This is a genomic window from Cryobacterium aureum (genome assembly GCF_002954245.1).
Lineage (GTDB): Bacteria > Actinomycetota > Actinomycetes > Actinomycetales > Microbacteriaceae > Cryobacterium > Cryobacterium aureum.
In genome coordinates this window covers 112,440-169,852 of record NZ_PPTG01000014.1, presented here as the reverse complement: position 1 = coordinate 169,852, position 57,413 = coordinate 112,440, and the positions used below count along the sequence as shown (strand labels likewise).

General features: G+C 64.4%; 55 protein-coding genes (2 of these 55 cut by a window edge). 42 read left to right on the top strand and 13 right to left on the bottom strand.

The genetic code is table 11. The annotated features are described in order from the left end of the window. On the top strand, positions 1-1,715 hold the 3' portion of the coding sequence (gene rho, locus CJ028_RS06410) for a transcription termination factor Rho (RefSeq protein WP_167395130.1). Its footprint begins 715 nt before the window's first position; the window shows 1,715 of its 2,430 coding nt (coding positions 716-2,430); its start codon lies off the left edge, out of view; its stop codon occupies positions 1,713-1,715. Next, positions 1,715-2,794 carry a peptide chain release factor 1 gene (prfA, locus tag CJ028_RS06405; protein ID WP_092109373.1) on the top strand — a complete coding sequence of 360 codons (1,080 nt, stop codon included), beginning with the start codon at positions 1,715-1,717 and terminating at the stop codon, positions 2,792-2,794. The genes rho and prfA overlap by 1 nt, the downstream gene beginning before the upstream one ends. A gap of 96 nt (positions 2,795-2,890) precedes the next feature. Here the strand turns inward: prfA and epsC are convergent, their stop codons facing one another. Together epsC and cysK are read right to left on the bottom strand one after the other, a co-directional pair. Beyond that, a complete protein-coding gene (gene epsC, locus CJ028_RS06400; protein ID WP_105034440.1) occupies positions 2,891-3,478 on the bottom strand; it encodes a serine O-acetyltransferase EpsC in 588 nt (195 codons plus the stop codon). Between the two features lie 21 nt (positions 3,479-3,499). Beyond that, positions 3,500-4,450 carry a cysteine synthase A gene (cysK, locus tag CJ028_RS06395; protein WP_105034439.1) on the bottom strand — a complete coding sequence of 317 codons (951 nt, stop codon included), beginning with the start codon at positions 4,448-4,450 and terminating at the stop codon, positions 3,500-3,502. 123 nt (positions 4,451-4,573) lie between these two features. Between cysK and prmC the strand changes: the two genes are divergently transcribed. The 14 genes from prmC to CJ028_RS06325 all read left to right on the top strand — a co-directional run bounded on the left by prmC (position 4,574) and on the right by CJ028_RS06325 (position 17,188). Continuing rightward, positions 4,574-5,425 (top strand): peptide chain release factor N(5)-glutamine methyltransferase, encoded by an 852-nt coding sequence (prmC, locus tag CJ028_RS06390; RefSeq protein ID WP_240607135.1) that lies wholly within the window; start codon positions 4,574-4,576, stop codon positions 5,423-5,425. Positions 5,426-5,518: 93 nt separating this feature from the next. Continuing rightward, positions 5,519-6,355 (top strand): L-threonylcarbamoyladenylate synthase, encoded by an 837-nt coding sequence (locus tag CJ028_RS06385; RefSeq protein WP_105034437.1) that lies wholly within the window; start codon positions 5,519-5,521, stop codon positions 6,353-6,355. Between the two features lie 3 nt (positions 6,356-6,358). Next, positions 6,359-7,672 carry an MraY family glycosyltransferase gene (locus CJ028_RS06380; protein WP_105034436.1) on the top strand — a complete coding sequence of 438 codons (1,314 nt, stop codon included), beginning with the start codon at positions 6,359-6,361 and terminating at the stop codon, positions 7,670-7,672. Then, positions 7,669-8,142, top strand: coding sequence for a Cg1360 family ATP-synthase-associated protein (locus CJ028_RS06375; protein ID WP_105034435.1), 474 nt, complete (start codon positions 7,669-7,671; stop codon positions 8,140-8,142). Before CJ028_RS06380 ends, CJ028_RS06375 begins: the two co-directional genes overlap by 4 nt. Positions 8,143-8,336: 194 nt before the next feature. Continuing rightward, positions 8,337-9,125, top strand: coding sequence for a F0F1 ATP synthase subunit A (gene atpB, locus CJ028_RS06370; RefSeq protein WP_105034434.1), 789 nt, complete (start codon positions 8,337-8,339; stop codon positions 9,123-9,125). 53 nt (positions 9,126-9,178) lie between these two features. Next, a complete protein-coding gene (gene atpE, locus CJ028_RS06365; protein WP_105034433.1) occupies positions 9,179-9,418 on the top strand; it encodes an ATP synthase F0 subunit C in 240 nt (79 codons plus the stop codon). A gap of 29 nt (positions 9,419-9,447) precedes the next feature. Beyond that, on the top strand, positions 9,448-10,008 hold the full coding sequence (locus CJ028_RS06360) for a F0F1 ATP synthase subunit B (RefSeq protein WP_105034529.1): 561 nt from the start codon (positions 9,448-9,450) through the stop codon (positions 10,006-10,008). 3 nt (positions 10,009-10,011) lie between these two features. Then, the gene (locus tag CJ028_RS06355) at positions 10,012-10,827 is read left to right on the top strand and encodes a F0F1 ATP synthase subunit delta (protein WP_105034432.1); all 816 of its coding nucleotides are present in this window, start codon (positions 10,012-10,014) and stop codon (positions 10,825-10,827) included. A 102-nt stretch (positions 10,828-10,929) separates the two neighbouring features. Next, positions 10,930-12,567, top strand: coding sequence for a F0F1 ATP synthase subunit alpha (gene atpA / locus CJ028_RS06350; protein ID WP_105034528.1), 1,638 nt, complete (start codon positions 10,930-10,932; stop codon positions 12,565-12,567). A 62-nt stretch (positions 12,568-12,629) separates the two neighbouring features. Then, positions 12,630-13,532, top strand: coding sequence for a F0F1 ATP synthase subunit gamma (locus CJ028_RS06345; RefSeq protein ID WP_105034431.1), 903 nt, complete (start codon positions 12,630-12,632; stop codon positions 13,530-13,532). Between the two features lie 33 nt (positions 13,533-13,565). After that, entirely contained in the window at positions 13,566-15,029 is a 1,464-nt protein-coding gene (atpD, locus tag CJ028_RS06340; protein ID WP_105034430.1) for a F0F1 ATP synthase subunit beta, read from the top strand. 2 nt (positions 15,030-15,031) lie between these two features. Further along, entirely contained in the window at positions 15,032-15,304 is a 273-nt protein-coding gene (locus CJ028_RS06335; RefSeq protein ID WP_092340869.1) for a F0F1 ATP synthase subunit epsilon, read from the top strand. 16 nt (positions 15,305-15,320) lie between these two features. Further along, complete coding sequence (locus tag CJ028_RS06330) at positions 15,321-16,148, top strand: YaaA family protein (protein WP_105034429.1); 828 nt, start codon at positions 15,321-15,323, stop codon at positions 16,146-16,148. Then, positions 16,145-17,188, top strand: coding sequence for a malate dehydrogenase (locus tag CJ028_RS06325; protein ID WP_439099032.1), 1,044 nt, complete (start codon positions 16,145-16,147; stop codon positions 17,186-17,188). Before CJ028_RS06330 ends, CJ028_RS06325 begins: the two co-directional genes overlap by 4 nt. A 21-nt stretch (positions 17,189-17,209) precedes the next feature. On the opposite strand, the gene CJ028_RS06320 is transcribed toward CJ028_RS06325, so the two are convergent. Beyond that, the gene (locus CJ028_RS06320; protein ID WP_105034428.1) at positions 17,210-17,722 is read right to left on the bottom strand and encodes a methylated-DNA--[protein]-cysteine S-methyltransferase; all 513 of its coding nucleotides are present in this window, start codon (positions 17,720-17,722) and stop codon (positions 17,210-17,212) included. Between the two features lie 113 nt (positions 17,723-17,835). Here CJ028_RS06320 and CJ028_RS06315 point away from each other — a divergent pair, with 113 nt between their 5' ends. The 4 genes from CJ028_RS06315 to CJ028_RS06300 all read left to right on the top strand — a co-directional run bounded on the left by CJ028_RS06315 (position 17,836) and on the right by CJ028_RS06300 (position 24,099). After that, positions 17,836-18,798, top strand: a complete 963-nt coding sequence (locus CJ028_RS06315) for an aldo/keto reductase (protein WP_105034427.1) — start codon at positions 17,836-17,838, stop codon at positions 18,796-18,798. A gap of 155 nt (positions 18,799-18,953) precedes the next feature. Continuing rightward, positions 18,954-20,687 carry an ABC transporter ATP-binding protein gene (locus tag CJ028_RS06310; RefSeq protein WP_105034426.1) on the top strand — a complete coding sequence of 578 codons (1,734 nt, stop codon included), beginning with the start codon at positions 18,954-18,956 and terminating at the stop codon, positions 20,685-20,687. After that, positions 20,684-22,660, top strand: coding sequence for an ABC transporter ATP-binding protein (locus CJ028_RS06305; RefSeq protein WP_105034425.1), 1,977 nt, complete (start codon positions 20,684-20,686; stop codon positions 22,658-22,660). The genes CJ028_RS06310 and CJ028_RS06305 overlap by 4 nt, the downstream gene beginning before the upstream one ends. Before the next feature lie 92 nt (positions 22,661-22,752). Next, positions 22,753-24,099: a DUF4192 family protein gene (locus CJ028_RS06300; RefSeq protein ID WP_105034424.1), complete on the top strand. Its 1,347-nt coding sequence runs from the start codon at positions 22,753-22,755 to the stop codon at positions 24,097-24,099. Between the two features lie 75 nt (positions 24,100-24,174). Here the strand turns inward: CJ028_RS06300 and CJ028_RS06295 are convergent, their stop codons facing one another. Together CJ028_RS06295 and CJ028_RS06290 are read right to left on the bottom strand one after the other, a co-directional pair. Further along, the gene (locus CJ028_RS06295; RefSeq protein ID WP_105034423.1) at positions 24,175-25,605 is read right to left on the bottom strand and encodes an aspartate aminotransferase family protein; all 1,431 of its coding nucleotides are present in this window, start codon (positions 25,603-25,605) and stop codon (positions 24,175-24,177) included. 3 nt (positions 25,606-25,608) lie between these two features. Beyond that, positions 25,609-26,091, bottom strand: a complete 483-nt coding sequence (locus CJ028_RS06290) for an Lrp/AsnC family transcriptional regulator (protein ID WP_105034422.1) — start codon at positions 26,089-26,091, stop codon at positions 25,609-25,611. Between the two features lie 123 nt (positions 26,092-26,214). Here CJ028_RS06290 and CJ028_RS06285 point away from each other — a divergent pair, with 123 nt between their 5' ends. The 7 genes from CJ028_RS06285 to CJ028_RS06255 all read left to right on the top strand — a co-directional run bounded on the left by CJ028_RS06285 (position 26,215) and on the right by CJ028_RS06255 (position 33,604). After that, complete coding sequence (locus CJ028_RS06285; RefSeq protein WP_105034421.1) at positions 26,215-27,651, top strand: aminobutyraldehyde dehydrogenase; 1,437 nt, start codon at positions 26,215-26,217, stop codon at positions 27,649-27,651. A gap of 105 nt (positions 27,652-27,756) precedes the next feature. After that, positions 27,757-28,560, top strand: a complete 804-nt coding sequence (locus tag CJ028_RS06280; RefSeq protein WP_439099031.1) for a PP2C family protein-serine/threonine phosphatase — start codon at positions 27,757-27,759, stop codon at positions 28,558-28,560. Between the two features lie 72 nt (positions 28,561-28,632). Continuing rightward, positions 28,633-29,016, top strand: coding sequence for a PadR family transcriptional regulator (locus tag CJ028_RS06275; RefSeq protein WP_105034420.1), 384 nt, complete (start codon positions 28,633-28,635; stop codon positions 29,014-29,016). Further along, entirely contained in the window at positions 29,013-29,546 is a 534-nt protein-coding gene (locus CJ028_RS06270) for an HAAS signaling domain-containing protein (protein WP_105034419.1), read from the top strand. The genes CJ028_RS06275 and CJ028_RS06270 overlap by 4 nt, the downstream gene beginning before the upstream one ends. 23 nt (positions 29,547-29,569) lie before the next feature. Beyond that, complete coding sequence (locus CJ028_RS06265; RefSeq protein WP_129590399.1) at positions 29,570-29,923, top strand: zinc ribbon domain-containing protein YjdM; 354 nt, start codon at positions 29,570-29,572, stop codon at positions 29,921-29,923. A 13-nt stretch (positions 29,924-29,936) separates the two neighbouring features. Next, positions 29,937-30,533, top strand: a complete 597-nt coding sequence (locus CJ028_RS06260; RefSeq protein ID WP_161498907.1) for an FHA domain-containing protein — start codon at positions 29,937-29,939, stop codon at positions 30,531-30,533. Between the two features lie 107 nt (positions 30,534-30,640). Then, entirely contained in the window at positions 30,641-33,604 is a 2,964-nt protein-coding gene (locus CJ028_RS06255; RefSeq protein WP_105034416.1) for an FtsK/SpoIIIE domain-containing protein, read from the top strand. Here the strand turns inward: CJ028_RS06255 and ald are convergent. Continuing rightward, positions 33,601-34,716, bottom strand: a complete 1,116-nt coding sequence (ald, locus tag CJ028_RS06250; RefSeq protein WP_105034415.1) for an alanine dehydrogenase — start codon at positions 34,714-34,716, stop codon at positions 33,601-33,603. The genes CJ028_RS06255 and ald overlap by 4 nt on opposite strands. Before the next feature lie 251 nt (positions 34,717-34,967). Here ald and CJ028_RS06245 point away from each other — a divergent pair, with 251 nt between their 5' ends. Genes CJ028_RS06245 through CJ028_RS06225 form a run of 5 tightly spaced genes read left to right on the top strand, consistent with a single transcriptional unit; the run spans position 34,968 to position 39,992 of the window. Beyond that, complete coding sequence (locus tag CJ028_RS06245; protein WP_105034525.1) at positions 34,968-36,182, top strand: ABC transporter substrate-binding protein; 1,215 nt, start codon at positions 34,968-34,970, stop codon at positions 36,180-36,182. Continuing rightward, entirely contained in the window at positions 36,182-37,381 is a 1,200-nt protein-coding gene (locus tag CJ028_RS06240; RefSeq protein WP_105034414.1) for an ABC transporter ATP-binding protein, read from the top strand. The genes CJ028_RS06245 and CJ028_RS06240 overlap by 1 nt, the downstream gene beginning before the upstream one ends. A gap of 2 nt (positions 37,382-37,383) precedes the next feature. Further along, entirely contained in the window at positions 37,384-38,301 is a 918-nt protein-coding gene (locus tag CJ028_RS06235; RefSeq protein WP_105034413.1) for an ABC transporter permease, read from the top strand. Beyond that, positions 38,298-39,104, top strand: coding sequence for an ABC transporter permease (locus CJ028_RS06230; RefSeq protein WP_174774976.1), 807 nt, complete (start codon positions 38,298-38,300; stop codon positions 39,102-39,104). Before CJ028_RS06235 ends, CJ028_RS06230 begins: the two co-directional genes overlap by 4 nt. A gap of 6 nt (positions 39,105-39,110) precedes the next feature. Continuing rightward, positions 39,111-39,992 carry a diacylglycerol/lipid kinase family protein gene (locus CJ028_RS06225; protein WP_205683956.1) on the top strand — a complete coding sequence of 294 codons (882 nt, stop codon included), beginning with the start codon at positions 39,111-39,113 and terminating at the stop codon, positions 39,990-39,992. Here the strand turns inward: CJ028_RS06225 and CJ028_RS06220 are convergent. Continuing rightward, positions 39,989-40,981: an asparaginase gene (locus tag CJ028_RS06220; protein WP_105034412.1), complete on the bottom strand. Its 993-nt coding sequence runs from the start codon at positions 40,979-40,981 to the stop codon at positions 39,989-39,991. The genes CJ028_RS06225 and CJ028_RS06220 overlap by 4 nt on opposite strands. A 5-nt stretch (positions 40,982-40,986) precedes the next feature. Further along, positions 40,987-42,363 (bottom strand): 4-aminobutyrate--2-oxoglutarate transaminase, encoded by a 1,377-nt coding sequence (gene gabT / locus CJ028_RS06215; RefSeq protein ID WP_105034411.1) that lies wholly within the window; start codon positions 42,361-42,363, stop codon positions 40,987-40,989. Positions 42,364-42,448: 85 nt separating this feature from the next. Between gabT and CJ028_RS06210 the strand changes: the two genes are divergently transcribed. The 3 genes from CJ028_RS06210 to CJ028_RS06200 all read left to right on the top strand — a co-directional run bounded on the left by CJ028_RS06210 (position 42,449) and on the right by CJ028_RS06200 (position 44,568). Further along, a complete protein-coding gene (locus CJ028_RS06210; RefSeq protein WP_105034410.1) occupies positions 42,449-42,934 on the top strand; it encodes an OsmC family protein in 486 nt (161 codons plus the stop codon). A 141-nt stretch (positions 42,935-43,075) separates the two neighbouring features. Beyond that, on the top strand, positions 43,076-43,435 hold the full coding sequence (locus CJ028_RS06205; protein WP_105034409.1) for a PadR family transcriptional regulator: 360 nt from the start codon (positions 43,076-43,078) through the stop codon (positions 43,433-43,435). After that, positions 43,432-44,568 carry a hypothetical protein gene (locus CJ028_RS06200; protein ID WP_105034408.1) on the top strand — a complete coding sequence of 379 codons (1,137 nt, stop codon included), beginning with the start codon at positions 43,432-43,434 and terminating at the stop codon, positions 44,566-44,568. Before CJ028_RS06205 ends, CJ028_RS06200 begins: the two co-directional genes overlap by 4 nt. Positions 44,569-44,809: 241 nt before the next feature. Here the strand turns inward: CJ028_RS06200 and CJ028_RS06195 are convergent, their stop codons facing one another. Both CJ028_RS06195 and CJ028_RS06190 read right to left on the bottom strand, forming a co-directional pair. Then, positions 44,810-46,156 carry an aminotransferase class III-fold pyridoxal phosphate-dependent enzyme gene (locus CJ028_RS06195; RefSeq protein WP_105034407.1) on the bottom strand — a complete coding sequence of 449 codons (1,347 nt, stop codon included), beginning with the start codon at positions 46,154-46,156 and terminating at the stop codon, positions 44,810-44,812. A 41-nt stretch (positions 46,157-46,197) separates the two neighbouring features. Then, on the bottom strand, positions 46,198-47,025 hold the full coding sequence (locus CJ028_RS06190) for a lysophospholipid acyltransferase family protein (RefSeq protein WP_439099030.1): 828 nt from the start codon (positions 47,023-47,025) through the stop codon (positions 46,198-46,200). A gap of 67 nt (positions 47,026-47,092) precedes the next feature. On the opposite strand from CJ028_RS06190, the gene dxr reads away from it, so the two are divergent. Next, positions 47,093-48,175, top strand: a complete 1,083-nt coding sequence (gene dxr, locus CJ028_RS06185) for a 1-deoxy-D-xylulose-5-phosphate reductoisomerase (protein ID WP_105034406.1) — start codon at positions 47,093-47,095, stop codon at positions 48,173-48,175. Between the two features lie 4 nt (positions 48,176-48,179). Here dxr and CJ028_RS06180 read toward each other — a convergent pair whose 3' ends face one another. Next, positions 48,180-48,704, bottom strand: coding sequence for a mucin-associated surface protein (locus CJ028_RS06180; protein WP_105034405.1), 525 nt, complete (start codon positions 48,702-48,704; stop codon positions 48,180-48,182). Then, positions 48,701-49,855 (bottom strand): serine/threonine-protein kinase, encoded by a 1,155-nt coding sequence (locus CJ028_RS06175; RefSeq protein ID WP_240607126.1) that lies wholly within the window; start codon positions 49,853-49,855, stop codon positions 48,701-48,703. The genes CJ028_RS06180 and CJ028_RS06175 overlap by 4 nt, the downstream gene beginning before the upstream one ends. A gap of 157 nt (positions 49,856-50,012) precedes the next feature. On the opposite strand from CJ028_RS06175, the gene CJ028_RS06170 reads away from it, so the two are divergent. Further along, entirely contained in the window at positions 50,013-51,392 is a 1,380-nt protein-coding gene (locus CJ028_RS06170) for a M50 family metallopeptidase (RefSeq protein ID WP_105034403.1), read from the top strand. A 120-nt stretch (positions 51,393-51,512) separates the two neighbouring features. Here the strand turns inward: CJ028_RS06170 and CJ028_RS06165 are convergent, their stop codons facing one another. Continuing rightward, on the bottom strand, positions 51,513-52,697 hold the full coding sequence (locus tag CJ028_RS06165) for an acetyl-CoA C-acetyltransferase (protein ID WP_105034402.1): 1,185 nt from the start codon (positions 52,695-52,697) through the stop codon (positions 51,513-51,515). 236 nt (positions 52,698-52,933) lie between these two features. On the opposite strand from CJ028_RS06165, the gene CJ028_RS06160 reads away from it, so the two are divergent. The 5 genes in view from CJ028_RS06160 to CJ028_RS06140 are tightly spaced (at most 6 nt apart) and all read left to right on the top strand, a layout consistent with a single transcriptional unit that may run on beyond the window. Continuing rightward, on the top strand, positions 52,934-54,148 hold the full coding sequence (locus CJ028_RS06160; protein ID WP_105034401.1) for a substrate-binding domain-containing protein: 1,215 nt from the start codon (positions 52,934-52,936) through the stop codon (positions 54,146-54,148). 6 nt (positions 54,149-54,154) lie between these two features. Continuing rightward, positions 54,155-54,910 (top strand): ABC transporter ATP-binding protein, encoded by a 756-nt coding sequence (locus tag CJ028_RS06155; protein ID WP_105034400.1) that lies wholly within the window; start codon positions 54,155-54,157, stop codon positions 54,908-54,910. Then, positions 54,907-55,668, top strand: a complete 762-nt coding sequence (locus CJ028_RS06150) for an ABC transporter ATP-binding protein (protein ID WP_205683955.1) — start codon at positions 54,907-54,909, stop codon at positions 55,666-55,668. The genes CJ028_RS06155 and CJ028_RS06150 overlap by 4 nt, the downstream gene beginning before the upstream one ends. After that, on the top strand, positions 55,665-56,540 hold the full coding sequence (locus CJ028_RS06145; RefSeq protein WP_105034399.1) for a branched-chain amino acid ABC transporter permease: 876 nt from the start codon (positions 55,665-55,667) through the stop codon (positions 56,538-56,540). Before CJ028_RS06150 ends, CJ028_RS06145 begins: the two co-directional genes overlap by 4 nt. Then, positions 56,537-57,413, top strand: partial view of a branched-chain amino acid ABC transporter permease gene (locus CJ028_RS06140; protein ID WP_105034398.1) — the 5' portion only. Its footprint extends 233 nt past the window's final position; the window shows 877 of its 1,110 coding nt (coding positions 1-877); the start codon lies at positions 56,537-56,539; the stop codon falls past the right edge of the window. The genes CJ028_RS06145 and CJ028_RS06140 overlap by 4 nt, the downstream gene beginning before the upstream one ends.

Sequence of the window (57,413 nt, the reverse complement as noted above, 5' to 3'; positions counted from 1 at the left end):
CTGTCGCCGATTCCGCAGAGGTCGCGACCGACGAGCCGGTTGAGTCTCCCGACGAGTCGAACGACCAGCAGAACGAGTCCGGTGCACCCCGTCAGGGCCGCAGCCGAAGCCGCAGCCGTGGTGGTGATCGTGGGCAGGGTGCCGATCACAACCAAGGCGACCAGAACGCTCAAAACCAGAACGAACGTGGTCAGAACGATCGCAACCAGAACGGCACCAACGACGAGGGCATGACGCGGGCGCAGAGCCAGCGTCAGGCTCGCAACGAGCGCAACCAGGAACGTAACCAGGAGCGCGCCCAGGCCCAGGCCGAACGCAACCAGGGTCAGAATGACCGTGGCCAGGACCGCAATCAGAGCGAGCGCGGTCAGGACCGCAACCAGAACCAGAACGACCGTAGCCAGAGCCAGAATGACCGTGGCCAGGACCGCAACCAGAGCCAGGATCGCAACCAGCTTGACGACGACCTGAACGGCCGCGGAAACCGCAACCGGTACCGCGACCGCAAGCGTCGCGGCCCGAACCAGGGCGACGACTTCGAGCCAGAGGTCAACGACGATGACGTACTCATTCCCGTCGCCGGAATCCTCGATGTGCTCGACAACTACGCGTTCGTACGCACGTCCGGCTACCTGCCCGGTGCGAGCGACGTGTACGTCTCGCTCGGCCAGGTCAAGAAGTACAACCTGCGCAAGGGTGACGCCGTCGTCGGCTCGATCCGCCAGCCGCACGAGGGCGACCAGTCCGGCCGTCAGAAGTACAACGCTATCGTCAAGGTCGACTCCATCAACGGCCAGACCGTTGAAGAGGCTGCGACCCGCGTCGACTTCCACAAGCTGACCCCGCTGTACCCGACCGAGCGCCTGCGCCTCGAAACCGAACCCGGCAAGCTCACGCAGCGCATCATCGACCTCGTCGCCCCGATCGGCAAAGGCCAGCGCGGCCTGATCGTTGCGCCGCCCAAGGCTGGCAAGACCATCGTCATGCAGCAGATCGCGAACGCCATCGCCACCAACAACCCCGAGGTTCACCTCATGGTCGTTCTGGTCGACGAGCGTCCCGAAGAGGTCACCGACATGCAGCGCACGGTCAAGGGTGAGGTCATCGCCTCCACCTTCGACCGCCCGGCCGAAGACCACACCGTTGTCGCCGAGCTCGCCATCGAGCGTGCCAAGCGCCTGGTCGAGCTGGGCCACGACGTTGTCGTGCTGCTCGACTCGATCACCCGCCTCGGCCGCGCCTACAACCTCGTCGCCCCGGCCTCTGGTCGCATCCTCTCTGGCGGCGTCGACGCATCCGCTCTGTACCCGCCGAAGCGCTTCTTCGGTGCAGCGCGCAACATCGAGAACGGTGGCTCGCTCACCATCCTCGCCTCCGCGCTGGTGGAGACCGGCTCCAAAATGGACGAGGTCATCTTCGAGGAGTTCAAGGGCACCGGCAACATGGAGCTGCGTCTGTCGCGCCAGCTCGCCGACAAGCGCATCTTTCCGGCCGTCGATGTGAACGCTTCGGGCACCCGCCGTGAAGAAATGCTGATGAGCGCCGATGAAGTCAAGGTCACCTGGAAGCTGCGTCGTGCCCTCGCTGGGCTCGAGCAGCAGCAGGCGCTCGAACTCATCCTCGGCCGGCTCAAGGAGACCTCGTCGAACGTTGAATTCCTCATGCAGGTTCAGAAGTCGATGCCGACCCTGAACGGGTCAGACAAGGACAAGTAATGTTCGAATCCGTCCTCACGCTGCTGGCCGAGCACGACGACCTGCAGTCGCAGTTGGCGGATCCGGAGCTGCACGCGAATCCGGCCCGTTCGAAGAAGGTCAACCGGCGCTACGCCGAGTTGAGTCGCATCATCGCGGCGTACCACGAGTGGAAAGAGGTTGACGATAACCTCGAGGCCGCTCGTGAACTCGCCGATGAAGATGCGGCCTTCGCCGAAGAGATTCCGGACCTGGTGGAACAGCTGGACGTCACGGCTGAAAAGCTGCGCCGTCTGCTGATTCCGCGCGACGAACTCGACGCCCGCGACGTGATCATGGAAATCAAGATGGGGGAGGGCGGTGCCGAATCGGCACTGTTCGCCGCCGACCTGCTGCGCATGTACCTGCACTACGCAGAGTCGAACCGCTGGAAAACCGAGATCATCGAGCAGACCTCGAGTGATCTCGGTGGGATCAAAGACATCCAACTCGCGATCAAGGGCAATTCGAGCGATCCGGCCGAGGGCGTGTGGGCGCACCTGAAATATGAGGGCGGCGTGCACCGCGTACAGCGCGTGCCTGCGACCGAGTCGCAGGGACGCATCCACACCTCGGCGGCCGGCGTTCTGGTCTTCCCCGAGGTTGACGAGCCCGAAGAGGTCGAGCTGCACCCGAACGACCTCAAGATCGACGTGTATCGCTCGAGTGGGCCCGGTGGCCAGTCGGTCAACACCACCGACTCCGCTGTGCGCATCACCCACCTTCCCACCGGAATCGTGGTAGCGATGCAGAACGAGAAGTCACAGCTTCAGAACAAGGAAGCGGGGATGCGAGTGCTGCGTGCCCGAGTTTTGGCCCGTCAGCAGGAAGAAATCGACGCAGCGGCGTCGCTCGTGCGCAAGGGCCAGATTCGTACCATGGACCGCTCAGAGCGGATCCGCACGTACAACTTTCCGGAGAATCGCATCGCCGACCACCGCACCGGGTACAAAGCGTACAACCTCGACGCCGTCATGAACGGAGCCCTCGGCCCCGTGATCGACTCCTGCATCCACGCCGACGAGGAAACTCGTCTGGCCGAGCTGGGCGACCCCGAGTAGCACTTAACCTGGACGGGGCCCGGGCCCCGTCCCTGGGCCCAGTTTATAAACTGGGCCCGTGGCCCGGGCCCGGGCCCCGTCCGAGGTGCCGACCGGTTAGAGGTAGTACTCGGGGTCCAGGGTTCCGCCGCGGGCGGACTCGACGGTCGCGGGAGTCTGCGGGCGAATCGTCGCCGGCACCCCCACAAGCAGTGACCGCGGGGGAGCGTCCTTGGTCACGACGGCGTTGGAGCCGATCGTGCTCCAGGCCCCGATCGTGATCGGGCCGAGCACCTTGGCGCCAGCCCCCACCGTGACACCGTCATCTAAAAACGGATGCCGCCGCACCCCACGCGCATGCCCGTGACGGCTCTTACCGCCCAGCGTCACCGCGTGATACAGCATGACATCGTTGCCGAGTACCGCCGTCTCCCCGATCACGACGCCCATGCCGTGGTCGATGAACAGCCGGCGGCCGATGCTTGCTCCTGGGTGAATCTCAATCCCGGTCAGAAACCGGGTGACCTGAGAGAGCAGTCGGGCGGGCAGGTGCAGCCCGGCGCGCCACAGGCGGTTCGCGATCCGGTACGACCAGACCGCGTGCAGCCCACTGTAGGCCAGAAAAACCTCGGTGTTGCTGCGCGCGGCGGGGTCGTGGGTGCGCGCAGCCGCGATGTCTTCGCGGAGGCGCAGAAAGGGATTCATTTAAGGGCAGACAGCGTTCTCTTAGTCCAGCAGGTCTTCGTACAGCACCGTCGAAATGTACCGTTCGCCGAAGCCGGGAACAATCACGACGATGGTCTTGCCAGCGTTCTCGGGGAGTTTCGCCTGCTCGAGCGCAGCCCAGACGGCGGCGCCGCCGGAGATGCCGCCGAGGATTCCCTCATCGGTGCCGAGCGAGCGTGCCGTGGTGAGCGAGTCGGCCAGGGTCACGTCGGTAATCGAGTCGTAGACCTCGCGGTCCAGGGTCTCCGGCACGAAGTTGGCGCCGAGGCCCTGGATCTTGTGCGGGCCGGGCTTGCCGCCGGTGAGAATGGGGGAGTCGATCGGTTCGACGCCGACGACCGTGAGGCCGGGCTTCTGGCCCTTGAGGTATCCGCCGGCACCGGAGAGCGTTCCGCCGGTACCGATGCCCGCGACGAGAATGTCAACGGCGCCCTCGGTGTCGTTCCAGATTTCCGGGCCGGTCGTGGCGCGGTGGACGGCCGGGTTGGCCGGGTTCGTGAACTGGCTCGCCAGAACGGCGCCCGGCGTGTTCGCGACGATCTCGGCGGCCTTCTCGACCGCGCCGCGCATGCCGTCGGCACCGGCGGTCAGCACGATTTCAGCGCCATAGGCGCGCATCATGACGCGGCGTTCCTTGCTCATGGTCTCTGGCATGGCCAGAATGACCGTATAGCCGCGAGCGGCGCCAACCATGGCCAGGGCGATGCCCGTGTTACCGCTGGTGGCTTCGACAATGGTTCCGCCCGGCTTCAGCGAGCCGTCCTTCTCGGCGGCGTTGATGATCGCGACGCCGATGCGGTCCTTGACACTGCTGGAAGGATTGTAGAACTCGAGCTTCGCGAGCACGGTAGCGCCGAGGCCGGCGGTCAAACGGTTCAGCTTGACGAGGGGAGTCCCACCAACGGCTTCGGTGATGTCGGAATAGATCTTGGGCACGAGGGCAACTTTCATTCGGTTTTCATTCGGTGAAATTCGGTGTGAGGGCCAGCTCCAGCCTAGGTCTCCCGGCCTCGCCGCGGCTGGTGCGTTACATTTCACTACGTGACTTCTTCAGATTCTGCCCTACCCCAGACCATCACTACCCTGCGAAACCGCGCCATCAGCCTGCTGACGGCGGCCGGCATCACCGACCCAGAGGTCAACGCCGACCTGCTGATCGGCCACGTGCTCGGCCAGAGCCGCGGCGAAGTGCAGGCCGGCAGCATCCTGAATCGACCGGTCATCCCAGCGGATGCCGCCCGCATCGACACCCTGTTGGCCCGCCGCAGCAAGCGCGAACCGCTGCAACACATAACCGGGCGAGCTCCGTTCCGCTCGCTCTCCCTGAACGTGGGCCGCGGCGTGTTCGTGCCGAGACCCGAAACCGAGCAGGTCGCCCAGTTCGCCATCGACGCCCTGCGTTCCATGCCCGATCCGGAGCCGATCGGTATCGACCTCGGCACCGGAAGCGGCGCGATCGCCCTGGCCCTGGCCACTGAGGTGCCGCACGCGCGCATCTTCGCGATCGAAAACTCGCCGGAAGCGTTCCCCTGGACTACCCGCAACTTCGAGGAGGTCGACGCCACCAATGCCACCCTCGCCTTCGGTGATCTCGCCGACGCGTTCGTCGAACTCGATGGCACGGTAGCCGTCGTCATCTCCAATCCGCCCTACATTCCAGCGGATGCGATTCCCCGCGACCCCGAGGTGCGTCTGTTCGACCCCGCCCACGCGCTGTTCGGCGGCCCGGACGGACTCGACGTGGTGCGCAGCGTGTCAGCAACCGGCCTCCGCCTGCTGCGCCCCGGCGGAGTGCTTGTAATCGAGCACGGCGAGCTGCAGGGCGCCGCGATCCGGGAGTTGCTGGCAGCCGATGGCTGGCGTGCCCCAGCCACTCACCGCGATTACACCAGCCGGGACCGGGCCACGACGGCGCTGCGCCCCTGAAACACTCGCCCTTACCAGCACATCCCGGCCGCTGTGCAGACACCAGCGGGCGCATCCGTTCTTCACAACAGCACTGGGTTAGAATTACCGGAAATGACACGCATCTACGATTGCACGAGCGACTCGACCACGGACGAATCCACTACGAGCGAAAACTACGGAGCGCATATCGCTCTGGCGCGCGCGGCCATCGGTCGCGGGGAGCTCGTCGTTATCCCCACCGACACGGTATACGGGATAGCCGCTGACGCGTTCAACGCGGAGGCAGTTCAGCTGCTCCTCGACGCGAAGGGCCGCAGCCGGCAGTCGCCGCCGCCGGTTCTCATTCCCAGCATTCCCACCCTCGACGCCCTCGCCGTCGACGTGCCGCAGCCGGTTCGCGACCTGGTCGCGGCGTTCTGGCCCGGCGGACTCACCGTCATCGTCAACGCCCAGCCCTCGCTGGTCTGGGATCTCGGTGAAACCCGCGGCACGGTGGCCCTTCGCATGCCGAGTAACCAGGTTGCGCTCGACCTGCTCGCCGAAACCGGCCCGCTCGCTGTGTCCAGCGCCAACCTCAGCGGCATGCCTGCCACCACTGACGCGCAGGCTGCTGAAGCGGCCCTCGCCGAGAGCGTCGACGTCTACCTCGACGGCGGCACCACCGGCAGCACCTATGAAAGCGTGTTCGGTCAGACCGGCGAGGGTTCGTCGACGATCGTCGACGCCACCGGCTTCGAAACCAACGGCGGTTTTCTGTACATCGTGCGCGACGGCGTCATCTCCCGCGAGGCCATCGTGGCCGTCGTTGGCGATGTGCTCGCGGCTGCGCCGACCGTTCCCGGAGTCCAGGAGCTCTCGGCAGAAGCGGATGCGACACCCACCATTGCCGCCCCGTCCCAGGAGGACCGCACTAACGAAACCCTGGACGAAACGGATGCCAGCCGGTAGCCCATGACCCTTTTCCTCCTACTCGCGCTCGTTTCGGCGATCGTCACCTTCGCTCTGTCGATCGTGGTCTACAAACTCAGCCACAAGTACCACCTGTACCCGAAGATTCGCGAACGCGACGTGCACACCCGGCCCACTCCGCGCCTCGGCGGCATCGCCATGTTCCTCGGAATCCTCGTGGCTTTCGGCGTCGCGTATCTCATTTCGGCTCCCTTTGCCCCGCTGCGCCTGGTCTTTGCCAATCCGCAACAGATTCTCGCGATCCTCGGCGCTGCCCTCCTGATCGTGCTCGTCGGCGTCGCCGACGATATCTGGGACCTCGACTGGATGACCAAGCTCGCTGGTCAGTTCATCGCCGCCGGGCTCGTGGCCTGGCAGGGCGTGCAGATCTACTCTTTGCCGATCGGCGGACTGACACTCTGGAGCGGCCGGACGTCGATCGTAGTCACGGTCGTCGCCATCGTCGTCGTCATGAACATGATCAACTTCATCGACGGGCTCGACGGGCTGGTCACCGGCGTCGCCCTTATCGCCAACGGGGTCTTCTTTCTCTACAGCTACCTGCTCGTGCGCGACACTTCACCGACCAACTACTTCAACCTGGCGTCGCTGATCGCCGCCATCCTGGTCGGAGCCTGTGTCGGTTTCCTCCCCTTGAACTGGCATCCGGCCAAGATGTTCATGGGCGATGCCGGCGCCCTCCTGGTCGGCCTGCTGATGGCAACGAGCGCGATCGCGATCACCGGTCAGATCGATCTGACGGCGATCAATCGCTCCCAGCTGTTCCCGGCCTTCATTCCCATCCTGCTCCCGGTGGCGATCATGATCATTCCACTGCTCGACTTTGGGCTGGCCGTGATCCGCCGGGTGCACGCCGGTAAATCACCGTTCAGCGCCGACCGAAAACACCTGCACCACCGACTGCTCGACATGGGACACTCCCACCTGCACGCCGTACTGATCTTCTACGGGTGGACAGCCGCAGCAGCCATTGGCTGCCTGCTCTACTACATCCTGCCGGTCTACTTCCGCCTGCCCACCTGGTACGCGACCATCTTTTTGGTGACGTCGCTGCTCATCTGTACCATCGTCACCCTCGCCCCGCTCGGCCGCCGCAAGACCGGGGAATGGCTCAGCCAGTCCGCACCGGCGCAGCTGGCAGTGCTGGATGAGCTCGACCCGCTCGACGAGGCCGCCGAGGCCCAGCCCGCCCCAGCTCCAGCCGCTGCTGCCGCTGCCGCTGCCCCTGCCCCATCAGAACCACACACGACACGAGCAACCGCCACTGCGGCGGCGCCTGCCGAGGAGAACGTATGAGCACCAACGACCCCGTCCGCACCCAGCCCACGTCGATTCCCGTGCTGCGCCGCATCCTGATCTACGGCGGCTGGGTCGCGCTGGCCATCGCCGTCGTCGGCTCGGTCATCGGCTACCTCGTCGCGGGCGGCCCCGGTGTACTCAGCGCGCTGATCGGAACGGTCATGTCGGTAGCCTTCATGGGCATCACGGCTGGCAGTATTCTGCTGGCCAATCGCGTCGCCGGAAACGAATCCGCCATCGGCGGCTTCTTCGGCATCATCATGGGCGGCTGGTTGCTCAAATTCGTCGTATTCCTGGTGCTGCTGGTGGTGCTGCAGAATCGCGAGTGGATTCAACCGATGGTGCTGTTCTTCTGCATCGTCGCCGGTGTCGTGGGGTCCCTTGTCGTAGACGCTGTCGTGGTTCTGAAGAGCCGGCTGCCCTACGTCGGCGACGTCAGACTGCCGCCCGCCCCGGTTGATGAGTAACCCTTCGACCCATTCGCCCACGGATCCCGCTCTCGATTCGGCTCCGCGCCTGATCTTTGCTAGAGTAAACACCGATCCCACCCCGGTTTGCACATGCTTTTCAGCGGCGTAAACCTGCCCCATTCGTCGTTGCGCGAGCAGAGCTCACCGCCCCGAAACAGGAGAAAGCGCTGCTAGAAATCGCCGTAAACCTGATGGTCCCGTCTGCCACCGGCGACGGTGAATTCCACGGTCCCTCCATCAATGAGTTCTTCCCCGACGTAATATTTTTTGCTAATACTCCGTTCGAGATCAACCGCATCATTCTGATTCGCTTTATTGCGGTCGCCGTTCTGATGCTGGTCTTCTGGCTTGGCACTCGCCGAATGAAGATCATTCCGACCCGCGGTCAGAGCCTGGCCGAAATGGGACTCGACTTCGTTCGCGTCAACATCGCTGAAGACCTGCTCGGTAAGAAAGACGGCAAGCGCTTTCTGCCGCTTCTGACCACCATCTTCTTCATGGTGTTGTTCATGAACCTCACGGGAATCATTCCCTTCCTCAACATTGCCGGCACCTCGGTGGTCGGGGTTCCGCTGCTTCTCGGTGTCATCGCTTACGCAACGTTTATTTATGCCGGTGTCAAGAAGAGCCCGGCGAAATTCTTCCGGAACTCGCTTTTCCCGCCCGGGGTACCGGTATTCCTGTACATCATCGTGACGCCGATCGAGTTCATCTCGACGTTCCTGGTGCGACCTTTCACCCTCACGCTCCGACTCATGATGAACATGATCGTTGGACACCTTCTGCTCGTGCTGTTCTTTAGCGCAACCCAGTTCTTCTTTTTCACTGCGGATGGTGGGTTCAAGCTCTTCGGCGCTGGCACCCTCGTCTTCGGCTTCGCCTTCACGCTCTTCGAAGTGCTGATTGCCGTCCTCCAGGCTTACATTTTTGCCCTACTCACCGCCGTCTACATCCAGCTCGCGCTGGCTGAGGAACACTAGACACTTTAGGAATCCGGCATTTGCCGCATTCACCACTACGGAAGGAAACACACGTGGACGCAACAACCGTTCTCGCGGAAATCAGCGGAAACATCGCGACCGTCGGTTATGGCCTCGCAGCCATCGGCCCGGCAATTGGTATCGGTATCGTCGTTGGCAAGACCATCGAAGGTGTCGCGCGTCAGCCTGAACTGGCCGGCCGCCTGCAGGTGCTGATGTATATCGGTATCGCCTTCACCGAGGCGCTCGCCTTCATCGGCATCGCCACGTACTTTATCTTCACCGCCGTCTAAACCTCTTCACTATCTAGTTAGGAGGCATGATGCTTCACGCAGTAATTGCAGCCGCGACAGAAGAAGCGGCTAAGAACCCGCTCATTCCGGAGTGGTACGACATCATTTGGTCGGCGGTTTGCTTTGTCGTGATTTTCTTTTTCTTCTGGAAGCTTGTGCTGCCCAAGATGCAAAAGCTTCTTGACGATCGTGCAGAAGCCATCGAGGGCAACATCGCCAAGGCCGACGACGCCCAGCGCAAGGCCGAAGCTGCACTCGTGCAGTACACGGCCCAGCTCGCTGACGCTCGCGCCGAAGCCGGTGCCATTCGTGACCAGGCCCGTACCGATGGCCAGCGCATCGTCGCTGAGCACAAGGATCAAGCATCTGCCGAAGCGGGTCGCATCGCGGCCAGTGCCAAGGCGCAGATCGAAGCCGAACGTCAGGCCGCCGTCGTGTCCCTTCGCAGCGAGGTCGGCACCCTTGCCATTGACCTCGCCTCGGGTGTCATTGGTGAAAGCCTGTCCGACGACGCGAAGGCCAGCGCCATCGTCGATCGCTTCCTGGCAGAACTTGAAGCCAGTGAAGTGCCTACAGCAGGAAAGATCTAGCAAATGGGAAGCGCCACCAGAGAAGCACTCGCCACCTCGAGGGCGGCACTGTCCGTCCCGGGCGGCACGACTGATCTGGCGACGGTCGAAAGCCTGTTCGGCGCCGGTCGAGTAATTGGGTCGTCGTCCCAGCTGCTTTCAGCACTCGGCGACGCCTCAGCGGATGCTGCGGCCAAGGTCGCTCTCGTACGTACCGTTTTCGGTACCAGTGTGACGCCTCGGGCGCTCGACCTGCTCGCGGCGGCCGTGTCCGAACGCTGGTCCAGCCACGATGACCTGCTTGCCGGGATCGAAGAACTGGGCCTGCGGACATCCGCCGTCTCTGTTTTGGCAGATTTGGCCGCGCCGTCCGGCACATCGATCGAGGGCGAACTGTTCGCCTTCGGTAAGTCGGTGTCGTCCGACGCTGAGCTCGAGCTGGCCCTGGCCAGCAAACTCGGCAAGATTGATGCCAAGGCCGCGCTGGTTGAAAAGCTTCTGGCCGGCAAGGTTTCCGGTCAGACGCTCGCCATCGTTCGTCACCTGGTGCAGCAGCCTCGTGGCCGCCGCATCGGCGAACTGCTCCGACACGCAGCAGCTGTCGTTGCGGACGAGTCCGGCACGTCGATCGCCACCGTCACGTCGGCGAGCGTTCTCACTGCCGACCAGCTCGCCCGCTTGCAGAAGAATCTCCAGTTGCGTCACGGACGAGCACTCACCATCAACCAGGTCGTTGACCCGGAACTGGTCGGCGGAGTGCGCGTGCAAATCGGCGATCTGGTCATCGACGGCAGCATTGCAACCCGCCTGGCAGATTTGAGACTCCAGCTCGCTCGCTGAGTCACCTCAGCAGCACCATAAACCCAGCAGCACCAGATGACTCAGGGCGGCAGCGTCCTCGAACAGACAGAACCTGTACTTTCGTACAGAAAAGGGAAGATGATGGCAGAACTAACGATCAGCCCCGATGAGATCCGTGGCGCTCTCCAGGACTTCGTGAAGTCCTACGAGCCGAACAAGACATCAACGACCGAGGTTGGCTACGTCACCACGGCCGGCGACGGAATCGCCCACGTTGAGGGCTTGCCCGGCGTGATGGCGAACGAACTCATCAAGTTTGCGGATGGTACCCTGGGCCTGGCCCAGAACCTCGACGAGGATGAGATCGGTGTCGTCGTGCTCGGCGAGTTCGGCGGCATCGTCGAGGGCATGGAGGTTCACCGCACCGGCGAGGTACTCTCCGTTCCCGTCGGCGACGGCTACCTCGGCCGTGTTGTGGACCCGCTCGGCGCGCCCATTGACGGACTCGGCGACATCGCAACCGAAGGCCGTCGTGCCCTCGAACTGCAGGCCCCCGGCGTGATGAGCCGCAAGTCGGTCCACGAGCCGATGCAGACCGGTATCAAGGCCATCGACGCCATGATTCCGATCGGCCGCGGCCAGCGTCAGCTGATCATTGGTGACCGCCAGACGGGCAAGACGGCGATCGCGATCGACACCATCATCAACCAGAAGGCCAACTGGGAGTCCGGCGACACGAACAAGCAGGTTCGTTGTATCTACGTCGCCATCGGACAGAAGGGCTCCACCATCGCTTCGGTGAAGGGTGCCCTCGAGGATGCCGGAGCGATGGAGTACACCACCATCGTCGCCGCTCCAGCCTCTGACCCGGCCGGCTTCAAATACCTCGCCCCGTACACCGGCTCGGCCATCGGCCAGCACTGGATGTACGCCGGCAAGCACGTTCTCATCGTCTTCGATGACCTGTCCAAGCAGGCCGAGGCCTACCGTGCAGTATCGCTGCTGCTGCGCCGCCCGCCGGGACGCGAAGCCTACCCCGGAGACGTGTTCTACCTGCACTCCCGCCTGCTCGAGCGTTGTGCCAAGCTCTCCGACGAGCTCGGTGCCGGATCGATGACCGGTCTTCCGATCATCGAGACCAAGGCCAACGACGTTGCCGCGTATATTCCGACCAACGTGATTTCGATTACGGACGGTCAGATCTTCCTGCAGTCCGACCTGTTCAACGCTAACCAGCGTCCCGCTGTTGACGTTGGTATCTCGGTCTCCCGCGTCGGTGGCGACGCGCAGGTCAAGTCGATCAAGAAGGTTTCCGGCACGCTCAAGCTCGAGTTGGCCCAGTACCGTTCACTCGAAGCTTTCGCCATGTTCGCCTCCGACCTCGACGCGGCCAGCCGTCGTCAGCTCGCCCGCGGAGCCCGCCTCACTGAGCTGCTGCGTCAGCCGCAGTACTCGCCGTACCCCGTCGAGGACCAGGTCGTCTCTATCTGGGCCGGCATCAACGGCAAGCTCGACGAGGTTCCCGTTGCCGACGTGCTGCGCTTCGAGCGCGAGTTGCTCGACTTCCTAGGGCGCAGCACCGAGATCCTGAAGACCCTGCGCGAGACCAACGTCCTCTCCGATGAGACCGTAACGGCTCTCACCGCCGGCGTTGACAAGTTCAAACTGGAATTCCAGACCGGTGAGGGCAAGCCGCTCGCCTCGGTGGGTAAAGAAAAGTTTGAAGCCATTGCCGTTGAAGACGTCAACCAGGAAAAGATCGTCAAGCACCGCCGCTAGTCGCTGATTGCGACTTGCAGTACAACTGACGACACCAAGCTGAAAGACAAGGAAGCAGACACATGGGAGCGCAACTTCGCGTCTACCGGCAGAAGATCAAGTCTGCCCAGACGACCAAGAAGATCACTCGGGCCATGGAGCTGATCTCCGCCTCGCGCATCCAGAAAGCGCAGGCGCGAGTCGCTGCGTCAACGCCGTACTCGCGCGCGGTGACGCGAGCCGTTTCGGCCGTGGCCACGTACTCAAACGTTGAGCACGTACTCACCACGGAGCCGGAAAAGATCGAGCGCGCAGCGGTCGTCATCTTCGCATCCGACCGTGGACTGGCGGGCGCATTCAGCTCGCAGGTCCTGCGTGAAGCAGAATCGCTCAGCGAACTGCTGCGTGGCCAGGGCAAGGACATCGTCTACTTCCTGGTTGGCCGCAAAGCCATCGCCTACTTCAACTTTCGCAATCGCGCGTCGGAACGAATCTGGACCGGCGGAACTGACCAACCACAGTTCGAAACGGCTAAAGAAATTGGCGAGGCCCTGCTGGAGACGTTCCTCACGGACTACTCCGATGGCGGTGTCGACGAGATTCACATCGTCTATAACCGTTTCGTCAGCATGGTCACCCAGGTGCCAGAAGTCGTTCGTCTGCTGCCGCTCGAAGTTGTCGAAGGCGTTGAAGAGCCCGGCGATAACAAGGTCCTTCCACTCTACGAGTTCGAGCCCGACGTCGAAACGGTTCTGGACAGCCTTCTCCCGGTGTATATCGAGAGCCGCCTGTTCAACGCCATGCTGCAGTCGGCCGCGTCAGAGCACGCGAGCCGCCAGAAGGCAATGAAGTCGGCCAGCGACAACGCCGACAAGTTGATCACGGACTACACACGCCTGTCCAACAACGCGCGCCAGTCCGAGATCACCCAGCAGATTTCCGAGATCGTGGGTGGAGCCGACGCGCTCTCATCCGCTAAGAAGTAGTTCACATGTCCCATGGGCAGAGAAGAGAGAGCAATGACTGACACCGCAATCGCGCCAGTCCGGGCGGAGGACACGGCCGGTTCTGTTGGCCGCATCGCGCGCGTCACGGGCCCCGTTGTCGACATCGAGTTTCCGCATGACTCGATCCCCGGCATCTACAATGCCCTAAAGACCACGATCACCATCGGTGACGAGTCGAACGAGATCACGCTTGAGGTTGCACTGCACCTCGGCGACGACCTGGTTCGTGCCATCGCGCTCAACCCGACCGACGGACTCGTCCGCGGCCAGGAAGTTCGCGACACCGGTAGCCCCATCACGGTTCCGGTCGGAAACGTCACCAAGGGCAAGGTCTTCAATGTCATCGGCGATGTCCTCAACGCCAAGCCCGGCGAGAAGATCGAGATCACCGAGCGTTGGCCCATCCACCGCAAGCCGCCGGCTTTCGACCAGCTGGAGTCCAAGACTCAGCTGTTCGAAACCGGCATCAAGGTCATCGACCTCCTGACGCCGTATGTTCTCGGCGGGAAGATCGGTCTGTTCGGTGGTGCCGGAGTCGGCAAGACCGTCCTGATCCAGGAAATGATCCAGCGCGTTGCGCAGGACCACGGTGGAGTGTCGGTGTTCGCCGGAGTCGGCGAACGTACCCGTGAGGGCAACGACCTCATCGCCGAGATGGAAGAAGCCGGCGTCTTCGACAAAACCGCACTAGTCTTCGGCCAGATGGACGAGCCGCCGGGAACGCGTCTGCGCGTCGCGCTCTCCGCCCTCACCATGGCTGAGTACTTCCGCGACGTGGAGAAGCAGGACGTCTTGCTCTTCATCGACAACATCTTCCGCTTCACGCAGGCCGGTTCCGAGGTGTCGACCCTGCTGGGCCGTATGCCTTCCGCCGTGGGCTACCAGCCCAACCTGGCCGACGAGATGGGTATCCTGCAGGAGCGCATCACCTCGACCCGTGGCCACTCGATCACCTCACTTCAGGCGATCTACGTTCCCGCCGACGACTACACCGACCCTGCTCCGGCGACCACCTTCGCCCACCTCGACGCCACCACCGAGCTGTCGCGTGAAATCGCGTCGAAGGGTCTGTACCCGGCCGTTGACCCGCTCACCTCGACCAGCCGTATCCTCGACCCCCGCTACCTGGGTGCCGATCACTACAACACGGCCGTGCGCGTCAAGGCGATTCTCCAGAAGAACAAGGAACTGCAGGAGATCATCGCGATCCTTGGTGTTGACGAGCTCTCTGAAGAAGACAAGGTCACAGTTTCGCGTGCCCGTCGCATTCAGCAGTTCCTCTCCCAGAACACGTACATGGCGAAGAAGTTCACCGGTGTCGAAGGTTCCACTGTTCCGCTCAAGGACACCATCGAGTCGTTCACGGCAATCGCCAACGGTGACTTCGACCACGTGGCCGAGCAGGCTTTCTTCAACGTCGGTGGCATCAACGACGTCGAAGAGAAGTGGGCTCAGATTCAGAAGGAGAACGACTAAGCATGGCGAAGTCGCTGTCCGTCAGCGTTGTCTCGGCCGACCACCAGGTGTGGACGGGCGAGGCGACGATGGTTGTCGCCAAGACCGTCGAGGGCGAGATCGGCATCCTGGCCGGTCACGAACCGATGTTGGCGATCCTGGCCGTGGGTGACGTTCGTCTCACCCTGCCTGATGGCTCCAAGGTTCTGGCCCAGGCCGAGGATGGATTCCTGTCGGTCGACAACGACATGGTCACCATCGTGGCCCGCAAGGCTGAACTCGTGGGTTCCAAATAGCCCGTCTGAACCACCAGTGCTGATACTGCTTCCGCCGTCGGAGACGAAACGCTCCGGCGGCGAAGCTGTACCTCTGGACTGGACCAAACTGGCCTACCCGGCCCTGAACGCGAAGCGTCGGGTGCTCGCGCGTGCGCTGGTCACCTTGGCGCGGCATCCCGAGGACGCCCGTACCGCCCTCAAACTGGGTCGCACCCAGTTGTTCGAGATCGACCGCAACCGCGAGCTGTTGGTGTCTCCGACCCTTCCGGTCATCGACCGCTATACCGGCGTGCTCTTCGACGGTCTGGATGCTGCCACCCTGTCGGCCGCGCAGCGCGAGTTCGCGCACGCCCACCTGGTCGTGCACTCCGCACTGCTCGGACCGCTCGCCGCCCTCGATCCGATTCCGGCGTACCGGCTGTCGCACGATTCGCGCGTGCCGAACGTGACCTTAGCCAGCCACACGCTAAAGCAGCACTGGAGCGCCGAGGTAACGAAGCTCCTCGGCCAGACCGACGGACTGCTGCTCGACTTGCGATCTGAGGCCTATGTGGCGTTGGGCGCGCGGCCCGAGCGACCGGATTCGCTGTACCTGCGGGTGGTCGCCGCCGGTGACGACGGCCAGAAGCGCGCCCTGAACCACTTCAATAAGAAGTCCAAGGGCGAATTCACGCGGGCCCTGCTCCAACGTGAACAGGACTTCTCGACGGCGAGCGAACTGATCGACTGGGCCCAGTCGGTCGGAATCCGGCTCGATCACGCCGCGCCCGGCGAACTGGAACTCGTCGTCGAGCAACATGTCGCCGCCCCCGGGCGCGCGGCCGCATCCACCATCTACACCGGGGTTAGGCTGGGCGCGTGAGTACAAACGCCAGCACCTTGCCCCCAGCGGTCAACATTCCCATTCTCCGGCAACCGGTCAACGTGACCGTTACCGGAGCCGGGGGACAGATCGGCTATGCGCTGTTGTTCCGCATCGCCGCTGGCGCGTTGCTGGGGCCAACGACGCCGATCCGGCTCACCCTGCTGGAAATACCCCAGGGATTGAAAGCAGCCGAGGGCACCGCGCTCGAGCTCGAGGACTGTGCCTTCGGCCTGCTGCGCGGCGTAACGGTCACCGACGACCCAACGGTCGCGTTCGACGGGGTCAACATCGCGCTGCTGGTCGGATCGCGGCCGCGAGGGCCGGGCATGGAGCGTGCCGATCTGCTGGGGGCCAATGGCCGCATCTTCGGGCCGCAGGGGGCAGCCATCAATGCCGGCGCCGCCGACGACGTACGCGTTCTCGTGGTGGGCAACCCCGCGAATACGAATGCCCTCATCGCCGCCGCACACGCGCCCGACGTGCCGAGTGACCGCTTCACCGCCATGACCCGGCTCGACCACAACCGCGCCGTCGGGCAATTGGCCAACCACCTTGGCGTGGCCGTTGGGGCGATTCACGGATTGACCGTGTGGGGAAACCACTCGGCCACTCAATACCCCGACGTGTTTCATGCCACCGCCGAGGGGAGAGCGGTGAGTGACCTGGTCGATGAGAAGTGGCTGGCCGAAAGTTTCATTCCGCGAGTCGCCCAGCGTGGGTCGGAGATCATCGCCGTGCGGGGAGGGTCTTCGGTCGCCTCCGCCGCCAACGCGGCCATCGACCACGTCGGAGACTGGGTCACCGGCCGCGGCGTTGACTGGACCAGCGCCGGAGTCATCTCCGACGGCTCGTACGACGTTCCGCCCGGGCTGGTCTGCTCGTTCCCGGTGCGATCCGTGGATGGGCAGTGGCGCATCGTGACCGGGCTGCAACGAAACGAATTCTCCCGCAGTCGAATAGCGGCCTCTGTTGCCGAACTCGTGGAGGAACGCGACGCGGTGCGGGCCCTGGGCCTGCTGCCATTGGGCCCTCGCTGAAGCGGTGGACTCACGGGTCGGCTACCGGTGGGCGATGCCCTCATGGCTAAGCAACCAGGCCTTGGTCGGGATGCCCTCTCCGGCGCTGTAGCCGGTGATCTGGCCACTCGTGGCGAGCACCCGGTGACAACCGATGATGATCGGCACCGGATTCGCGCCGACGGCTCCGCCGATGGCGCGGCCCGAACCCGGCCGGCCAATGTCGCTGCCGAGCGCGCCATACGAGATGACATCGCCGAATTTGAGGTCGGCCAGCCGCGCCCAGACGCTGCGCTGAAATTCGGTGCCATGGGTGAGGTGCACGGGCAAGTCGAACGACTGCCGGGTTCGGGCGAAATACTCATCAAGCTGTTCGGCCGCGCGCTGCAACACCGGGGAGGGCGCCTCTGGGGTCGTATCGAGCGGCAGCTGGCCATCGCTTTCGATGGAAAGAGAGAGAATGCCCTTGTCGTCGGCGGTGAGTTCGAGCCGGCCGATCGGGCTGGGAATGCGGAGTAGGTGCGGGGGCGTGAGTGCAGCCGGGATACTGTCCATGATTCGACTGTAGCTGCCACGTCTGGAGTCGCCTCGCGGGTTTCGGACATCGGTGCACACCTACCGAGCACCTGCGCCTGTGCAGGAGGTGGCCGCGCCCGTAGTCTGTAAGGATGGCTCAAATCGAATATCGCAGACTTGGCTCCTCCGGATTGACCGTCTCAACCATCGGGCTCGGGTGCAACAATTTCGGGCGCACCAACACCGCGTCAGAAACCCAGGACGGCACGACGGCGGTGATCGATGCCGCCTTCGAAGCCGGGGTGACACTGTTCGACACCGCAGATATCTACGGAGCCGAGCGTGGCCTGAGCGAAACGCTCATGGGACACTCGCTGCGCGGCAAGCGTGACCAGATCGTGCTCGCCTCGAAATTCGGTATGGACATGGGCGGGTTGAACGGTCCGGACTGGGGCGCGCGCAGCTCACGCCGGTACATCCGCTTGGCCGTCGAGGCGTCATTGCGTCGCCTGCAGACCGACTGGATCGACCTGTACCAGCTGCACGTTCCCGACCCGTCAACACCGATCGAAGAAACCCTGTCCACCCTGCACGACCTCATCACGGAGGGCAAGATCCGTTACATCGGTCATTCCAACCTGTCCGGGTGGCAGATCGCCGAGGCCGACTTCACCGCGCGCATGAATGGGCACCCCGCGTTCATCTCCAGCCAGAACGAATACAGCCTGCTCGTGCGCGACGTTGAAGACGAGGTATTACCGGCGGTGAACGCCTTCGGTCTCGGGTTTCTGCCCTTCTTCCCGCTCTATAACGGCCTGTTCACCGGCAAATTCTCTCGCTCTGGCGGGCCAGCAGACAGCCGCATCATGATGATCAGGCGCCATCTCGCCGACGATGCCCCGTGGGACGTGATCGAGCAGTACCAGGAATGGTGCGACGCGCGCGGCGTGACCATGCTGGCGGCGACCTTTGCCTGGCTTCTGGCCCAGCCGGGCCTGACCAGCGTCATCGCCGGCGCCACCAAGCCCGAGCAGATTCGTCAAAACGCGGACGCAGCGACGTCGTGGCAACCGTCGGTCGATGAGGTTGCCTACATTTCGAACCTCTTTGCCTGAGCGCAGCAGGTGAAGTTGACGCACGAGTCGGCGTTTCTGCGCAGAGCGCAGTACTTTGGTCGACGACGTCGCGGAAAAAGTGCACTGTTGCATCAGTGGTAGCTGCGCCGACCCATCCGGTTGGGCGGGCATCCGTCTTTTACTAGGAGAACTTCGTGCTGTGGTCCTTGCTCGTGCGTTACCTGCGTCCATACTGGCAGCTGCTTCTGGGGGTGGTTGTCTTTCAACTGGCCCAGTCCATCGCCTCGCTCTTTCTGCCCGCCCTCAACGCTGACATCATCGACGAGGGTGTGGCAACCGGTGACACCGATTACATCCTGCGAGTGGGCGGCCTCATGCTGCTGATCACTCTCGCTCAAATCATCTGCGCGATCGTGGCCGTGTACTTCGGAGCCAAAGTTGCCATGAAGGTCGGCCGGGACCTGCGCGGGGCCGTGTTCAGCCGAGTCGGTGAATTCTCGGAGCAAGAAGTGACCCGGTTCGGGGCACCCTCGCTCATCACCCGCTCCACCAACGACGTGCAGCAGGTGCAGATGCTCGTGCTGACCACCTGCACTCTGCTGGTCTCGGCACCCATCCTCAGCATCGGCGGTGTGATCATGGCGATCCGCCAGGACGTGCAACTGTCCTGGCTCATTGCGGTGAGCGTGCCGATTCTGCTCATCGCGGTTGGCCTCATCGTCGTGAAGATGGTGCCGCTGTTCCGCAAGATGCAGACCCGAATCGACACCGTCAACCGGGTGCTGCGGGAGCAGCTCACCGGCATCCGCGTGGTGCGCGCGTTTGTGCGGGAGGACGTGGAGGTGGCCCGGTTTGCCCAGGCCAACCGGGATGTCACAGAGGTGGCTCTGAGCTCCGGTCGCCTGATGGCGCTCATGTTTCCCATCGTCATGCTCGTGCTCAACGTCTCGAGCGTTGCCGTCATCTGGTTCGGTGCTTTTCGCATAGAAGACGGCTCGATGCAGGTGGGGACGCTCATCGCGTTCCTCAGCTATCTGATGCAGATTCTCATGGCCGTCATGATGGCCACCTTTATGGCCGTCATGATTCCGCGCGCGGCTGTGTCGGCGGACCGCATCGGTGAGGTGCTGGAGACCTCGTCCAGCGTCGTGCCGCCGGTCAACCCGGTGAACGCAACGGTCGGTCAGGGCGAGCTCGAACTTCTCGACGTGGGCTTCGCCTATCCGGGCGCGGAACAGCCGGTGCTGCGCAACGTGAGTTTTATCGCCCGCCACGGTGAGACTACCGCGATCATCGGCAGTACCGGCAGCGGCAAAACCACCCTGGTCAACCTGCTGCCGCGGCTGTTCGATGCGACGAGCGGCTCCGTGCTGGTCGACGGCGTCAACGTGCGCGAACTGAACCCCGACCTGCTCTGGGGCCATATCGGCCTCGTTCCGCAAAAGCCCTACCTGTTCTCCGGAACCGTGCGCAGCAACCTGCTCTACGGCAAACCCGATGCGACGGAGGATGAGCTCTGGCAGGCGCTTACCATCGCCCAGGCCCGCGAGTTCGTCGCAGAGATGGATGGCGGGCTTGACGCGCCGATCGCACAGGGCGGCACCAATGTGTCGGGTGGCCAGCGCCAGCGCCTCGCGATCGCGCGCGCTCTGGTGAAACGGCCGGAGTTGTACATTTTCGACGACTCGTTCTCAGCCCTCGACCTCGCCACGGATGCCCGCTTACGGCTCGCCCTGAAGCAGAGCACCAACGGTGCCACGATGGTCATCGTTGCCCAGCGGGTGTCGAGCATCATCGATGCCGATCAAATACTTGTGCTCGAAGACGGCCGCATCGTCGGCCGCGGGACCCACGAGCAGCTGCTGGATACGAATACCACCTACCAGGAAATTGTGTCATCTCAGCTCACCGCGGAGGAAGCAGCATGAGCGAGACCCACGCCGACGACAAGCCGGCTCCGCGTCCGCAACGCGGAGGCGGACCATTCGGCGGCATGAACCTGCCGGCCGAGAAGTCGATGAATTTCACCGCGTCGGGTAAACGACTGCTCGGCAAACTGCGCCCCGAACGCCTCTGGCTGGTGCTCGTGCTGGCCCTCGCCGTGATTAGCGTGACCTTCTCCGTACTCGGCCCGCGCCTTCTCGGTGAGGGCACCAACCTGATCTTCTCCGGCATCGTGTCGAAGTCACTGCCGAGCGGCAGCAGCCAGGCCGACGTGATCGCGGGCCTGCGGGCATCCGGCAACACCACCCAGGCCGACATGCTCAGCGGCATGTCGTTGACCCCGGGGCTCGGCATTGACTTTGCCATGCTGTCCACCGTGCTGTTCTGGGCGCTCGCCCTCTATCTGCTCTCGAGCGTGTTCAGCTGGATGCAGGCCTATGTACTGAACGGTGTCGTGCAGCGCACGGTGTACCGCCTACGCGCCGAGATCGAAGCGAAGATCAATCGCCTGCCGCTGAGTTACTTCGACAAGAAGCCGCGTGGGGAGCTGCTCAGCCGGGTCACCAACGACGTCGACAACATCTCGCAGAGCCTCCAACAGTCGCTCAGCCAGGTTGTGACGAGCCTGCTCACTGTCATCGGCGTGATCGTGATGATGCTCATTCTCTCACCGCTGCTGGCTCTGATCGCCCTCGTGACCGTGCCGCTCACGCTGGTGATCACGGCGTTCATCGCCAAGCGCTCACAGAAGCTGTTCGTGGCCCAGTGGGCGAACACCGGTGAGCTGAACGGTCAGATCGAGGAGACTTTCACCGGCCACGCCCTGGTCAAGGTGTTCGGCCGCCAGAAAGAGGTCGACGCCCGGTTCAAGCAGAAGAACGACGACCTCTACGAGACCAGTTTCGGTGCCCAGTTCATCAGCGGAATGATCATGCCCGCCATGACCTTCATCGGCAACCTCGTCTACGTCGCCATCGCTGTTGTCGGCGGACTTCAGGTCGCCTCCGGCGCTATGCAACTCGGCGACGTGCAGGCATTCATCCAGTACTCCCGCCAGTTCACCCAGCCGCTCGCGCAACTCGGGTCGATGGCGAACCTGCTGCAGTCGGGTGTCGCGTCCGCTGAACGTGTGTTTGACCTGCTCGACGCCGACGAACAGAGCGAAGACCCCGATCCCGCCGCGGAACCAGCCGCGGGCCGAACCGAGGCGCACGGCCGTCTGGTCTTCGAGAACGTGTCTTTTCGATACACCGAGGACAAGCCGCTGATCGAAGAACTCAGCCTCGTTGCCGAGCCCGGGCAGACCATCGCCATTGTCGGCCCGACCGGAGCAGGCAAGACGACACTGGTCAACCTCATGATGCGGTTCTATGAGATCGACTCCGGGCGCATCCTGCTCGACGGCGTCGATGTCGCCACCATGACCCGGCACGACCTGCGCAGCCGCATGGGCATGGTGCTGCAGGATACCTGGCTGTTCGGCGGTACCATTCGGGACAACATCGCCTACGGTCGACCGGATGCGACGGAGCAGGATATTCTCGCAGCCGCCACCGCGACCTACGTCGATCGGTTCGTGCACTCGCTGCCTGACGGCTACGACACCGTGCTTGATGACCAGGGCAGCAATGTGAGCGCCGGTGAGATGCAGCTGCTCACCATCGCCCGGGCGTTCCTCGCACAGCCAAGCGTGCTGATCCTCGACGAGGCGACCAGCTCGGTCGACACCCGCACCGAGGTGCTCGTGCAGAAAGCGATGAGCGCCCTCCGCGCCGAGCGCACTAGCTTCGTCATCGCACACCGGCTGTCGACTATTCGGGACGCCGACCTGATTCTGGTCATGGAGTCGGGGCGCATCGTGGAGCAGGGCAATCACGTGCAGCTGCTCGCCGCCAACGGTGCCTACCAGGCGTTGTACGCCGCACAGTTCGCCGCGCCCGTCGCCGATGAGGTCTAGCGCGGTTCCTCCACAACCCAGCGCCTGCCCGAACCATCCCCAGATTCGGGCAGGCACCGGCGGCGGTGCAGGCCTGCGAGCACAGTGGCGGCATGCATCCCACCATTGTCAAAGCCCAGAAGGCTCAGGACTTTCTGGCACTCGTTCCCCAGCTGCTCGGTTTCGTTGCCGAGTCCAGCGCCGTTCTGGTCGCGTTTCGTGGCAACCGCACCTGCGGCGCGCTGCGTTTCAACCTGCCCGAAGACGGCGCACCCCACAAGGTGTACAAACGTATTGCGACGACCCTTGCCGGAATGCTGTGCAAGATTCCCGGTGTCGACGCCGTCGTTCCGGTCATCTACACCGATGATTCCTTCACCGGTGCCGTCGGCATTCCTCGTGAACAGTTCGCCGACATTCTGAATCGGCGACTGGAGCTGAGCGGATTTCTGCTTCGCGATTCTCTGTGCGTTGCAGCGGATGCCTGGGGCAGCTACCTCGATCCGGACTGCCCGGCCGCCGGGCGTCCACTCAGCTTCATCACGGAGTCGCCGATTTTCGAGCCGGTGGGCCAGGCGGCAGCGCCCATAGCGCCGCGCCCGCTGGGCACCCTGCAGACCGGCGCCGACCCGATCGGGGTCAACCTGGCGACCAAGGAACGCCTGGCCCGCATCTACCGGCGGTATCGGCACCTGCTCGCGCGGGCCGAGAACGCTCCGGAGCTGTTTACCGCACTCAGCTTTGCCCTCGACCCGGTAGCGATCGCCGAGGAAGCGCTGACCTGGCCCAATCCACCCACCGAGGAAAACGCCGCAACACTGCTCGTGCTCGTGCAGTCCCCGCCGAACCGCGACCAGATCATGGTGCAATTTGCGTTCGGGCGTGACGAAGGCGTGCGCGCCCACGAAATCAACCAGCGGTACGCGCAGCTCCAACACGAAACCGGGCGAAGCCTCGACGACCTGGTGGCCGCAGAGATCGACTCCGGCGACCCGACCGCCGAGCACACCGGCGACATCATGCTCGGTCTGCAGACGGAACGACCCGACGTCGATCGCATTCGCATCGCGATTACCCTGCTGCGCACCGTCGTCGCCATGGCGCCGCGTTCGGCCAAGCCGGCGCCGCTCTGCATGTTGGCGTGGCTGTCCTGGGCACTCGGCAGCGGTTCCGTGGCCGGACTCTTCGTCGACCAGGCTCTTGCCATCGACTCGCAGTACAGCATGGCGACACTGCTGAACCTGCTTCTCACGTCCGGGCACCTGCCGGAGTGGGCGTTCGCGGTGCCGCGCTCTGATGACGACGATGATGATGACGACGCGGAGGGCGACGGCTACGAAAACTATGAGGATTTCGGCGAAGACGCTGCGCTCAGCGACGATGCCTTGTGGTTCTTCGAGGGCGAGAACGGGGAGTACGACGACGGCGAAGAAGACGACGCGCGGGCTGCTGACGGATGATGCGGGTGCAGCACTACGGCGACCCGGTCTCGCATCCGTTGGAATGCCAGACCGGGTCGCCGGTTGCACGGTGCCCTATATGTACTTCGGTGCCTCCGCCAGTACGCCGTGGAGGATCTCGCCGATCTCGGCGAATTCCTTCGGGCCCACGGTCAGCGGGGGAGCGAGCTGAATGACCGGGTCGCCTCGGTCGTCGGCGCGGCAGTACAGACCGGCCTCGTAGAGCGCCTTCGACAGGTACCCGCGCAGCAGACGCTCGGACTCCTCGTCGTTGAAGGTTTCCTTGGTTCCCTTGTCCTTGACCAGTTCGATGCCGAAGAAGTACCCGGCACCGCGCACATCGCCGACGATCGGCAGATCGAGCAATTTCTCCAGTTCCTTGCGGAACAGTGGCGAATTCTCGCGAACGTTCTCGTTGAGCTTTTCCTCTTCGAAGATGTCGAGGTTGGCCAGGGCGACGGCCGAGGAGACCGGGTGGCCGCCGAAGGTGTAGCCGTGGTAGAACGTCGTGTCGCCGTGTTTGAACGGTTCGTAGATGCGGTCGCTGACGATGGTCGCGCCGATGGGCGAGTATCCGCTGGTCATGCCCTTGGCGCAGGTGATCATGTCGGGCTGGATGTCATAGGTCGTCGAGGCGAACATGTTGCCGATGCGGCCGAATGCCGTGATGACCTCGTCGGCGACCAAGAGTACGTCGTACTTGTCGCAGATTTCGCGCACGCGCTTGAAATAGCCGGGGGGCGGCGGGAAGCAGCCACCGGAGTTCTGCACCGGCTCCAGAAAGACAGCCGCAACGGTTTCCGGGCCCTCGAACTGGATCATCTCTTCGATGCGGTTGGCGGCCCACTGGCCGAACACCTCCAGGTTGTCGCCGAGGCCGAGGCCGGGGCTCATTTCGTCGGCCCGATAGAAGTTCGTGTTGGGAACGCGGAAACCACCAGGGGTGACCGGCTCGAACATCTCCTTCATCGCAGGGATGCCGGTGATCGCCAGGGCACCCTGCGGGGTGCCGTGGTAGGCGACATTGCGGGAGATGACCTTGTGCTTGGTCGGGCGACCCATCAGCTTCCAGTAGTACTTGGCGAGTTTGAACGCGGTCTCGACTGCTTCACCGCCGCCGGTGGAGTAGAACACCCGGTTGAGGTCGCCGGGGGCGTAGCTGGCGAGCCGGTCGGCGAGTTCGATCGCATTCGGGTGGGCGTAGGACCAGATCGGGAAGAAGGCGAGTTCCTCGGCCTGCTTGGCGGCGACTTCGGCGAGTCGCTTGCGGCCGTGGCCGGCGTTGACCGTGAACAGACCGCTCAGGCCGTCGATGTACTGCTTACCCTTGGAATCCCAGATGTGGTGGCCCTGGCCCTTGACGATGATGGGTACTCCGGCGCCGGATTCCATCACCGACTGACGGGAGAAGTGCATCCAGAGGTGATCCTTGGCCTTTTGCTGCAGCTCGGCGTTGTGGGCGTCGCTGAACGCAACAGGCGTTTCGGTGGGTGTGGTTAGAGTCATTTTTTACCGTGTTCCCCAGTTATAGAACTGTTTGTGGAGTTTGAGATAAACGAACGTCTCGGTGGAGAGGACTCCATCGAGATTGCGGATCTTGGCGTTGAGCAGTTCGAGCAGTTCGTCGTCGTCTTCGCAGACGACCTCGGCAAGAATGTCAAAGGTGCCGGCCGTGAGCACGACGTAGTCCACGGCATCGATCGCGGCCAGCTGCTCGGCCAGCACGCGAGTATCGGTCGAAGCGCGAATTCCGATCATTGCCTGGCGAAAGAAACCCAGCTGCATCGGGTCCGTCACGGCGACGACCTGCATGACGCCCGAGTCAGTGAGTTTCTGCACCCGTTGGCGCACGGCCGCCTCGCTGAGACCGACGGCTTTGCCGATCTCCGCGTACGACCGACGCCCGTCGACTTGAAGCTGTTCGATGATCTTTTTCGACACATCGTCGAGCTGCGCCGGCTTGGGCGGGTGACCGCGCCTTTGTCCATTCATGCATCGATTGTGTCAGTCAAAATACACTTCGGCAAGCGAATCCGTCGCACATTATGCAAATCGCTGCGGATTTCATTTGTGAATCTGGGTACATCTCACGTTGAGATAGGTACACTGGGCCGCATGAGCGCCCCTGAATTACGCAACTTCATCGATGGCCGATACGTCGACTGCACCGCGACGGATCGGTTCGACCTCATCGACCCTGCAACCGAAACGGTGTACGGCAGCAGCCCGGTATCCACTGCGGCGGATGTGGACACGGCCTACCGGGCCGCAGCATCCGCTTTTGAAATTTGGGGCGAGACAACACCGGCCGTGCGTCAGCTCGCGCTGTTTCGCATAGCGGATGCGATCGAGGCGCGTGCCGAGGAATTCGCCGATGCCGAGTCCCTCGATACCGGCAAGCCCCGCGGAACCCTCGTGGACGACGAGATTTTACTCTCGGTCGACCAGATCCGCTTCTTCGCGGGAGCCGCGCGCAACCTCGAGGGTCGTGCGGCTGGCGAGTATATGACCGACCACACGTCGTTCATTCGGCGAGAACCGATCGGTGTTGTCGGCCAGGTCACTCCGTGGAATTACCCGCTGAATATGGCGGTCTGGAAGTTCGCGCCCGCGCTCGCCGCCGGTAATACGACGGTGCTCAAGCCCTCAGACACCACCCCGAGTGCCACGCTGCTGCTTGCCGAGGTGGCTGCGGAATTTCTGCCGGCCGGCGTGCTCAATGTGATCACCGGCGACCGCACCACCGGTGCGGCCATGATCGAGCACAAGACCCCGCAACTCGTGTCGATCACCGGTTCGGTGCGGGCCGGCATGGCCGTTGCGGCGGCTGCGTCGCACGACCTCAAGCGGGTACACCTGGAACTGGGCGGCAAAGCCCCCGTGATCGTGTTCGACGATGCCGATATCGAGCTCGCCGTTGCCGGCATTGTTGCCGCCGGCTTCTTCAATGCGGGCCAGGACTGCACCGCTGCCACCCGGTTGCTCGTGCAGGCCGGTATCCACGACGAATTCGTCGCCGCGCTCGCTGCCTATGCCAGGGACAACGCTCGCACCGGGGCACCAAGTGAGCCGGGAATCCTGTTCGGACCGGTCAACAACGTCAACCAGCTCGCCCAGGTCTCCGGTTTCATCGACCGGCTGCCCGACCACGCCGTACTCGAACTCGGCGGACACCGGGTCGGCAGCACCGGCTATTTTCACGAAGCGACCATTGTGAGTGGTCTGCTGCAGACGGATGAGGCGGTGCAGCAGGAAATTTTCGGCCCGATGATGACCGTGCAGCGCTTCACCGACGAGGCCGAGGCGCTGCGGTGGGCGAACGACGTGCAGTACGGCCTGGCCTCGTCGGTATGGACGCGCGATCACGGTCGAGCGATGCGCTTTGCCAAGCACCTGGACTTCGGTTGTGTCTGGATCAACACGCACATCCCCATCGTCGCGGAGATGCCGCACGGCGGTTTTAAACACTCCGGCTATGGCAAGGACCTCTCCATGTACGGGTTCGAGGATTACACCCGGATCAAACATGTGATGAGCTACATCGGACACTAGGCGGTGCATTGGGGTCAAGCGGTGACGTTATTATGGTCCCAGTCCTTCGGTGAACGTTGGAACGGCGGGGGCGACATCGTGCCCCACACTCGGAAGGCACCACCCGTGACCCAGATTGGTCAAGGTTCGACCGAATTTCGCGTCGAACTGCCCAGCGTCGCAACGACGTTAACGCTGGCGTGGGCCGCCCTGACCGATGTCGGTCATCGCCGCGAGGTCAACGAAGACAGCCTGCTCGCCGTACCGCCGCTGTTTGCCGTCGCGGACGGCATGGGCGGGCACTCGGCCGGTGACGTCGCCAGCGCTGCCGTGGTAACCAGGCTCGCCGAGCTCTCCGGAACGCTCGTGGCCGAGGCCGGTTCGATCGATCGGGCCCTCGCGCTCGCGGTCGAGGATATGGCGCAGGGCGTCGGTGTGACCGACCAGGGCACCGGAACCACGGTGACCGGTGTCGCGTTGGCGCTGGTCTCGGACGCCGTCAGCTGGATCGTGTACAACATCGGCGACTCCCGGGTATACCAGTTGACCGACGGAGTGCTCGAGCAGGTCACCAACGATCATTCGGTCGTTCAGGAACTCGTCGACGCCGGGCGTATTACCCGGGAAGAGGCCGACGTGCACCCGCACGGCAACATCATCACTCGCGCCGTCGGCTTTCACGAGCCTCCGATTCCCGACTACCGCATCCTGCCGATTCAGGTCGGCATGCGCATTCTGGTCTGCTCCGACGGGCTCACCAAGGAGCTCACCTCCTATGGAATCCGGCACTTTCTGCTCGAAAAGAAGCTAGCAGCGGATGCCGCCCGGGCGATGGTCGAGGCGGCCCTCGACAACGGCGGTCGCGACAACGTCACCGCGATCGTGGTCGACGTACTCGCGGTAGAACCGTACGAGGTGTCTCAGGCCTGAGCTCAGGCACTCCGGCTTGCGGGTATGCACAGCTATTAGGTTTTACCTACTACCTGCCCTAAGGTAATAGCTATGACGCAACCACCGAATACGCCGTCAGTGCCGCAAGACGCGCAGTCTCTGCGCGGTGTGCTGCCCATGCTCATTCTGAGCCAGCTGCGACTTGCCGAGTCGTACGGGTACGAGCTCGTGGTGAGGTTGCAGAACATCGGCCTGAGCGACCTTGCGACCGGCACGGTCTACCCGGTGCTGTCGCGGCTCGAACAAGACGGTTCCCTTACCAGCCGCCTGGTGGCATCCACTGCTGGCCCGGCACGCAAGTATTACTCGCTCAGCGAGGCGGGGCAATCAGCCCTCGTGCTCGCCACGGCGCGCTGGCACTCCCTGACGGCAATCGTGCAGACGGGCCTCGGCGCCACCCCCACAGGAGCTTCAGCCGGAGAGGACAAGAAATGAACACGCAAACCATCGAGGCCAGAATAACGTTTGGAGTCTGGCGTCGCCGCGAGTCCTATCTGTTCCGGCTCGACCTCTGGCTGGAAGAGTCCCTGTCGTCGCGCGAACGCCGATCGATCCTACGCGAGATTCGCGACAACATCACAGTGGATGCCGCAGCCCGCGGCATCGACGCCGCCCTGGATTCGCTCGGCTCACCCCGCACCCTGGCCCGAAGTTTCGCCGAAACCGGCCGCGGCAGCCGGCCCTCCTGGAATCGGGCGATCTACTGGTTCACCGGCCTGCTGATGCTCTGGTGGACAATGGCCTTCATCTACACGGCCGGCATGCTGTCAGCCCTACTGGACACCGGAGCCGAGTCGGCCGAGTCATACTTCCTTGGGCTGCCAGTATCGGCCTTCAACCGTGGGTCCGGAATCGGGATCAGCTGGGAAGCCTCCTCTGTCGTCGCCTACATTCCGCTGATGGTCATGGTCACTGCGGCCATCATCGCCGGAAAGCTCTGGCGCGTGCGGATCGGCCGCCGATAGCCGGCGCAGTCCAGTCGCGTATTATGGAACGAGTGAATGAGACCCTGCCACAGTGCCCTGAATGTTCCAGCGACCTGACCTACGAGATGGGCTCACTGCTGGTGTGCCCGCTCTGCGCCCACGAGTGGTCGAACGAGCCGGTCGACGAAGAACAGGAAGCCCAGGTCAAAGACGCCTTCGGAACCGTACTAACCGACGGTGACACCGTCTCGATCATCAAGGACCTCAAGGTCAAGGGCCAGTCATTGTCGATCAAGGTCGGCACCAAGGTTCGCAACATTCGTCTCGTCGACCCGGTCGACGGCCACGACATTGACTGCAAGGTCGATGGTTTCGGGTTCATGCAGCTCAAGTCCAGCCTGGTCAAAAAGGTCTAGGCCAAGTACGATCGTGACGTGTCAGATTTGCGGGGCCTGGTTGCCGGCCTTGGCCATGTTCTGCGGCGAATGCGGCAGTTCCCGCACAGCCACCGTGGAGTCACGTAAGCGTCCGGACCCTCGCCCCAACGACACGACGATCATTGCGCGCCTGCCGCGCGCGCCCGTCGTCATTTCTGTACCGATTCCCGCTGAGGTGCCGGCTCCGGTGCGGGCCGTGGCCGTGGTGACCGCTGCACCAGCCGCAGCACCGTCCGCGCTCCCCGCCGCGGCGCTGCCGACCCGGGCGACCTTTGTGTTGACCTTCAGCACCGGTCAGGTGGTCTCCGTGCAGGGCTCCGGCCTGATCGGCCGCAAACCCCTGGCCCAACTCGACGAGATTTTCGACGAACTCATTCGGGTAGCGGATGCCGACCGCTCGGTCTCGAAGACTCACCTCGAGTTCGGCCAGCACGACGGTGAGTTCTGGGTCAGCGACCGAGTCTCGGGCAACGGCACCGTCATTCGGCGCCCCGGTGAAACGGCTGAGGCGCTCGAACCGGGGCGACGGTACGTTCTGCCGCACGGAACCCGGGTGGAAATTGCCGACCACTCGTTCAGCATCAGCTAAGGGCCGATCAGCTGGGCCTCCTCCTCCACACCTGCTGTCAGCGCCGATTCTGCACCGACAGTCCTGTCGCGGATGTTCCTGGGTCGGCAGTCTGGTCTGCTGGTTGCGTGTCCACCGTCGATGAAACCCTCGCGTTGCCGCCCGCGCCGGCCGCTCTGCCTCCTTCGGGGTTTCCCTTGCTCGCCAGCGTTGCGCCCCTGGTTGCTGCTGGGCTGATCTGGATGATCACCGGATCGGCCTTCGCGCTGATTTTCGCCGTTCTCAGCCCGATCATCGCGGTGGCCAGCATGTTCGATTCCAAGCGCTCGGGCGGCAAACGCCGCCGGGTCGAATCGGCCGCGCACGCCGAAGCCCTGGCGCTCCTGCGAACGGTCATCATCGACCGCCAGGCCCGCTGGCGCGATGAAGCTTGGCAGCACACGCCATCGGCCCGAAATATTGTGCTGGGGAATGCTGCGGCCGCGCGCTGGCGCCAAACGGATGCCACGCTCGTTGCGCTGGGCGTCGGCCCGGCCCCGAGCGGTATCCGACTCGGGGGTGCGAGCGAGCCGAACGAGCACCGGGAACTTCGGGAGTGGGCCGCAACTGTCACTGGCGCTCCGGTCGTCGTCGACCTGACACCCGGACTCGGTATCGTCGGACCGATGCCGCTCGCGGCGGGCGTTGCCCGCGCCGTGCTCGTGCAACTGTGCTTCGCTCTGCCGCCGACCGACCTGGGCGTCGCAATCGCGGCCCATGCCCAAGCCACCGACTGGGACTGGGCGGCGCAGCTGCCGCAGGCCGGAGCAACTCAGCGCCGGCTCACGCTGCTGCTGCGAACCGTCACCGCCGCGCATCCGCTTCAGGGCGAACCTGATCGCGGTCGACTGCTTCTGGCCGTGGCCACGCGGCTCGAAGACCTGCCCCCGGGCTGCGGAACGGTCGTGCGCATCGCTGGGCCAACCAGGGCACAGATCATTCGTGCGCCCAATCGCGCGCCGCCCCTCGACTTTTGCCCGGAACTGCTCGCCCAGGCCGAGGCGATCGACTTTGCGGTGGCCCTCACCGAGCAGGCCCGTGCCGCCGGGATGGCCGCGGACGCCGGATCGCTCCCGACCACGGTCACCCTGGCGGAACTGCTCGAAGGCGGCACCGATGCCCCACCGATCACCCGGGTGACAGCCACGCCGAGCCTCGACTGCCTCATCGGTATCGGCCAAGACGGTCCGGTGCACGTTGACCTGGTGCGTTTCGGGCCACACGCCGTGGTCGGCGGCACCACCGGCAGCGGCAAGAGCGAGCTCCTGACCACCTGGGTGGCAGCGCTGGCCGCGGCCTATTCGCCCGGCCAGGTGAACTTTCTGCTGGTCGATTTCAAAGGCGGCGCGGCCTTTCAACCACTCGCTCGGCTGCCGCACTGCGTTGGCCTCATCACCGACCTCGACGCAGCCACGGCGACCCGGGCACTGGCCAGTCTGGGAGCCGAACTCCGCTACCGAGAGCGCACGCTCAGTTCGGCCGGGGCGCGGGACGTGACCGACGTGCGCCTTACGCATCCGCTGCCCCGGCTGGTCATCGTCGTCGATGAATTCGCCACCATGCTGGGGCTGTTTCCCGAGCTGCACGCCCTCTTCGTCGACATCGCCGCCCGTGGTCGCTCGCTCGGCGTGCACCTCATTCTCTGTACCCAACGACCGGCCGGGGTAGTGCGGGACGCCCTGCTGGCCAACTGCAGCCTGCGCCTGTCCTTGCGGGTGAACAACCGTGCCGACAGCCAGGCCGTGATCGGCACGGATGCTGCGGCCGAGTTGGCCCCGAATCAGCCCGGTCGGTGCCTGGTCGCCACCGAAACCGGAGACCCGGTGCTCTGCCAGGTCGCGACGACCCGGGAACTCGACATCGCCGGCATCGCCGCCGCGCCACTGTCAGCACCGTCAGCACCACCTGGATTCGCCCCGCGACGTCCCTGGCTCGATGCGCTCCCGCCGAGGGTCACTGCGGCCGACCTGGCGAGCGCGGCGGCGGCGGCATCCGGCTATCCGCTGGGGTTGCTCGACGAACCCGATCACCAGCGGTACCGCGTGTTCGCCTACGATCCCGAGATCGACGGGCACCTGCTCGTCATCGGCGGGGCTGGTTCGGGCAAATCAGCCCTGCTGCACACACTGGCTGTGGCAGTCGCCGCCAGCGCAGCCGAAACTCACACCGGGGCACACCTCGTCACCGCCGACGTCGAATCGGCCTGGGACGCCCTCGCCAGCCTCAGCGCCAGCGTGGAAACCGGGCAGCAGACCTCGGCCTCACCCCGGGTAGTACTGTTCGACGACTTTGATTCCGTCTGCGCCCGCTGGCAGCCCGACCACCGGCTGGCCGCCGTTGATTTGCTCGTCGGCCTGCTGCGGGACGGCCCGGCAGCGGGGGTGCACGTCGTTGTCGCCGTGCAGCGGCACACCAGCTTGGTTCCCGGGCTGGCTGCACTCTGCCAGAGCTCCCTGCTGCTGAAACTGCCGAGCGTACAGGACCACCTCGCGGCCGGTGGGCAATCGGCCAGCTACACGGCAGCGCTACCGCCGGGCGGCGGAGTCTGGCGCGGCCTGCGCCTGCAACTGCTGGCGCCCGACCCCACCCTCGTCGCTCCTTCAACCACGGGGCCCACCACGCTGCCCACCGCGCTGCCCGATCCGCTTCCCACTGGTGGCCCGCTCCTGATCGTGTCCTCGTCGCCGACGAGCGCCGCCACCCGACTGCGCACCGTCCTTAGCGTGCCCGTGCTGGAACTGACGGGAACGAGCGGGCCGGCGGCATCCACTCTGCTGGTCTCGGGAGAGGCCGGCCAGACGGATGCTCCCGTTCAGCTGATCGTCGTCGGTGACGCCGAAACGTGGCAGGCGCACTGGACATTGCTGGCCCGGTTGCGGGGCCCAACGGCAAACAATGCCGCGGCCAGCCTGGTCTTTGACCGGTGTAGCTTGTCGGACTTTCGGTTGGTCAGCCACCGCCGGGAGTTGCCGCCGCCGTTGGCGCCCGGGCGGGGGCGGGTCTGGGTGTTGCACCCCACCGGCGAGGTGACCAGGGCGATCCTCCCCGGCTAGAGCAGCACTTCGGCGACAGACTGGTGCGGCAACCCGTGAGCGAGTGCCACGGGAGCGCTGGTCAGCCGCCCGGCGAAAGTGTTGAGCCCCTGGGACAGGGCGGAATCCGCGCGCAACGCATTGACCCAGCCGAGCGTGGCGAGTGCGCGCACATAGGGTAAGGTCGCATTCGTCAGAGCATAGGTCGACGTGTGTGGCACAGCGCCGGGCATGTTCGCGACGCAGTAGAACAGCGACCGGTGCACGGTGAAGGTGGGATCGGCGTGCGTGGTGGGATGACTGTCGGCAAAGCAACCGCCCTGGTCGACGGCGATATCCACGAGCACGCTGCCCGGCTTCATGCGCGATACGAGTTCGTTACTGACTAGTTTGGGGGCTTTGGCGCCCGGAATGAGAACCGAACCGATGACCATGTCGGCCTCGACTACGGCCTTGTCGATCTCGAAGCTGTTCGAGGCGATGGTCTTTACCCGCCCGAAATACAGGGCATCGATCTCGCGCAACCGAAACAGGTTGGTGTCGAGAACCGTCACCTCGGCGCCGAGCCCGAGCGACACCTGCATCGCGGCCGTACCCGCCACCCCACCGCCGAGCACGGCGATCTTCGCCGGGTGGGTACCCGGGACGCCGGGCACCAGCAGGCCGGGGCCGCCGTTCGGCTTGAGCATGGCATTGGCCCCGACGATCGGGGCGAGGCGACCGGCGACCTCGCTCATCGGCGCCAACAACGGCAGGGCCCGCGAGGCCAACTGCACGGTTTCATAGGCGATAGCCGTGACGCCGCTGCCGAGCAGGGCCCGGGTCAGCTCGGGTTCCGCGGCAAGATGCAGGTAGGTGAACAGCACGAGGTCGGCGCGAAAATAGCCGTACTCGCTTTCGACGGGCTCCTTGACCTTGAGCAGCAGGTCGGCGGCCGCCCAGAGGCTCGCGGCGTCCGGCAGAATCGTTCCACCGGCCGCGACATACTGCTCGTCGCTGATGGAGGAACCGGCGCCGGCGCCGGACTGCACGAGCACGTCGTGACCGTGCAGCACGAGGTCATGCACCCCCGCCGGGGTGATCGCGACCCGAAACTCGTTGTTCTTGATCTCGGTGGGAATGGCGATCCTCATGGTGTTCCTTTCTCAAGGCGCGCTCCTCGGTCGAGGTTCAGCGCCGCTCATCGCCACCACCCTAGTCGTGGCGCACCGATGATTTCGAGGGCGAATGTTGCAAGTTTGTGCTGATTTCGTGACAAATCGGTTCCAAGATCAATGTTTTGAACTCTTTCAGGTATTTTTACCACCGATATGTGCAATTATCGACCAACTCGCAATGCAGCGAGTTCGACCGTGTGCGTGCCCAGAATGCTAGGAGAACCATGATGAAGTCCAAGCCGCTGCCCGCCGATCCCATGATTCGCCAACTCATCCGCCAGGCGCAGAACGCCCAGCTGGGCCGTCGCACACTGCTGGCCGGCGCCGGTGCCGGCGCCACGGCTCTCGCGCTCGCCGCGTGCTCCACGGGAGCTGCGCCCAAGCCCACCGCTGCGACCGACACGTCAGCCACCGACAAGACCATCCGCTGGGACAACTGGGCGCTCTACATCGACGTCGACGATGTCGGCAATTACCCGACCCTCGACGCGTTCAAAGCGCAAACCGGCATTTCGGTCAAGTACACCGAAGCCGTCGACGACAACAACTCCTACTACGGCAAGGTCAAGGACCAGCTCGCCCTCGGCCAGGACATCGGAGCCGATGTCGCCTGCCTGACCGACTGGATGGTCAGCCGCATGATCCGCTTCGGCTACACCCAGGAACTCGACCACGCCAATATCCCCAACCTCGCCAATCTGCTGCCGTCACTGCAGAAAGTCGACTTCGACCCGGGCCGGGCCATGAGCGTTCCCTGGCAGGGCGGATTCGCCGGCCTGGCCTGGAACAAGGAAAAGTATCCGCAGGGCCTCAAATCGGTTGAAGATCTCTGGGTTCCCGAGCTGAAGGGCCGCGTCGGCGTACTCTCCGAAATGCGCGACACCATGGGCCTGATCATGCTCGACCAGGGCGTAGACATCTCCGGAAAATGGGGCGAAGAAGAATTCACCGCCGCCATCGACGAGTTCAAGAAGCAGGTTTCCGACGGCCAGATCCGCAATATCAAGGGCAACTCGTACAAGGAAGACCTCGCCAACGAAGACACCCTCGCCGCCATCGTTTGGTCAGGAGACATCGTGCAGCTCAACGCCGAAAATGGCGATAGGTGGGGTTTCACCGTTCCCGAAAAGGGCGGCACGCTCTGGAACGACAATTTCGTGGTGCCGATCGGCTCGCCGGGCAAGAAGAACGTCGAAGAACTCATCAACTACTACTACGACCCGGCCGTCGCCGCCGAGGTCGCCGCCTACGTCAACTACATCACTCCCGTCGTCGGCGCCAAGGAAGCCATGATGGCCATAGATCCGACCCTGGCCGAAGATCCGCTAATCTTTCCCGACGAAGCGACCCTCGCCAATGCCTACGTCTTCCGGGGGCTCGACGGCACCGAGGAGCAGACCTTCAACGGACAATTCCAAGCCATTCTGCTGGGCGCAGCCTGATGGCCGCTGGTGCGTTCGCTGATCGTGGCGCCGACCTGGAGCTGGTCGGCATCGAGAAACGTTTCCCCGGGTTCACCGCTATTGAAAATCTCAACCTCACCATTCCGGCCGGGTCCTTCTTCGCGCTGCTTGGTCCCTCGGGCTGCGGCAAGACGACGACCCTGCGGCTGGTCGCCGGTCTCGAAGAGCCCACTAGCGGCCGCATTCTGATCGGGGGAACGGATGTGACCAATCAGAAATCCTTTCAGCGCCCGGTCAATACCGTGTTCCAGAGCTACGCCCTGTTTCCGCACATGACCGTGCTGGAGAACGTCGCCTTCGGGCTGCGCCGCCGCAAGATCAATGATCCGGTGGCCAAAGCGCACGAGGCGCTGCTGCTGGTGGAGCTCGATCACCTGGCGCACCGCAAACCGCAGCAGCTGTCCGGCGGCCAGCAGCAGCGCGTGGCCCTGGCCCGCGCCATCGTCAACCGGCCGGCACTGCTTCTGCTCGACGAACCGCTCGGGGCCCTCGACCTCAAGCTGCGCCGCCAGATGCAGCTCGAGTTGAAGACCATTCAGGAGGAGGTCGGTCTGACCTTCCTGCACGTCACTCACGATCAGGAGGAGGCCATGACCATGGCCGACACCATCGCGGTCATGAACAAGGGCCGTATCGAGCAGATGGGGGAGCCGCAGCAGCTCTACGAACTGCCCAAGACCGCCTTCGTGGCGAACTTTCTCGGCCAGTCCAACCTGTTCACCGGTCCGGTCGTGTCCACCACGAGTACCGCGATCGCCGTGGACGTTTCTGGGCAGAAGATCGTGGTGCCGCTGGGTCGGGCACATCGGGTGTCTGGCGAAGTCACGATCGGTGTTCGGCCGGAAAAGCTGACCCTGCACAAAGACGCGCCCATCCACGACGCCGGCCGCAACGTGATGGGTCCGGGCCGGGTCATCGACGTGTCGTTCAGCGGGGTCAGCACGCAGTACCTTGTGGCGGTGCCCGGCGTCGGCACACTCGTGGTGTTCGCCCAGAACATGGCCTTCGGGCCGGCCGCGCACGTCGGAGCCCAGGTCTGGCTCAGTTGGAACGTCGAGCACGGCTTCGGACTCGACGACGATCCAGCGGATGCTCCACGGTTCGAAGCGGACCTCGACACCAAGACCATCGCACAGCAGCGCCGGTCGTCGCTCGTCACGGAGCTTGAGGAGGCCTAAGGATGGCCTTCGCTGTATTCTCGACCGCGACTGCGCCGTCGACCGACCCGGTCGCTCGGCGTCGCAGTCCGGTGGCGTTGTTTCTGCTGCTGCCGGGCATCCTTTATCTGGTGCTGTTCTTTCTCACCCCGCTGGTCTCATTGTTGCTGACGTCATTTCAGACGCCGCGGGAGTTCGGCGATATCGGACAGTACGACTACGCCTTTCGCTGGCAGAACTACACCGAGGTCATCACGACCTATTGGCCGCACATCGTGCGATCGTTCAGTTATGCGCTGGCCGCGACGTTCTTCGCGCTGGTGATCAGCTACCCGCTGGCGTACTTCATCGGAGTGAAGGCCCGCAAGTGGCCCCTGCTGCAGAGCCTCATGCTCGTGCTCGTGATCGCACCGTTCTTCATCAGCTTTCTGCTGCGCACCTTAGCCTGGAAGCAGCTCTTTTCCGACGAATCGTTCGTCGTGCAGTCGCTCAAAGCGCTGTCGCTGCTGGGGCCGGAAGCGCACGTGACCGGCACCGCTTTCTCGGTGATCTTCGGCCTGACCTATAACTTCATCCCGTTCATGACTCTGCCGTTGTACACGACACTGGAACGTCTCGACGTGCGTTACCTCGAGGCCGGCAACGACCTCTACGCCAGTCCGTTCCAGGTGTTCCGCAAGGTGACCATTCCGCTGTCGATGCCCGGCATCGTGGCCGGGACCCTGCTCACGTTCATCCCGGCGGCCGGTGACTATATCAATGCCAGCCGGGACTTTCTCGGTGGTACCGGCACCCAGATGATGGGAAATGTGATCGAGGCGAACTTTCTCGTGCTGCAGAACTATCCCTCGGCGGCGGCCCTGTCCATCATTCTGATGACCGTGATTCTCGTGATTGTCAGTATCTATGTCAAGCGATCCGGAACCGAGGAACTGCTGTGAAACTCTCCCTCGGCAAGTGGCTGCTACCCGTCTACAGCGGGTTGGCGCTGTTGTTTCTGATGATTCCGATCGGCTATACCTTCGTCTACTCCTTCAACGATTCGCTCAAGTCGAACATCACCTGGCGCGGTTTCACCTTCGACAAATGGTTGAACGTCTGCAACGTACAAAACGGCGCCGTCTGTCAGGCCTTTGGTAACAGTTTGTTCATCGGGGCCGTCGCCACGGTCGTGGCGACCACCCTCGGCACCATGATCGCGATCGCCATCGTGCGCTACCGGTTCAAGTTTCGGTCACAGACCAGCTTGCTGCTGTTTCTGCCGATGGCAACCCCGGAGGTCGTGCTCGGCGCCGGCCTGGCGGCTCAGTTTCTGTCGCTCGGTGTGCCGAAGGACATGCTGACGATCATTCTGGCGCACACCATGTTCTGCATCAGCTTCGTGGTGGTCACGGTCAAGGCGCGGGTGGCGAGTCTCGATCCCGCGCTGGAAGAGGCTGGCCGCGACCTGTACGGCTCGGCCTGGCAGGTGTTCGCGCGCATCACCTTTCCGCTGCTGCTGCCCGGCATTCTGGCGGCCGCTCTGCTGTCATTTGCGCTGTCGTTCGACGACTTCATCATCACGAATTTCAACTCTGGGGCAGTGACGACGTTCCCCAAGTACATCTACATTTCGGCGGCCCGCGGCATTCCGGCCGAAGCCAACGTGCTCGCGTCGGCCGTGTTCATTCTCGCGCTCGTCGTGGTCGTGACGGTGCAGGTGTCCGGGGCGGCGAAGGCGCGGCGATTGGCCAAGCTCAGCTGAACCCCCGTGAGATCCTTCGAACTGTTGGTCAACCCGGCCGCTGGCCAGCCCGCCGCCGCCGGGCGCGGCCTGGAGGTGGCACGTTACCTGCGTGACGCCGGGGCCCTGGTCACGGTGACCCACACCCAGAGCGCGGAGCACGGCCGTGAGGTTGCGACCAAGGCCTCCGGGCGTGGCAGTGTGGTCGTCGCGGTCGGCGGCGACGGCACCGTCGGTTCCCTCGCCGGCGCGGTCGTGACGGCGGGCGGAATTCTCGGATTCGTGCCGGTGGGGCGCGGCAATGATTTCGCGCGTCAACTGGGAATTACGCACGATGTTGCGGCGGTGGCTGACCTGCTGCTGACGGGATCGGTGCGGCCGGTCGACGTCATCGAGGTCGGTGACCGAATCGTGGTGGGCAGCGTGTACGCCGGAATCGATTCGCTCACCTCGAGACTGGTCAATCGGGTGCACCGATTACCGGCCCGGCTGCAGTATCCGATCGCGGCCCTCGGGGCGATCGCCACGCACCGCTCGACCGAGTACCGCATCGCGATCGACGGCGTGAGCCGGATAGTCAGCGCGCACACCGTGATCGTGGCAAATTCCGGCTACTACGGGTCGGGGATGCACGTGGCGCCCTCGGCGCGGCTTGACGACGGTCTGCTCGACATCGTCATCTTCGCCGCGGCTGGCCGGCTCCGACTGCTGAAAGCACTGCGCCTGATCTACCGCGGAACACACTTGGAGCTGCCGGAAGTCACCGTGCAGACTGGGTACGCGGTCGCGATCGATTCGACCGGTCCGGTGGAAGCCTACGCCGACGGCGACCGCATCGGGCCTCTGCCGGTCGAGGTAAGGGTGATGGCGGGCGCACTCAACGTGATCGCGCCCAGCATCACCGGCTAAACGTAGCTGGCGCGAATCCCTCCGACCGGACGGCCACCACCGGTCACGGTGAGGCCGAGCTCGGGCAGCAACTCAGTGACATCCGCTCGCTGGATCGCTCCAGCGTCAGCCAGCAGGCTGAGCGCAACCGCCGCTGCGGCTCGTAGGTTGCCGTCGAGAATCTTCAGCGCCACGGTGGTACCGTTTTCGGCGGCAGCGACCATGATGCCCTCCGCGCCACCCTTCACGAACAGGCCGAGCCGGTCGATCACGATACTGTCGGAGTGGCCGGGGCCGGCCACCACCCAGCCGTTGGCGCGCACCGCTTCGGCCAGGAAGCCGGCCTCGCGGTAGATCGCGAACGGGGAGTTGGACTTGCTGGTGGCAATGCGGGCGATCCCGCGGGCCAACCCAGTGAGGGAGATCGCGTGCACCGGGGCGCCGCAGCCGTCGACGCCAGAGGCCAGCGGGCGTTCGCCGGTGAAGCGCTCGAGCACGTCCAGGATGCGTTTTTGCAGCGGATGCGCCGGGTCCAGATAGCCTTCCAGCGCCCAGCCGTTGTGCTGGCAGGCCACGAGCATGGCCGCGTGCTTGCCCGAGCACTCCATGTAGACCGGTGCCTTGGTGGCGCCGAGGCGCACGAGAGCGTCTCGGGCGGCGGAGTCGATCGGCCAGGCAGCGGGGCAGGCGAGCGCCGTCTCCGGTATTCCGGCCCGGGAGAGCAGCCCGCGAACGAGTTCAATGTGGGCGGCGGTGCCGCTGTGACTCGCGGTGGCGATGGCGGCATCCGCTCCCCGCAGGGCGGCGCCGCTGGCCAGGACCGCGACGGCCTGGAACGGTTTCATCGCCGAGCGCGGAAAGACCGGGCTGGTGACGTCGCCGAGCGCCCGCAGCACTTCACCATTGGTGCCGAGCACGATCGCCGAACCGGCGTGCCGGGACTCAACGAAGCCGCTGCGCTCAACAACGGCCAGCTCGACGGAATTGTCGACCGTAAAGGTTTCCGTCACGGTGGCTACAGCGCGGCCATGGCGTCGTCGATCACCGAGAGGGCGTCGACGATGAGGGCATCGGACAGCGCGAGGCTCGGCAGAAAACGCAGCACGTTGCCGTAGGTGCCGGCGGTGAGCAGCAGCACGCCGTGCTGGCCGGCGTAGGTCGAAATCGCGCTCACTGCGGCGGCGTTGGGCGCCTTCTCGCCGTCGCCGGTACCCGGCTGCACGAGCTCGATCGCCATCATGGCGCCGTGGCCGCGAATCTCGCCGATGATGTCGTACTTGTTCTTGAGCACGGTAAGGCCGGCGGTGAGCGACTTCTCGATGCGCTGTGCCTCGCCGAGCAGGTTGTTCGTCTCGATGGCCTCGAAGACGGCGATCGCAGCTGCACAGGAGACCGGGTTGCCACCGAAGGTGCCACCGAGGCCGCCGGGCTGGGAAGCATCCATGATTTCGGCGCGGCCGGTGACGGCGGCAAGCGGGAAGCCGCCAGCGATACCCTTGGCGCTGAGCACGAGGTCGGGGATCCAGCCGAAGTGTTCACTCGCGTAGTACTTGCCGGAGCGCGCCATGCCGCTCTGGATTTCATCGGCGATCATGACGACACCGTTCGCGGTGCACCATTCCTGCAGGGCGGGCAGGTAGCCATCCGCTGGCACCATGAAACCGCCCTCTCCCTGGATAGGCTCGACGACGAGACAGGCCAGATCTGATGCCCCGATCACCTTGTCGAGGTAGGCGATGGTGCGTGCGGCCGCCTCGGCACCGGTCAGGCCGTCGTGGTACGGGTAGGAACTCGGTGCGTGGTAGACGTCGCTGGCGAGCGGACCGTAGCCGGTGGCGTATGGCATGGCCTTGTAGTTCATGGCCATGGTCAGCACGGTGCGGCCGTGATAGGCGTGGTCGAGTACGGCGACGGCGCGACGTCCGGTGTACTTGCGGGCGATCTTCACGCCGTTCTCGACGGCTTCGGCGCCGGAGTTGATGAGCACGCTCTTCTTCGGGAAATTGCCAGGGGTGTGCTCGGCGAGAAGCTCGGCGACGCGCACGTACTCTTCGTACGGGGTGACGGTGAACAGGGTGTGGATGAAATCCTGGGACTGTTCAATGGCCGCTGCGACAACGCTGGTCTCCGTGTGGCCGATCGTGGTCACGCCGATTCCGGCACCGAGGTCGATGAACTGGTTTCCGTCAACGTCGACGACGATCGCGCCGCTGGCCTTCTTGATGTAGACGGGGAGCATGGAGCTGACGCCATCGGAGACGACCGCTCGGCGCCGCTCCTGCAACGCCGCCGAGATCGGACCGGGAATGGCCGTGACGATCTTTCGTTCCTGCGCGACGGAGTACGTGGTCGCGGCGGCAGCGGGAGCAGAGTTTGTGAGGGTGTCAGTCATGATGCATCCACTTTACCGATCTCATTCCCCACGAGGCTGGTTGTGCTGTCAGAATTGGTGCAGGAGATAGCGATTTCGAGGGGGAATCATGCTCGGCGAGCACAATTACGCGGTACGGGTCGACTGGACCGGCAATCAGGGCAGTGGTACTAGCAGCTATCGGGCTTACGGCCGGCAGCACACCATCACGCCGGTGGGTAAGGGGGCCGAGGACAAGGCCGTTATCAAGGGATCGAGCGACCCGACTTTTCACGGGAATGCCGAACGCTGGAACCCGGAAGAGCTGTTGCTCGCCGCGCTTAGTCAGTGCCACATGCTCTCCTACCTGCATGTGGCCGTGCGGCACGGGGTGACGGTCACCGCCTACACCGACTCCGCGGTCGGTGTGATGCGTCAACGGGCGGGCGGCGGCGGAAGTTTCGCATCCGCTACGCTGCGCCCGCGTGTGACAATATCCGACCCCGCCCAGGTCGACTTCGCGCAGTCGCTGCACGCCGAGGCAGCGCGTGAATGCTTCATCGGAGCCTCGATGAACTTTCCGGTCGTGCACGAGCCGGTCACCACGGTCTGAGCGCTTCTCGGCTCGGCGCTTGAAGCTCACGGCTCGGCGCGGGAGACCGAGATTGCGCATCGCGCAGTAGTGCGGTTTGCGTAGTAGTGTGGGATCCGTTGAAGGCCTGAGTGAACGCTCGGGCCGATGAAGGGGATGCCGATGGATACCACCCAATTACTCAAGGGGGTGCTTGACATGGCCGTTCTGGCCGTCATCGTTGACGACGACGGCTACGGCTACGACATTGTGCGCCGATTGCGAGCCGCCGGACTCGATGAGGTTGGAGACGCCTCGGTCTACGGCACCCTGCGCCGGCTGTACGGCGCGGGGGCGCTGTCGAGCTACGTGGTGCCGTCGGATGGCGGACCACACCGCAAGTACTACGGGATGAACCCGCACGGCCGGGCCATGCTCGCCGATCAGCGCGCGACCTGGACCCACTTCGCCGACACTCTCTCCCAGCTGCTCGAGAACCCGCAGCGCTCCGCTCTCCTACCCACGATCGGCGACAACTCATGATCGAAACAGCTACGACTCCCCAGTCCATTCGTGATTTCGCCCTGGCCGTGCGAGCGGCCCTGAACGATCTTCCGGCCGATGACATCGACGACCTCACCGACGGCCTCGAAGCCGACCTCACCGAGCAGGCCGCCGACGTCGATGCTGGCGATGCCGCGATGCTCGACTCTGACCTCGGTGATCCGGTCGCCTATGCTGACGAGCTGCGCGGTGCTGCCGGGCTCCCCGTGCGGGGAGCGACGCCCAAAGTCCGCGTGCCGCGGCTACACCGGCTGCGCACCCGGGTCGGGGGCATTCGGGCAAACGCGGCCCGCCGCATCCGCTCGAGTGTGGCCGGTACGGCGGTACTCGACTTTCTGCTCGTGCTTCGCCCGCTGTGGTGGGTGCTACGCGGCTGGGTCGTCTATGCGGTCGCGGAGATCTTCCTCCTCGGCGGTGGGAACTTCTTCTTAGGAGGAGGCATGAGCGCTATTGCGACCGAGCCGATTCGTTGGATCGTGCTCGCGGTCTTCGTGATTTTGAGCGTGCAATGGGGTCGTGGGCGCTGGCTGCCCTGGCGCTGGCTCCCCGGCTTTCGCACCGTGGTTAGCGTCTGCGCGATTCTGGTGCTGCCAGTGGTGCTTTCTCACTCGGCCCATGAGGCCAATGCGCAGAACAGTGCATACGTCGATTACAACCCGGCTCCGACCCCCGGACTCATGCAGAGTGGTAAGCAGGTGACCAACGTCTTCGCCTACGACGCCGATGGCCAGCCGCTCACCGACGTGCAGTTATTCGACCAGGGTGGCCGCGCGCTCAACGTGGTCAACGACCCGCTCAATACGAACTACCTGCCGCAGCTTGATGCGGCCGGTGAGAAGGACATGGTCGTACCGAGCCTGTTGGTACCGGGCGGCGGCTGGAACGTGTTCCCACTCCAACTGGTGACCTCTGGCGATATCGATTACACCTACGACTACCTCGGCCAGGCCTACCAAGCGGATGCTGCACCCTCGCCATTCCCGTTCACCCAGGTACGGCCGCTCGTGCCGGTGTCCGAAACGGGGGAGCCGGCAGCAACGCCATCGCCAACACCGTCACCCACGCTGGTGTCGGAGCCGACAGCATCCGCTTCGCCAACGGCCGGACCGTGATGCGCCCGGGCGACGCACAGGCGGTCATCAGCCCCGCGGCTATCGACCTGCCGCCGACCCAGTCCGTCGACATCACGGACTGGGTGGCGCAACCGGGGCGCGTCTAAGAGACGATTTTGAGCCGTGAGTATGACCCGCCGAGCCGTGAGTTTGAGCCAATTTCCGGGCTCAAACTCACGGCTCGGCGACGGGGGCGACTACGCGGCGACTACGCGGCGACTACGCGGCGACTACGCGGCGACTACGCGGGGTAGGCGGCGACCAGGGCGGTGAGCGCCTCTTCGAGCACGGTCGCGGCGTCGTCGATGAGTTCGTCGGAGATCACGACGCTCGGCATGATGCGCAGAACTGAATCCCAGCTGCCGGAATCGAGCGCGATGACGCCGTTCGTGGTGGCGTGCTTGATCAGCGCGGTGAGCGCCTCGGGGTAGGGCTTCTTCGTGCCGGGGTGCACGAGCTCGACGCCGAACATGGCGCCCTTGCCGCGGACCTCGCCGACGATGGAGAACTTCTCGGCCCAGTCGCCGATGCGCGCCCACAGTGCGGCTTCTACCCGCTTCGCCTCCCCGAGCAGGTTGTCGCGCTCGATCAAGTTGAACACTGCGAGCGCGGCAGCGGTCGAGACCGGGTTGCCACCGAAGGTGCCGCCGATTCCGCCGGGCTGCACGGAATCCATGATGTCGGCGCGACCGGTGACGGCGGCCAGCGGGAAGCCGCCGGCGATGCCCTTGGCCGTGGTGACCAGGTCGGGCACGACGTCGTGGTGCTCGATCGAGTACCAGACCCCGGTGCGGGCAATGCCGGCCTGAATTTCATCGGCCACGAAGACGATGCCGTTCTCGGTGCAGAACTCGCGAATGCGCTTGAAATAGCCGGGCGCGGGAATGACAATGCCGCCGTCGCCCTGAATCGGCTCGACGAAGAACGCCGCGACCTCGGTGGCTCCGATGTGGGTGTTGATGTAGTCGATGGTCTTCTCGGCCGCTTCAAGGCCGCTCAGGCCGTCGCGGAATGGGTAGCTCGTTGGCACACTGTAGATCTCGCCGGGAAACGGGCCCATTCCGGCGCGCTCAGGCCAGGGCCGGTAGGTCATCGTCATGGTCAAGTTGGTGCGACCGTGAAAGGCGTGGTCGAGCGCCACGATCGCACGCCGGCCGGTGAACTTGCGGGCGATCTTCACCGCGTTCTCCACGGCCTCAGCGCCGGTGTTCACGAGGACCGAGTGCTTCTCGAAGTCACCGGGGGTGATCTGGCTAAGTTTCTCGGCGACGGCCACGTAGTTCTCGTAGGGCGTGACCGTGAACAGGGTGTGGGTCAGTTTCGCTGCCTGAGCGGATGCCGCGGCCGCGACGTCCGGATGCGCGTGACCGATCGTGGTCACCCCGATACCGCAGCCGAGGTCGATGATCTGGTTGCCATCAACGTCGACCAGGATCGCTCCGGCGCCGTGGTCCATGTAAATGTTGGCGAGGGTTCCGGCGCCGCGGGCAACAGTCTTCTCGCGTCTGGCCTGCAGCTCAACCGATTTGGGGCCGGGAAGAGCCGTCACGAGCTTGCGTTTCTGGGGCACCGAATACGTAGCAGTCATTGCTCCAGCCTATGACCGTCCGGTCGACGGCCAGACCGCGGCTACAGGCGTTCGCGCGGAAAGACCCGGTGGGCGAGGCGATTCAGCGTGCCGACCGGCGGCGATTCGTTGTAGGCATTGGCCAGGTCCTGGCCGGACAGGCCATGAATGGCCGCCATGATCTCATCCGTTGCCTGGCGGCGCGCCTTGCCCGATGTGGCCTGACCGTGGTGACTGAGGTCAAGCGGTTCACCGAAACTGACAGTGACCTTGCGGATGCGCGGCACCTTGCTGCCCACCGGCTGAATCTCCTGCGTGCCGATCAGCCCAACCGGAACCACAACAGCGCCCGTGGTGAGGGCCAGCCAGGCGACGCCGGTGCGACCCTTGTAGAGGCGGCCATCGAGTGAACGGGTGCCCTCCGGGTAGATCGCGAACGCACCCTCGGCCTCTAGTACGGCGCGGCCGGCGTCGAGTGCGACCTGAGCGGCCTGGCCAGCTCCGCGTTCCACGCCGATGGCGCCGATGGCAGTGAAGAAGGTTCGTGACACCCAGCCCTTGAAGCCGACTCCGGTGAAGTAGGTCGACTTGGCGAGAAACTGCACGCGGCGGGTAGCGACGAGCGGAATGACGATGCTGTCAATGAAGGAGAGGTGGTTACTCGCGAGAATGACGCGGCCGGTGGCCGGGATGTTCTCGCGGCCCAAAATGCTCGGCCGAAAAACGATTCGCGCGACGGGCGCCATGATGCCGTAGCCGAGAAAGTAGACGAATCCCGGGCGCTTGACCCGCTCGGCTTCGTCGGTTTCTTCGGCCGGAACGGCTTGATCGGAACTATCGATCGTGATGGTTTCGGCGTTATCTTTGGGTTCTGCATCGGCACCAGTCACCCGTCGACACTACGCCACCACTGGACGGCATCGAACATACGCCGCGCCCGGCACCTAGCATGGGGGTATGCGCAGAGTAATCATCCTCGGGTCAACTGGCTCCATCGGAACCCAGGCGCTCAACGTCATTCGCGCCAACCCGGAGCGGTTTGAGGTGGTCGGCCTCGCTGCCGGCAGCAACCGCGAAGTGCTCGATCAACAGGCGGCCGACTTCGCTGTGGACGCCACCGCGCTCGGCGCCGACGAGGCCGAACAACTCGTTCGAGACGTCGACGCAGACGTCGTGCTCAACGGCATCACCGGTTCCGTCGGTCTCGGCCCCACCCTCGCTGCGCTGAAGGCCGGGCGCACCCTGGCCCTGGCCAATAAGGAATCGCTGATCGTCGGCGGCGACCTGGTGAAGAATCTGGCTGCGCCAGGGCAGATTGTGCCCGTTGACTCCGAACACTCCGCCATTGCGCAGGCATTGCTTGCAGGAACCAAGCACGAAGTGCGTCGACTCGTGCTGACGGCATCGGGCGGGCCGTTTCGCGGTTTTACCCGGCAACAGCTTGACCGGGTCACGCCCACGCAGGCCCTCGCGCACCCCACCTGGAATATGGGCCTCGTGGTCACCACCAACTCGGCCACACTCGTGAACAAAGGCCTGGAGATCATCGAGGCGCACCTCTTGTTCGACGTGGAATACGACCGCATTGACGCCGTCGTGCACCCGCAATCAGTGGTGCACTCGATGGTCGAATTCGTCGACGGGTCGACCATCGCGCAGGCAAGCCCCCCGGACATGCGGCTGCCGATCTCGCTCGGCCTGGACTGGCCGAACCGGGTAGCCGCAGTCGGCGCCCCGATCGACTGGACCGTGCCGCACAGCTGGACTTTTGAACCCCTCGACAACGCGGCCTTTCCCGCGGTCGAACTGGCCAAAAAGGTCGGCCGACTGGGCGGCACTTATCCGGCCGTCTTCAACGCGGCCAATGAGCAGGCCGTCGCGGCTTTTCACGCCGGGCACATCGGCTTTCTGGACATCGTCGACACGGTGCTGCGCGTGGTCGAATCCCACGAGCAGCAGGGTGACCTCACCCGGGACTCCCTCGGCGAGGCCGAGCGTTGGGCGCGGGCCGCCGCCGATCAGCTGATCGCCGCGAATTAATGTCTTAATTGCACGCGCCGGCTTTGACCCGATCTTTATCGTCCTGGCACTCTTCGCGGTTTTCCTTGGCATCTTCGGCGGCCTTTGTCGCCGCGTCGCGCGCGTCTTCGGCGGCTTCCTTGGCATTTTCCGCCGCTTCTTTGGCGTTCTCGGCGTTCTGTTCGACGGAGAGGGCCGCCGCTTCGGCTGCCGCTTCAGCAGCGGCTTCGGCGGCGACCGCTGCGTCCTCTATCTGAACTGTCAGATCGGCGGTGACCAGGTTGATGGCGGCTTGAATCGACGCCGATCGTTCTGCGCTGACCTGGCCGGCGGCGGCCGCGGTGCGGAGGTTGGCCTGCATCGCGGTGAGGAGGGACTGGGCTTCGGTAAAGTCTCCGTCGGCCGATGCCTCGGTGATGCCGAGCACCGCAGACTGCAGTTTTTCGGCCGTGGACGCCTGGAGCTCGACCGGCTCAGCCGCGCAACCGGCCAACGGCAGCAGCAGAAGCAGTCCGGAAGCGAGGTAGCGGGTCAGGCGTTTGCGGATCACGGGTTTACGCTTTCCTGAAGCTGTTCGAGGTGCGTGCCGAGGGTGCCGTCGATCGCCGGATAACTCGGCGGAACCGCGGGCGGCACGTCTCCGCCGGCAAGAAACAACGCCCAGAGAACGATCGCGGTGACAACCAGAACCGCCAGTACGATCCAGAGGATGACCCGGTTGCGCCGCACGCTCGGTGTGGGCGCGGTCCCCGTCTGCTTCCTGGAGATGGCCGTGGTTGCCGGTTTGGGCGTGGGGGCCGGATCGGCACTCAGCACCTCGGTCGGAGCGGCATCAACTGCACCGTGAGCAGGCAGCAGCAGCGTCGCCACGGCCTGATCTTCGGTTCCGGTGGCGAGCGCACGAAGCAGCAGGGACGCCTCGGCTGCCGTGGGCCGGTCGTCGGCGTCGTGGGCGGTCATGGCCGTGAGTACCTCTGTCCAGTCCCGGCCGAGCGTGCTCGGAATCTCCGGCTGGCGTTGCAGCCGCGCCATCGCCGACTCCACGGCGGTTCCGGGGTAGGCGCGCACCCCGGTGAGGCACTCGAGCAGTACCAGGCCGAGGGAATAGACATCCGTTGGTGCGCCGATCGCCGCGCCGAGCGCCTGTTCAGGGCTGAGGTAGCTTGCGGTACCGAGCAGCGACCCGGTCGCGGTGAGCCGGGTCTGATCGAGAAGCCGGGCGATGCCGAAGTCGGCGAGCTTGGCGTGCATGCTGCGGCCGGGAAAGCCGGAGGGCGAAAGCAGCACATTGGCCGGCTTGACGTCGCGGTGAATGATGCCCTGCTCGTGCACATAGTGCAGGGCCTCGGCCAGATCGGCACCCATCACGGCCACCTCGAGGCTCGGCAGCGGACCGCTCGTGATGTGGGCGCGCAGGTCGGGCCCGTCCACAAGTTCCATCACGATGAAAGTGCGCGGGGTGCCGTCGACGGTTGCGGTGCCGGCGTCGAACAGGGTGACCAGTGCGAAATGGTTCAAGCTCGCCAGCAGTGCGATCTCACCACTCTGACGTTCGGGCTCTGCGGCGCCACCATCGGCCCGAAAGAGTTTGACGGCCACTGTGCGGCCCAGCGTGGTATCCGTTGCCCGATAGACGGATGCCATCCCGCCGGTACCGATGAGGGTCTCGATCAGAAAACGGTCGGCAAGCAGGCTGCCCACCGGGCCGGGGCTCGGTAGCTGCTGCGTAGGAATGCGTTCGTGAGACAGGGGGACCTCCTGGTGCGTGCACCCTCTAGCAAAGCACATGCACCCCGTAATCGGGAGGTCAGGATGCACGGCCAGCCGCTTTGCAGCTTGATGCGGTTACTCTACGACAGTGGAAACCGTACTGCTGTTCATACTGGGCGTCGCGATCGTGGTTGTGGGTCTTGCCGTGTCCATCGGCCTGCACGAAATCGGCCACCTCGTGCCCGCAAAGCTGTTCGGCGTCAAGGTAACCCAGTACATGATCGGCTTCGGACCGACGCTCTGGTCGCGCACCAAGGGCGAGACTGAGTACGGCGTCAAGGCGCTGCCTCTCGGCGGTTATATCGCCATGATCGGCATGTTTCCACCCTCGAAGAAGGGCGGAGCTCCCCGCACCACTACCACCGGGTTCTTCGATCAGATGGTGCAGGAGGGCGAACCGGAGAAGAAGACCAGCGCCCTGTCCACCCTGGTCGACGACGCCCGCCAGGCCAGTGCGGAGACCATCGGCGAGGGTGAAGAGCACCGCGCGTTCTATCAGCTGTCGGTCTACAAACGCGTGATCATCATGCTCGGCGGGCCCACCATGAACCTGCTTATCGCCATCGTCATGTTTTCCATTTTGGTCATGGGATTCGGCAGCCCGCAGATCAGTACGACCGTCGGCAGTGTGAGCGAGTGCGTGCTACCCGCTTCGAGCGACCGGCAAACCTGCGAGTCAACCGATGAAGCTTCACCCGGTGCCGCTGCCGGATTGCGGCCCGGAGACCGTCTGGTCAGTATCGGAGGAACGGCCATTTCGAGTTGGGAGCAGTCGACCGAGATCATTCGCTCGGCGCCCGGGCGCACCCTCGCCGTGGGCGTCGAGCGTGACGGTGCCGACGTCGATCTCTCGCTCACCCCCAAGCTCACCGAACGCTACGTGTATACCGCCGACAACAAGATCAAAACGGATGCCTCCGGCGCGGCGATTACCGAGGAAGTCGGGTTCGTCGGAATCGGAGCGGCGAGCGAACTGGTGCCCCAGCCAGCGACAGCGGTGCTGCCCTTGGTCGGCGACAACATCTCCGGAGTCGCGCACGTGATTCTCAACCTGCCCGACCGGCTCGTGGCCGTGGCCAATGCCGCATTCGGCCCGGGGGAGCGCGACCTGAACGGACCGATCAGCGTGGTGGGTGTCGGCCGGGTGGCCGGCGAACTGGCGAGCATGGACACCATTCCGGTCGCCACGAAGGTCGCGAGCATGCTTCAGTTGCTCGGATCGCTGAACATCGCCCTGTTCGTGTTCAACCTGGTGCCCCTGCTGCCGCTCGACGGCGGCCACGTTGCCGGGGCGCTGTGGGAAGGCATCCGTCGATTCTTTGCGAAGCTGTTCAAACGGCCAGACCCCGGACCGGTCGATATGGCCAAGCTCATGCCGCTCACGCTGGCGGTCGTGGTTCTGCTCGGCGGGATGAGCCTGCTGCTCATCTACGCCGACATCGTCAAGCCGATCAACTTCTTCGGGTAGGGCACTACTCCCGCGGGCGGACGCGGCGCCCCGCGCCCAGACGTAGCATCAAGTCATGGCACCACACTGGGATTCCGACGCGGCCTGGGTACGACCTGCCTAGCCGTACCCAGCCAGACGCTACCGCGACAGCAGCAGCGCCTCGCCCTGGCCGCCGCCGCCGCACAGGGCCACGGCGGCCTTGCCGGTGCCGCGACGCGCCAGTTCGAGCGCGGCATGCAGGGCAATGCGCCCGCCGCTCGACCCGATCGGGTGGCCGATGGCAATGCCGCCGCCGTGAATGTTCACGACGTCAGCCGACACCCCGAGTACCTTCGACGACTGGGCCACCACCGAGGCGAACGCCTCGTTGATCTCGACCAGGTCGAGATCGGCAATGGTCCAGCCCTCGCGCTTCAGGGCCTGCGCGATTGCATTGGCCGGCTGGGAGTGCAGGGAATTGTCGGGGCCGGCCACTTGGCCGCTCGCCTGGATCATGGCGAGCCAGGGCAGATTGTGCTTTTCGGCCCAGGCGCGGCTGGTTACGACGACCGCGCTCGCGCCATCGCTCAACGGGGCGGCATTGCCGGCGGTGATGCTCCCAGCCGAGTCGAACGCCGGGCGTAACCGGCCGAGCGTCTCGGTGGTGCTGTCAGCGCGCACGCCCTCATCGGTGCTGATCAGGAGTGGCTCGCCCTTGCGCTGCGGCACACTGATCGGCGTGATCTCGTCGCTGAACACATCACTCGCGGCGGCAGCGGCGGCCCGCTGGTGTGAGGCTGCGGCAATTTCGTCCTGCTCGAGCCGGGTTTGGCCGAGTTCCGCGTTGGCGCGCTCGGTGGAAAGTCCCATTGAGAGGCCGTCGAAGGCGTCGGTGAGTCCGTCGTGCGCGGCGTGGTCGAGGGCCGAAACCGTTCCGTAGGCCCAACCCTGACGGGATCCGGGCAGCAGGTGGGGCGCGCGCGACATGGATTCCTGGCCACCGGCTACGACGACATCCGCTTCGCCGAGCCGCACCAAGCGGGCGGCATCGATGACCGCGGCGAGGCCAGACAGACACACCTTATTGAGCGTCATCGCCGGTACATTCCACGGGATGCCCGCAGCCACGCTGGACTGCCGGGCCGGGTTCTGCCCACACCCGGCTTGGAGAACCTGACCCATGAGAACGAAGTCGACCTGCTCCGGAGCCACTCCAGCGCGGGCGAGGGCGCCGGCAATGGCGGCGGCGCCGAGGTCGACGGCGGTGAGGGACGAGAGCTGCCCGTTCACGCGACCTTGCGGGGTGCGTGATCCGGCCAGGATTACGACGTCGGTTTCGGTCATCGGGACTCCTTTGTCAATAAATGGATGCGTGCGACCCCAGCCTATTGGCCACGTCTGGGTATCAGTTCACTCCTACCTCTTGACAGTACCGTCGATCGCCCATAGATTCCTGATACCTGAACCACCTGTCAGGTTTGAGTTCATGGCTCCGCAGAATGCCCCCAACTCAACTGCACGCACTCAACAGCACGCACTCAACAGACAGCACCGACTCAACTGATCGAGAGGCAAATTTCATGCGGGTAACGAAGATGTTCCTGGCCCCGGCAATTCTCGCCGTCGCCGCCCTGACCCTGGTCGGATGCGCCCCCACGGCCACGACCGGCGGCGCAGCCACCGATAATTCCACCACGAAGCCCGCGGTGCAGGTGGGCATGGTCACCTCCGCGACCGGCCCGCTCGCCGCCTACGGTGCCGCGTACACGGCCGGGTTCGAGGCCGGTCTCGACTACGCCACCGACGGCACGGGCATAGTCGACGGCCGCGAACTGGATATCACCTGGAAGGACGACCAGGGCAACCCGGACACCGCAGTCTCGGTCGCCAAAGACCTGATTGGACAGGGATACCAGATTCTGGCCGGCACCGTCGTGTCCGGCATCGCCGTCACCTTGGCCGAGCAGGCCGCGCAGAACAAGATTCTCTACATCTCCGGCCCGGCAGCCGCTGATGCCATCACCGGCATCAACCAGTACACCTTCCGATCCGGCCGCCAGACCTATGAAGACGTCGCGACGGCCGGAACATTCATCGGCGACCCGAGCGGTAAGAAGATCGTCGTCTTCGCCCAGGACAACGCCTTCGGGCAGGGCAACCTGGCCGGCGTCAAGGCCGTACTCGGAGCCAAGGGCGCAAGCGTCGATGGTGTGCTCGTGGCCGAAGACGCGACCGAATTCACCCCATTCGCGCAGCAATTGCTCGACGCCTCACCCGACCTCGTCTTCGTGGCCTGGGCCGGTGCCAGCACCGGTGCCATGTGGACCGCGCTGCAGCAGCAGGGCGTGTTCGACGCCGTTCCGGTTGTCACCGGCCTCGGTGATGTCTCGACCTACGGCGCTTACGGTGCCGCGAGCGACAAGATCAGCTTTCTCTCGCACTACTTTGCGTCGGCCACCGACAACGAGCAGAGCAAGGCGATGATCAGCTACCTGAAAGCCCACGACGCACAGGCCGACCTTTTTTCGCCCGACGGTTTCGTGGCCGCCCAGATGCTCGTTCAGGCGGTTCGTGAGGGCGGCGGTGACAACGTCGATGACATGATCGCCTCGCTCGAGGGCTACACCTTCGACTCGGTGAAGGGGTCGATCACCATTCGTGCCGAAGACCATGCCGTGCTGCAGCCGATGTTCCAGGCCACGCTCAAGGAAGGCACCGACGGCACCTGGGCGCCGGAACTGATTGAGACGGTCGACGCGAAGACCGTCGCGCCGCCCATCGTCGCCGCAAAGTAGATCGCGATGCCGGACCAACCCGTGCTCAGCATCGAGCATATCGGCCTGCAGATCGGCGGTGCCCGCATCCTCAACGATGTATCGCTGTCGATCCCGCGGGGCGAGATGCTGGGTGTGATCGGCCCTAATGGGGCCGGCAAGACAACCCTGTTCAACCTGATTTCCGGCGTGCTGTTTGCCACGGAAGGCGTGGTGCGGCTGAACGGCCGCACCATGACCCGGGAACCGATCCACGTCAGGGCACGGGCCGGCCTCGGTCGTACCTTTCAGACCTCGAGTCTGTTCAACGGGCTCAGCGCCACCGAAAACGTGCGGTTGGCCGCACAGGCCAAGTCCGGCGGCGGCAGCCTTGTCACCCGGTTTCCGAAGGTCTCGGATGCCGCCACCCGGCTCGCCGCCGATCGTCTTGACGAGGTCGGGCTGGCCGATCTTGCCCACGCCAAAGCCGGTGGCCTCTCGCACGGTGACAAGCGCAAGCTGGAGATCGCCATGCTGCTGGCGATGGATCCGAGCGTCATCCTGCTCGACGAGCCGATGGCCGGCGTGGGCTCGGGCGATGTGCCCGGCCTGATGGAGGTCATCCGCACGCTGCACCACGGTGGTCGCACCGTGCTCATGGTCGAACACCACATGGAGGTCGTGCTCGGCCTGGTCGACCGCGTTGCTGTGATGCACCATGGCGAGTTGCTTGCCTGCGACACCCCCGATGCCGTGATGAACAATCCCACGGTGCAGTCCGCCTACCTCGGAGACCCGGTATGAGTACCAACCTGAGCACCAATATCCTCACCGTGCGCAACCTGTACGGACGCATCGAGGGGCAGCAGGTCGTCGAAGACGTCTCATTCGACGTACCAGACACCGGCGTCACCGCGTTGCTCGGCCGGAACGGCGTCGGCAAGACCAGCACCATCAAATCGATCCTCGGCCTGATCGACCGCACCGGCGAGGTCACCCTCGCTGGGCGCCGCGTCGACCGGCTGGCCACCCACAAGGTCGTACAGCTCGGCGTGGGCTACGTGCCCGAAGACCGCGAGGTGTTCGGCAAACTCACCGTCGCCGAAAACCTGAAACTGGCGGAACGCTCGGCCCATCCCAACCGCGCCCTGGTCGAGGAGCTCTTTCCCGACCTCGTGCAACGGCAGGCCCAAATGGCCGGTACCCTCTCCGGCGGGCAGCAACAGATGGTGTCGCTCGCACGTGCCCTGCTGAACCAGAACCGGCTGCTGCTGGTCGACGAACCCACTAAGGGACTCTCGCCCAAAATCGTCACCGAGGTCAGCCAGGCGTTGCTCGCCGCCGCCAAAAAAGTGCCGATCCTTCTGGTCGAACAGAACCTGCAGGTCATCCGCCAACTCGCCGACCGGGTGGTTGTTCTTTCCGGCGGCCGCGTCGTCTTCACCGGCGAAGCCACTGAATTGCTCGACGATCCCGAACGCATCCAGCGTTTCCTCGGCGTGCACAGCGGCACGGACCACAGCGGCACGGACCACAGCAGCACGGAGCAGGTGCCGGCATGAGTACCATCGTTCTGCTTCTGATCACCGGCCTCGGCCTCGGTGCTCTGTACTTTCTGGTCGCCTCCGGGCTCTCCCTCATCTACGGGCTGATGGGCGTGCTCAACTTCGCGCACGGCTCGTTTCTGACCATCGGCGCCTTCATCGGCTGGGAGGTTGCCCGTCGGCTCAGTGACGGGTCCTGGTTGGCCCTGGTCGCTGCCATGCTGACTGGCGCCGTGGTCGGGGCACTCGTCGCTGCTGCCACCGAGTTTTTCCTGATCCGGCGGCTGTACAACCGGCACATCGAACAGGTACTCGTGACGGTCGGTCTCGCCCTGGCCTCTGTAGCTCTGTTCGAGGGAATCTGGGGCACCGACCCGACCTACGTGACGAGCCCGTCCTGGCTCGGACAAACCACCGAGATCCTCGGCGCCCGCATTCCGAACAACCGCTTCATGCTCATTCTGGTGGCGGTGCTCGTGCTCGTGGCGATCGTGCTGTTCCTCAAGTTCACCCGGTACGGCCTGATCATTCGGGCCGGCGTCGAAAACCGTCTCATGGTCACCGCGCTCGGCATCGACGTGCGCCGCGCCTTCACCCTGGTGTTCGCGATCGGCGGTGCCGCCGCCGGACTTGGCGGGGTGCTGGCCTCGATCTATTACGGCTACGTTTCGGCGCACATCGGCGGTTCCCTGCTGATCTTCGCCTTTATTGTGACCGTGATTGGAGGCCTGGGGTCTCTGGCCGGGGCGGCCATCGCATCCGTTCTGGTGGCGGTGCTGCAGCAGTTCGCGAACTTCTATCTGGGCGGCACCGGCGACCTCGCCGTGGTGCTGGCCCTCGCCGCGGTGCTGTTGTTGCGTCCGCGCGGACTGTTGGGAGCAAAAGCATGAGCGCCATCTGGGCCAGGCCGTTGACCAAAATCGCCGCCAGCGCGGCGCTGGTGCTGCTCATGGCGCTGCTGCCGCTGTTGAACATCACGATTCCCGGTGTCTTTCCGGGCGCGACCTACACGCCGGGTACCCTGCAACTGCTCGCCTACGCCATGCTCATCGCGGCGCTCGCGCTCAGCTACCACCTATTGTTCGGCCTGGCCGGCATGCTCTCGTTCGGGCACGCCCTGTTCTTCGCGGCCGGCGCCTACGGCCTGGGTATAGTGCTGCGCAACTTCTCGCCGAGTTGGCTGCCGGCTGGCGCGACGTTCGTGGCGGCGATTCTGATCACGGTGCTGATTGGGTTTGTGCTCGCGGCGCTCGTCGGTTCGGTGAGCCTGCGGGTCACCGGTATCTCCTTCGCCATGGTCACGCTCGCCTTCGCCCAGGCCGGCTCGGTCGTGGTGCGGCGAAACCCCGGTGGGCAAACCGGTGGCGACGAGGGGCTCACCCTCGACGTCTCGCACGTGCCCGACGCTCTTGTCGGCGTGCTCAACACCCGCAACCTGTACTGGCTGTCGCTCGCGGTTCTGGTCACGGTCTACCTCGTGGTGTTATGGGTGGAGAAGTCTCGCGCGGGCCATGTCGTGGCCGCGACTCGCGAAAACGAACTGCGGGTACGGGTCATCGGCATCCGTCCCTATTTTGTGCGGCTGCTGGTCTTCAGCATTGCCGGGGCGCTCGCAGCCCTGGCGGGAGCCGCATTTCTGCTGCTGCAGAGCGGGGTCTCGCCGCGCGTCGCCACGCCCGACTTCACGCTGACCCTGCTGGTGATCGTCGTGCTCGGCGGCGTCGGGCTGCGCTGGGGCGCGGTACTCGGAGCACTGGTTTACA

Coding starts and splice junctions, on each gene's coding strand:
- prfA (WP_092109373.1), top strand. CDS start 1,715: ATGTTCGAATCCGTCCTCACGCTGCTGGCCGAGCACGACGACCTGCAG.
- epsC (WP_105034440.1), bottom strand. CDS start 3,478: ATGAATCCCTTTCTGCGCCTCCGCGAAGACATCGCGGCTGCGCGCACC.
- cysK (WP_105034439.1), bottom strand. CDS start 4,450: ATGAAAGTTGCCCTCGTGCCCAAGATCTATTCCGACATCACCGAAGCC.
- CJ028_RS06385 (WP_105034437.1), top strand. CDS start 5,519: ATGACACGCATCTACGATTGCACGAGCGACTCGACCACGGACGAATCC.
- CJ028_RS06380 (WP_105034436.1), top strand. CDS start 6,359: ATGACCCTTTTCCTCCTACTCGCGCTCGTTTCGGCGATCGTCACCTTC.
- CJ028_RS06375 (WP_105034435.1), top strand. CDS start 7,669: ATGAGCACCAACGACCCCGTCCGCACCCAGCCCACGTCGATTCCCGTG.
- atpB (WP_105034434.1), top strand. CDS start 8,337: ATGGTCCCGTCTGCCACCGGCGACGGTGAATTCCACGGTCCCTCCATC.
- CJ028_RS06360 (WP_105034529.1), top strand. CDS start 9,448: ATGCTTCACGCAGTAATTGCAGCCGCGACAGAAGAAGCGGCTAAGAAC.
- CJ028_RS06355 (WP_105034432.1), top strand. CDS start 10,012: ATGGGAAGCGCCACCAGAGAAGCACTCGCCACCTCGAGGGCGGCACTG.
- atpA (WP_105034528.1), top strand. CDS start 10,930: ATGGCAGAACTAACGATCAGCCCCGATGAGATCCGTGGCGCTCTCCAG.
- CJ028_RS06345 (WP_105034431.1), top strand. CDS start 12,630: ATGGGAGCGCAACTTCGCGTCTACCGGCAGAAGATCAAGTCTGCCCAG.
- atpD (WP_105034430.1), top strand. CDS start 13,566: ATGACTGACACCGCAATCGCGCCAGTCCGGGCGGAGGACACGGCCGGT.
- CJ028_RS06335 (WP_092340869.1), top strand. CDS start 15,032: ATGGCGAAGTCGCTGTCCGTCAGCGTTGTCTCGGCCGACCACCAGGTG.
- CJ028_RS06320 (WP_105034428.1), bottom strand. CDS start 17,722: ATGGACAGTATCCCGGCTGCACTCACGCCCCCGCACCTACTCCGCATT.
- CJ028_RS06315 (WP_105034427.1), top strand. CDS start 17,836: ATGGCTCAAATCGAATATCGCAGACTTGGCTCCTCCGGATTGACCGTC.
- CJ028_RS06305 (WP_105034425.1), top strand. CDS start 20,684: ATGAGCGAGACCCACGCCGACGACAAGCCGGCTCCGCGTCCGCAACGC.
- CJ028_RS06300 (WP_105034424.1), top strand. CDS start 22,753: ATGCATCCCACCATTGTCAAAGCCCAGAAGGCTCAGGACTTTCTGGCA.
- CJ028_RS06295 (WP_105034423.1), bottom strand. CDS start 25,605: ATGACTCTAACCACACCCACCGAAACGCCTGTTGCGTTCAGCGACGCC.
- CJ028_RS06290 (WP_105034422.1), bottom strand. CDS start 26,091: ATGAATGGACAAAGGCGCGGTCACCCGCCCAAGCCGGCGCAGCTCGAC.
- CJ028_RS06285 (WP_105034421.1), top strand. CDS start 26,215: ATGAGCGCCCCTGAATTACGCAACTTCATCGATGGCCGATACGTCGAC.
- CJ028_RS06275 (WP_105034420.1), top strand. CDS start 28,633: ATGACGCAACCACCGAATACGCCGTCAGTGCCGCAAGACGCGCAGTCT.
- CJ028_RS06270 (WP_105034419.1), top strand. CDS start 29,013: ATGAACACGCAAACCATCGAGGCCAGAATAACGTTTGGAGTCTGGCGT.
- CJ028_RS06265 (WP_129590399.1), top strand. CDS start 29,570: ATGGAACGAGTGAATGAGACCCTGCCACAGTGCCCTGAATGTTCCAGC.
- ald (WP_105034415.1), bottom strand. CDS start 34,716: ATGAGGATCGCCATTCCCACCGAGATCAAGAACAACGAGTTTCGGGTC.
- CJ028_RS06245 (WP_105034525.1), top strand. CDS start 34,968: ATGAAGTCCAAGCCGCTGCCCGCCGATCCCATGATTCGCCAACTCATC.
- CJ028_RS06240 (WP_105034414.1), top strand. CDS start 36,182: ATGGCCGCTGGTGCGTTCGCTGATCGTGGCGCCGACCTGGAGCTGGTC.
- CJ028_RS06235 (WP_105034413.1), top strand. CDS start 37,384: ATGGCCTTCGCTGTATTCTCGACCGCGACTGCGCCGTCGACCGACCCG.
- gabT (WP_105034411.1), bottom strand. CDS start 42,363: ATGACTGACACCCTCACAAACTCTGCTCCCGCTGCCGCCGCGACCACG.
- CJ028_RS06205 (WP_105034409.1), top strand. CDS start 43,076: ATGGATACCACCCAATTACTCAAGGGGGTGCTTGACATGGCCGTTCTG.
- CJ028_RS06200 (WP_105034408.1), top strand. CDS start 43,432: ATGATCGAAACAGCTACGACTCCCCAGTCCATTCGTGATTTCGCCCTG.
- CJ028_RS06195 (WP_105034407.1), bottom strand. CDS start 46,156: ATGACTGCTACGTATTCGGTGCCCCAGAAACGCAAGCTCGTGACGGCT.
- dxr (WP_105034406.1), top strand. CDS start 47,093: ATGCGCAGAGTAATCATCCTCGGGTCAACTGGCTCCATCGGAACCCAG.
- CJ028_RS06165 (WP_105034402.1), bottom strand. CDS start 52,697: ATGACCGAAACCGACGTCGTAATCCTGGCCGGATCACGCACCCCGCAA.
- CJ028_RS06160 (WP_105034401.1), top strand. CDS start 52,934: ATGCGGGTAACGAAGATGTTCCTGGCCCCGGCAATTCTCGCCGTCGCC.
- CJ028_RS06155 (WP_105034400.1), top strand. CDS start 54,155: ATGCCGGACCAACCCGTGCTCAGCATCGAGCATATCGGCCTGCAGATC.
- CJ028_RS06150 (WP_205683955.1), top strand. CDS start 54,907: ATGAGTACCAACCTGAGCACCAATATCCTCACCGTGCGCAACCTGTAC.
- CJ028_RS06145 (WP_105034399.1), top strand. CDS start 55,665: ATGAGTACCATCGTTCTGCTTCTGATCACCGGCCTCGGCCTCGGTGCT.